The following is a 57,671-nucleotide window of genomic DNA, read 5'->3' as shown; positions in this document are numbered from 1 at the left end:
AAATAGGAAGAGATTTTGATTTTTAACTTTAAATTTTGATATGGTTGTTGTATTTGTCCTAAAGTTGTTCTATATTTGTTGTCACGAATCTAATAACATGTCTTTTTAAGGCATTATAAACTTGACAATATTTTTTCTAACTTAAAAACTCATTAATAATTATGGTGAACAGATTTATTCTGAACGAAGTTTCTTATTTTGGTCCTGGTGCGCGCAAGGAGATTCCTGGTGTTGTAGCTCGTTTGGGTTATAAAAAGGCCTTGGTAGTTACCGATAAGGGACTTATGAAATTTGGTGTAGCAAAGATGGTTCTTGACGTCCTCGATGATGCTAAGATACCTTATGAAATATATGATGAAGTAAAGCCTAATCCAACAGTTACCAATGTCAAAAATGGTGTTGAGGCTTTAAAGAATGCACAGGCTGATTTTATTGTAGCTATTGGTGGTGGTTCTTCTATGGATACAGCCAAGGGTATTGGTATCGTATGCACAAACCCAGAGTTTTCTGATATTGTATCTCTCGAAGGTGTAGCAGATACTAAGAAGAAGAGTGTGCCTATCATCGCACTTCCTACAACAGCGGGAACTGCTGCAGAGACCACAATAAACTATGTTATCATCGATGAAGAGAAGCAGAAGAAGATGGTCTGTGTAGACCCTAATGATATTCCAGCAGTTGCTATTGTCGATGCGGAGTTGATGTACTCTTTACCTGCCAGTCTTACTGCAGCTACTGGTATGGATGCTATGACACATGCTATCGAAGGTCTTATTACTAAGGCCGCTTGGGAAATGAGTGATATGTTTGAGCTTAAGGCTATTAATATGATTCATCGTTATCTGCCTGTAGCTGTTGAAGATCCAAAGAATGCCGAAGCACGTGATGGTATGGCCGTTGCTCAGTATATAGCAGGTATGGCTTTCTCTAATGTCGGTTTGGGTGTAGATCATGGTATGGCTCATCCTATGAGTGCTTTGCATGATGTACCTCATGGAGTAGCATGTGCTATTTTGTTACCTACAGTTATGCGTTTCAATGCTCCAGCAGCACTCGACAAGTATGTTGATATCGCTAAAGCGCTTGATGTATACAAAGAAGGCATGACTAAAGAGGAAGCAGCAGAAGCAGCTTGCAATGAAATTCGCGATATGAGTATTCGCGTCGGTATTCCTCAGCATCTGTCTGAGTTGGGTATTACTGAAAATGATATTGATGCATTAGCAGATCAGGCTATTGCAGATGTCTGCACACCAGGTAATCCACGTGAAGTAACTCGTGATGATATTGTTGCTCTCTATCATAAGATTTTGTAATATAGATAGTATATATAATTTAAGGAAAAATGAAAGGGAACTGCTCGTGAGAGTTGTTCCCTTTTTCAATCATTTACCTAAGAATTTCGTATTGAGATATTTGTTAAAGCTTTCTCTATATAAGTCGCCTATAGGAATGTAAAGATCTTCTCCCATGATAACGCGGCTCTTATTTACTTCTTGTATTTTTTTGAGATTGATGATATATGAGCGATGTATGCGCATAAAGAATTTTGGCAGATGCTCTTCCAGGCGCTTCATGCTTAACAGTACGATAATAGGTTTAGATTGTGAGTCGAGATGTATTTTCAGATATTCGCTCATGCCTTCAATATATCGGATATTATCTATCTCGATACGAATAACTTTATGTTCGGTTTTTAGGAAGAGTGCATTGTCATCGTCTGTCTGTGATACTTCACTTTCCTCCTGGGTCAATGTTTCTGCTTGATGTTCCAAATCGTATTGCTTTTTAATCTTATTGGCAGCCCGTTTAAGGTCGTCCAGTCCGAACGGTTTAAGCAGATAGTCAGTTGCGTTTACTTTATAGCTTTCTATAGCATATTCGCTATAAGCAGTAGTGAAAACAATGATAGGAGGAGCTGATAGGCTCTTGACAAAATCCATACCGTTAAGATCGGGCATGTTGATATCGCAGAATATAGCATCAACGTTTTCTTCGTCGATAATTACTTTAGCCTCATGGGCACTTTGGCATTCTCCGATTAATTCAAAGAATGGAATTTTTTGGATATATGTAGCCAGTTGCTTCAGTGCCAGAGGCTCGTCATCTATTGCTAAAACCTTAATCATATTGCTTAAGAATTAGATAATTACTTGTTAAACTTTATCCTTAATGAAAGGATCTTTACTTAGCGGAATCTCCAAATATACTTCGTAAGATTCTTCCTTATCATGAATCGTCATGATATAGTCTTGTCCATATATTAAGTCAAGTCGCTTTCTTACATTTACCAGTCCTACGCCACCATGCTCTTCTGTGCTCTCTTTATGCTTGCTGTTTTTGCAGTTAAAGATAAATCGGTCAGTATTGGTGTATAATTGTACATCGATAAACGAATCCTTTTGATAACTTACTCCATGCTTAAAAGCATTCTCTACAAATGTTATCAGCATTAATGGAGGAACACCATAATCAGGTATGTTCTTCTCAATATTCAGCGTTATTTTCACTTTGTTTGTATAGCGTAGTTTCATGAGCGTAATATAGTTCTCAAGAAACTGTATTTCCCGTTGCAGCGGAATGATAGGTTTATTTCCTTCATAAAGGATATAACGCATCATCTTAGAGAGTTCCACAATGGTAGTCTTGGCCTCTTCTGGGTCTATATCAACCAGTGCATGAATATTATTGAGAGTATTCATGAAGAAGTGGGGATTAATTTGATATTTCAGATATTCCAACTGTTGCTGCAGATTCTGCTTTTCGAGCAATTGAAGTTCTGCTTCATCCTTGTTTGATTTAAAGAACAACATTACACCTAAATTCATGCCCAAAAGCAGAAATAGAATGAGGACCGCGAAGAAATCATGCTGGGCAAGAAAAAAAGGCGGGTTTATCTTTCGTCTTGGTCTATGAAAGTCTTTTCTGTCATGCTTTCTATGATTTTCATCTCTTGGTTCGAAATCCTTATCATGGTCTAGAAAACCATCTCTTCCAAATTTTTCAAAACGTCTTTCATCTTCTAGTAACCTATCAGGAATCTCTTTACCTTCTCTTTTTATGTATTGTATCATTTCTTTATGTTCTCTGAGATGGTGGCGAGCAAAGTTATCCATACCAGGCTTAGCTATATATTGGAAAGCTAAAAATGCTCCAATAAGGCAGAATGTGGAACAAAGATAAATCCAGATTTTATGTTTATATACCAGTAAAGGGGCGAGAATGAAATTATGTATCAAGAAAGCAACCAAATATACCGTATATATTTTCCATACTCCTAAAATATCATCCCAGTCAAAGCTGATATAAGGATTATTTTGTGTCCTGCTATACATATTAAGAATAGGGGCACTGTAAAGTATAAGCCACAATACCAAGTATATGATATGTTCCTTACCATTAAAATTTTTGATGCGTATAATTTTATTCATAGGCTTTCGATTAAAGTTATAACGTATTTTTTTTCAAATAATTGTGGAGGAGGATGGCTATTATTTCCATCCTCCTAATACTTTTACCATCCTCCAAAACGTCCGCTCATACCCCCTCCTATGCTGGAGCTACTAGTGTAAGAGGCAGTTAATGTAGATATCAGACTAGTGCCATTGTAGAGTGAGTAGCTGCTGCCTGAGGTCATGCCTGGAGCAGATAACATAAATGTAGCTGATGAATAATCGCGAGCCATTTCAAAATTCAACAGAGTAGAGTCTCCACTTTTCAGACTAACGGAGCTTCCACTACTGATTTTTCCACTATAGGTAACGATAGGTTGACTATTGCTTGTGCTACTTGGTGAGTTGATGGTACCTCCAATGCCAACAACGATGCCACCTGTAATATAGAGAACTTTATTTGATTCTGAATTCACGTCAATTCCTGTTTCTGGGCTGGAGGTACCATAGGCTATTGTCGTACCACCACTGATATACATATTACCATTACTATCCAGGCCATCATTGTTCAGTCCAAAAGAGAAGATCTCTCCGCCACTGATATACATATCGCTCGAAGAGTTGATACCGTCATCGTAAGCGTAAACCTTTGTTGTGCCACCAGAAATATAGAGTTTACTCTTTGTTTCGATACCTTCAGAGCCACTTCCACCATTGGCGCGTACATATACAGTTCCTCCGCTGATGGTTAGGTTGCCATCAGCCTTGATACCTTTAGCCTTACTGTCGTCACTACCATATTTATAAGTACTGCCAGTAGTTATCACTTTGATAGTACCTCCGCTCACATTCACTTCCTGATCTGCACTGAGTCCTTTGCCACCAGAGCCAGTACTCTTCAAATTCAGTTCACCGCCGGTCATAGTAAAGAGAGAGTCTGACTTCAAAGCGGCACATCCACTTACTTCGTTGTCTTCGTATGCTCCAGTACCAGTAGTAATGGCCGTGGTACGTCCACCTTCAATTAGTGTGTAGCCATCTGATGATAGTGCTTTACTGGCAGCAGCACTTGTTTCTACATTAATGACACCACCTTTTATTATCAAGCCATCATTACCCTTGATACCGTTTCCGGCAGTTGACTTAACATAGATATTCGTGTTTGGACGGAAGAATACATAATCGTCAGAAACAATACCTGCTTTACTATTGGCATACACAGATATAGTACCAGAACCACTAAAAAGTAATTCTCCTTCACTGAAAATAGTAGCTTTCTGGTCTTCTGTACTGCTCGTATAGCTAGTACCATCAGTAAAAGTATTGGTTGTTCCATCTTTAGCAACGATATAGCATCGTTTGCCCACTTGGATATTCAGAGCGGGTCCATCGTTGTTGGTAATGTTGACACCATCAAGCTCAAGTTCAAATTTCTTGTTATCATCGCCCGATGCCATTTTGAACGAACCATCAGTAGTTGTTCCGCTTAATACGTATTTTATATTTTTGGCAGTAGATGTTACAGTTACATCAGCGCCATTGATAGCCACACTGACTCCATCAACGCTCCCCGAACAGCTAGCAGAAGTTCCATTGTAGGTAATCGTGATTGTATTGGTAGGAGTATAGTTTTCTACATAATCTTCATAATAAGTATCAGATTCAGATGCAGGAATGTTTTCCTCTTCTTCCAAAGCAGTCTTGTTGATCTCTATGGTATAGGTAGAGAGATCATCCATACCGGTTAGTGAAGTTCCTGCAGAGCTGGAACTTCCATTACTAGTGCTTCCCGTAGAGTTTGATGAAGAATAATCGCTATAATTCCAATCCAAACCTGACGTACATGAACAAAGTGTGATGAATCCAATAAGAATAGATGCCTTGTAGTGTCTCTTTTTCATAAGCGTTATATCTTTTTAAATAATTCTTTCGGCAAAAGTAGTCTTTAATATAGTAGGAGACAAATTCATTCAGTTAACCGGCATTTTTCTTCAGTAAACTTTTTATCTTTGCATTTAAAATAAAGAGTTTATGAATATACAACAAGCTTGCAAAGAACAGGCGCCTGAGATAGCGTCGCTTATCATGGAGGCCATGAATTATGAGTGCTGTCAGAATTTTGCAGGTCCCCACCATTCTTTACGTGATTTTTATCTATGTATGGTAAATCTAGTAGGTAGAGAAGACAGTCAGTATAGTTATCTGAATACAGAAGTTGCTACTGATGATAATGGTATGGTTGTCGGTATCTGTGTTACGTATGATGGAGGAGACTTATACAGTCTTCGACAAGCATTTATTGATGAGGCAAAGTTGCGCTTTGGTATGGATTATTCCGATATGGATCCTGAAACTCAAAGTGGCGAACTCTATGTTGATAGTTTGTGTGTTCATGCAGAATATCGAGGGCAGGGTATAGCAACAGCATTATTACGTTCTGCTATTCATAAGGCTGCTGAATACCATATTCAAGCTGTTGGTCTTCTTGTTGATCAAGGAAATCCTAAAGCTGAACAATTATATAAAAAGGTGGGATTTCGATATGTTAATGATACCGAGTGGGGTGGGCACCCCATGAAGCATTTAGTGTATACGTTATAAAATTACAGCCATAAAGTGACGAAGCAGAACGATATAATTCGTTCTGCTTCGTCACTTTATGGCTGAATAATAGTAGCTTATTTCTTTTTCTTTTTGACATCTTTTACCATTTCCAGTCTTTCCAGATAAATAGGACGCCATTTATCTATCATATCTTGAAGGGCCTTGGAACGTATGCTGAGGCTAGTATATTCCTCTGTATCTGTCTGATGATCCTTCTTAAGTTCAAGAAGTCGAGAGATCATAAATTTCTGCTGATTTTGAGCAGCTTCCAGCTGTTCTCCTAGTTTTTGGAGTTGTTCCATGAACTCGATAACTTTCTCTGTATAGTCTTTTTCCATATATTCTTTTTGATAAGATTTTGCAAAGATAAGAAAAAAAATGGCAAAATAGTTGGTTATTTATTTTTTTATTATTATCTTTGCACTCGCAAAAGCGCTTGTGGCGGAATTGGTAGACGCGCTAGACTTAGGATCTAGTGGTTAGTGCCGTGTAGGTTCGAGTCCTATCAGGCGCACATTGTAGAATCGACAACTATCTCAAGTTTAGATGGTTGTCGATTTTTTGTTTAGAATATGAAAATACAAAGTGAGATTTTATGGAATCAGAGCGCATGAAGCGTGAAGATGATAATTCTTTTTTCCTTTTTAAAAATACGAACATTTTTTCTTTGTATTTATCGTATTTGCAATAGATTTATTTTATTATCAATTTTTTAGAGCATTGGTCTATTTCGCAAAGTATTAGCTATTCTGTTTAATTATCAATAGCTATGCTTTTGTTAAGAGCAAAACTAAATATCAACAATTTAAAACGATAATATAGTCTCTAAAGTGAATTTTCTTAGCTTAATGCCAAATAGGCAAGCTAAAAGTAAAAGTAGAGCCGTGCCCTTCTACACTCGTTACGCTGATAGTGCCACCGTGTTGATTAATGTATCTCTTTGCCGTATAAAGCCCTATTCCGATACCACCAACGATTTCCTTATCGTGACTTTCTGCTTGATAATACGGAGTAAATAGGTGGGGTATAGCTTCTTCCTTAATACCATATCCGGTATCTTGTACAGAAGTAATTAGTTGATCCACCTCTCGATGTACACTAACCGTTATTGTACCTTTAGGAGTATACTTGATAGCATTGCTTAACAAATTGTCCATTACAGATGTGATAGCACTACGATTCAGGTTTACATTTGGTAAATTATCTTCATATTTCGAAATAATGCGTAATTCAGGGTTGTTATTTTTCAGTCGATATTTGTTGGTAATAATCTCGGTAATGGCAATAAGACTTTGTGGACTCATATTCATGGGTTCATCGCTACGCATATATTGTCGTATCTGTTTAATGAGATTCATTAAACGCTCCACGTTATCAGAAATCATCTTGAGTTGCTTTTGTTCCTTTACAGACATATTCCTTGCAGATTTAAGTTCTTCCAGAGGCGCATTGATTAGTGTTAATGGAGTATAGAGTTCATGTGTAATGCCTGTAAAGAATCTCACACGATCTTTGTTGGTGTTGATTTCTGCCAATTGAGCGATTTTATTCTTGTTATATTTATTATATTCCCTGACTGCATATGCCAAGAGCCCGAAGGCTAAGAGCATATATATTGTTTTTGACCACCAACTCCAATACCAGTGGGCTTTCATGTGTACATTTACAGATGTTACTACGGCCATGTCCCATGACTGACTCTTGGCCTTGGCTCTTACCTTGATAACATAGTCGCCTGGGGGTAAGTTCTCTATTGTAATATCCGCATGTCCAGGTGTATCTTCCCATTTGTTGGTCATACCTTCTATATAATATTGGTATACCACATTGTTAATTTGCGCGATATTTTCGAGTATGAATCGTACGGTAATCGTATTATGGCCAGCATCGATAGTATATTTACCGTTTTCGTCAGACACAAATTCATCAATGGACATGATATGTAGAGGAGAAAGTTTTTGTGGGGTAAGGGCTTCGCTGGCATTAAAATATACAGCGCCTTTTGATGATCCGAAGTAAACCAAACCATTGGCTGTAGCTTCAGCTACACCCGTGTGGAAAACCCCAAAAGAAGAACCATTACGGTAGTCGTACTCTTCTAATTTTCCCCCATATCGATTCATGAAGAGGATAGAGCTTGGTGTCGTAAGCCAAATGTGCCCCGTCTTGTCCATGGTCACAGATTTATAATTGAGTTCTCTTTCTTTATCTTCTGAAATATAGTGCTTCATCTTCTTCAAATTGCGTATGTTATCGAAGCAGAAGAGGCCGTTTGAGGTTGCTATCCACAGGTATCCATCTCGGTCATAGTAGAACTGGTTGACATCACTGGCCAAACCTGTAGCCAAGTCTTTCTTGAATATGAGTTTGTGCTGTTTGTCGAATACAAGCAGTCCATATCCCCATGTTCCTACCCATAGCTTATCATCTTTGTCTATGAAGACTGTTTTCATGGCTATAGGTGGACAATGTTTATAGATAAAATTGAGATTTTTACTTTTGTTATCTTTCACGTAATAAAGTCCTGTTGAGGTAGAAACATACATACCTCCGTATTTATCAGGTTGAAAGTCGCGTATCTGCCCTTGTTCTAATCCCTCTGGCTGTGATAACCATGTTTTATTGTTGGTATTATATCTTAATACACCATTCTGAAGAGTACCTAGCCACATGATTCCATCTTTACTGCGTTTTATGGCAATAATACGTTCTTGTGGCGATTTTACATGTGGTAATATGCTGATGGTTTCTACTAGATGGTTATCTTGGTCGATTCGGCCGAATAAATCTTGCATACCTGCCCAGACATCATATTTACCAGCCCACAGGCTGTAGACTCCAGCTAGATTTATGTTGGCGAATGGTTGTAGTAAATGGAATGGTGTACTGTTGTACATGATAATATCGATACCATATTCACGTCCTGCCATCCAGAGGTTTCCGTATTTATCTTGTAATGCCAATTTCGGTATAGGAAGTTGGCCACCAAACAGGCTGCTCATCTTATAAAAATACAGGTCATCTTTTGTTGGAATACTATTCCTCTTGAGGTCTACATAGCTAAGTCCATCATTTGTACAAGCTACAAGAGATTTGTCGGTAGTTTCTGATATATAGCGTATGTAGTTATCTTCTGAATTTTGATGATTTGCATTAACCGTATACGTTTTGGCATCGCCGGTTTTTAAATTGAGCAGAGTTAGTCCTTTAGAAGTAACCAACCAACATCGACCTTTGTGATCGAAGAATATTTGAGAAATACTGATATTGTCCAGATAATGTCTTTCCTTTTTAGTCCTAGGATTGTAGACATTAAGTCCTGTTTGGTGATGACCGATGTAGATACATCCGCGAGAATCTACGTTTATACATGAAACTAGATTAATCGGGTGCTGGGGCTTGTTTTTGTTAAGAATACCAAATTTTTTTGTGGAATAGTCGAACCAACTGATCAGACCGTTTTTGCTTAAGATCCATGTTTTGCCATTTCTGTCGCATTTTACATCCATAATATGCTTATCTGGCAAACCGTCCTTTTCTGTATATGATTCGAAATCTCTTGTCTTAAAATTGTAATATGTTAAACCATTGGCTTGTGTACCCATCATCATGAGATTATACTTTTTGTTATAGCATAATTTCATAATCTGATTGTTGGCGATATTACTATTTTGTTTTCTATAATTTATGATGTGTTCACCTGCAATACGGTTTACGCCCGTATAGGTGGCAACCCATGCAAGGCCTTCTCCATCGAATGCAATATCCATAACGATATCGCTTGTCAATCCATTCTCTGAACCTATATGGAAATTAAATTTTTCGGTGTCATCATCTGCGAAAATGGTAAGTGAGGATAATAAAACGAAAAGTGTAGTTATTATTCTATTCATTGTGTTGTATAAAATTCAAAGTTAACTTAGCAAAGATATATTTTTTTTATTGAACTTGAGAGGCAGTCTTTTCTTTTTTATTCTTACGATGTTATTTTGACGGATAATCGTCTTATATATGACAGAAATTTGTTTTTGTTGTTAGGAATATAGCTGTCGTAAGTATGTTGTCAGATGTATAAAGGACAAATTGAGAATATGAGAATAAATGTAACAATCGTGTGTAGCATTAAGAATAAAACGCTTTTGAGAGGTATGTGTTCATTAGTCGGCCCATGTTTTAATTTTTTTACTCTGATGACGGAAAAATATTCTCTTGTGACAATTTTCTGAGCCTATTTTTATATATTTGTGCCTAAAAGAACGAATTTTATGAATATTATAGTTAGTGAAGAAATCAAATCGGTATGTCCGAACTTTGTGGGAGCGTGTGTAGAAGCTCAAGTAGTGAATAGTCCGTTTTGTCAAGATTTGTGGAGTGATATTCGTCAGCAGGCTAATATTTTTAAGGCATCTCTAACTACGGAGAGTCTTAAAGAAATTCCAAGCATTGCAGCTACACGAAAGGTATACAAAGCTTGTGGTAAAGATCCCTCGCGTTATCGTCCGGCAGCAGAAGCGCTTGTCCGAAGAATGATTCAAGGAAAAGACTTATATCAGATCGATACTTTGGTAGATATGTTAAATCTGGCAAGTATTGTTTTTGGTAATAGTATAGGTGGTTTTGATGCTGATTATTTTGTGGGCGATACACTTACGCTTGGTATAGGCAGGGCTGGTGAACCTTATGAAGGTATCGGACGAGGTATGATTAATATCGAGGGTTTGCCAGTGTATCGTGATGCTGAGGGAGGCGTAGGTACGCCAACTTCTGATCATGAGCGTACACGTATCAGACTTTCTACCACACATCTTGTCGTTCTAGTCAATGGCTATGATGGGGATACGGAGCATGTACGACAGAATGCTGAGTATATTCTTCAACTCATCAATATGTATGCGTATGGTAAGGGAGGAAAATATTTTCTTTATAAATAATGTAGATACTTTAAAGAATAAATCCTCACGAATCAGGAAGATTGTGAGGATTTGTTCTTTAAAGTATCTACGATTTTATTGTTCGTCATCTTCAGGGAAAAGACTAAGCTGACCGGTTATCTCGTCTATTACCTGTTGCTGGCTTTTTCCTGCATCCGGATCAAGGTTTTCCACTACCTCTTCTTTCTCGTTATCAGTGTCTTCTTCTGTTTCTGGTTCCGGGAATCGGGTAGGCTCCAATTCTTCAATCTTGTCGATTTTATAAATAGAGATACGTTTACCTTTAGCTTTGAAGCTCTTTTGGCCTATATACTGCTCTGCGTCTATTATCTCAGCAGGACGAATAGCATCTACACCACCATAGGTAATCTGGATTCTCGGAAATGCAACATCAGTAAGAAGGACAAGTTTACTATTGATGTTATCACCCATCAAGTTTTGATGTTTTTTGCTGGCATCCATGGTGAATCGTTTCACATAAGGATAGCCCTCATTGTCGGCATCATAAAGAACTGCTGTCCATATCTTGTGTTCATCCCATTTCTCGAGTTTCAAGATATTATCCTCGTAATGGTTATTGACATCAAAGTTGGTAACGTAGAATTCACCATTATCAAGAACTACTAAGATTTGGTCCTTATCATTAAACTCACCCAGGAATCGTCCATGCTCATCATAGTTAAGGCGTTTCACGTCTGGGTCGAACCAAACTTTTCGTCCTCCTAATGTGCTGTGTCCGTGACTCTTTAGGCCTATACGATGAATAGAGCCCTTAGTAAGAAGGTTACCTTTGGCAGCACGTCCCTTGATAATTATCTCTGCAAAATCTTTTTCGATAAAGATATTTTGTTTTTTCTTCTTAGGATCCGGGTCGAGGGTAATCTTAATCACTTCAGCTTCACCATTAGGATTAGCAGTAAAGTAATTTACTCTACTGCCAGGTTTTCCTTGAGTTATATCATATAATTTGTCGCGGGTCATGCTAGTTACATTGAAGCGTTTGATATAGTACCAACCTAACTTGCCATCGCGATATACACAGTTGTAAATGGTGCGCTTGTCGTTCTTCTTGAATACCTGCACATGCAGAATGTTCTTGCCTACAAATATTTTGTCGGCTACTTTAATCACTTTAAATTTACCGTCCTTGTAGAAAATAATGATATCATCAAGATCAGAACAGTTACAAACGAATTCGTCTTTCTTGAGTCCTGTACCGACAAATCCCTCTTGGCGATTGATATACAACTTTTGGTTAGCCTCTACCACTTTGGTAACCTCGATATTCTCGAAGTTTCGTATTTCGGTAAGACGTTCGTGGCCCTCTCCATATTTGTTTCTGAGATATTCAAACCAGTTGATAGTAACCCCAACCATATTGGCGAGGTCTTTCTCTATTTCAGCGATTTCGGCCTTAATCTTAGCAATCAGCTCGTCTGCTTTATCCTTATTATATTTTAGGATACGTTGCATCTTAATTTCGAGGAGACGTACGATATCCTCACGAGTAACCTCGCGGATGAAAGAAGGTTTGAAAGGCTCCAATTTGCTATCGATGAAAGCAACAACTTCGTCTTGATTTTTTGCCTGCTCAAATTTACGCTCTTTGTAAATACGTTCCTCGATGAAAATACGTTCTAGGCTATTGAAGAACAACTGTTCTTCGAGTTCATGCTTACGGATAAGTAATTCCTGACGCAGAAGTCCCATTGTGCGGTCGGCAGAATGGCGAAGAACATCGCTTACAGTCAAAAAGCAAGGTTTCTGGTCTTCGATGACACAACAGTTAGGAGAAATATTAATTTCGCAGTCTGTAAATGCATAGAGAGCATCCATGGTCTTGTCAGAAGAAACTCCAGGAGCAAGATGAATCAGAATTTCTGCTTGTGCAGAGGTATTGTCCTCAATTTTGCGCGCTTTGATTTTTCCCTTTTCTACAGCCTTGGTAATCGATTCGATCAATGTCGATGTGTTCTTACTGAATGGTATTTCGCGAATAGCAAGTGTTTTATTGTCCACTTTCTCAATCTTGGCACGTACCTTAAGTACGCCACCACGCTGTCCGTCATTATATTTGCTGACATCAATAGAACCACCAGTAGGGAAATCAGGGTAGAGATGGAAGTCTTCACCTTTGAGATAAGCGATAGCTGCATTACAGATTTCTATGAAATTGTGAGGTAGAACCTTGGAAGATAGACCTACAGCAATACCCTCTGCACCTTGAGCTAAGAGCAATGGGAATTTTACAGGGAGCGTGATAGGCTCCTTGTTACGTCCATCGTATGAGAATTGCCATTCGGTAGTTTTCGGATTAAAAACGGTTTCAAGTGCAAATTTAGACAGTCTGGCTTCGATATATCGTGGAGCGGCAGCACGGTCGCCCGTTAAGATGTTACCCCAGTTACCTTGAGTATCAATCAATAGATTTTTTTGTCCTAACTGTACGAGTGCATCGCCAATACTAGCATCACCATGAGGGTGAAACTGCATGGTATGTCCGACAACATTAGCTACTTTGTTATAGCGTCCGTCGTCCATACGTTTCATAGAGTGTAATATTCGTCGTTGTACTGGCTTGAGACCATCTTCAATATGGGGAACGGCACGTTCCAAAATAACATACGAAGCATAGTCGAGGAACCAGTTCTTGTACATACCTGACAAGTGGTGTACAGCGGATGCGTCAAAACGATCAGCTGGTTTATAATCAGAATGGCTGTCTTCTGACCATGTTTCATCCTGATCGCCTTCTTCTATGACATCGTCGTCTTTTACCTCGTCGTCGTTGTTTATAATGTTATCGTCGTCCATAGGATTTTTAATTACGTAATTTTCATGCAAAGATAAAAAAAAAAAACGAAATGTGCAAAAAACGGTTTGTTCTGATTCTTATGGTTTTACTAGATATTCGTTAATGTTAGCTAAAGAACGTGTTTCTTGCCGTTTTTATAAAAAAAGTTGTATCTTTGCAGCTAAATTTAGAAAAAATAGGAAACAATCAAAATTTAAGATAAAAATGGCAGAAGATGTTTTCAAGAAGATTGTAAGTCATTGTAAGGAATATGGCTTTGTCTTTCCAAGTTCAGAAATTTATGATGGCCTTGCAGCCGTTTATGATTACGGTCAGAATGGTGTAGAGCTCAAAAATAATATTAAACAGTACTGGTGGCAGAGTATGGTGTTGCTCCACGAGAATATCGTTGGTCTTGACGCTAGTATCTTTATGCACCCTACAACATGGAAGGCATCTGGTCATGTTGATGCATTTAACGATCCTTTGATTGATAACCGTGATTCAAAAAAACGTTATCGTGCAGATAATCTGATAGAGGACCAGATTGGCAAGTATGAAGAGAAAATTGCTAAAGAGGTAGCTAAGGCTGCTAAGCGTTTCGGCGATAAGTTTGATGAGGCTCAGTTCCGTGCTACTAATCCTCGTGTACTTGAGAATCAAAAGAAGCGTGACGAGTTGCATGCTCGTTATACTGAGGCTATGCAAGGACCAGATCTCGCTGCTTTAAAGCAGATTATCCTCGACGAGGGTATTGTTGATCCAATTTCTGGTACCAAGAACTGGACCGATGTCCGTCAGTTCAATTTGATGTTCTCTACAGAGATGGGTTCTTTAAGCGATGCAACAAACAAGATTTACTTGCGTCCTGAAACTGCACAGGGTATCTTTGTTAACTACCTGAACGTACAGAAAACAGGTCGTATGAAGTTGCCATTTGGTATCTGTCAGATAGGTAAAGCTTTCCGTAATGAGATTGTTGCTCGTCAATTTGTATTCCGTATGCGTGAATTCGAGCAGATGGAAATGCAGTTCTTCTGTCAGCCAGGAACTGAGATGAAATGGTTTGAATACTGGAAGAAGGCTCGTTTGGCATGGCATAAGGCTCTAGGTATGGGTGATGAGAATTATCGTTATCACGATCATGAAAAATTGGCCCACTACGCGAATGCTGCTACCGATATCGAATTCCACTTGCCATTCGGTTTCAAGGAGGTTGAGGGTATTCACTCTCGTACAGACTTCGATTTGAGTCAGCATGAGAAATTCTCAGGTCGTGGTATCAAGTACTTTGATCCTGAACGTAACGAAAGCTATGTACCTTATGATGTAGAAACATCTATTGGTGTAGACCGTATGTTCTTGAGCGTAATGTGTCATTCATATACAGAAGAAACTCTTGAAAATGGTGAGACTCGTGTTGTTTTGAAGTTGCCTGAGGCATTAGCACCAGTGAAGTGTGCTGTCTTCCCATTGGATAAGAAAGATGGTCTGCCAGAGTTGGCTCATGAAATCGTAGACAATTTGAAGTTCCACTTTAATACACATTATGGTGATCCTAAAGATTCTATCGGTAAGCGTTACCGTCGTCAGGATGCAGTTGGTACACCATTCTGTGTAACTGTAGACCACGAAACTCCAAAGGATCATAAGGTTACATTGCGTTTCCGTGATACTATGGAGCAGGAGCGTGTAGATATTGACCAGCTTCGTTCTATCATAGAGGATCGCGTAAGCATCACCTCTTTACTTAAGAAGGTTGCCAATGAAATTAAGAACTATTAAATTATTCGTCATGCTGATGGTGTCGGTACTTGTACTGGCATCATGTAGCGAGGCTGATGGTACTGTAGAGGAGTTCCAGAACTGGAAGGCCACTAACGATAGCTATTTTGCTAGCAAATATGCTGCAGTAAAAGATAGCATCGATAAAGGTGATACAAGTTGGAAGATTATCCATACATATGCATTTGCTGAATCTGTGCGAAATGATGTAACGGATAATATTCTTGTTAAGGTGCTTCAAGAAGGTACAGGTAGTGGATGTCCTATGTCTACAGATTCTGTATTGGTAGACTATAGAGGTTATCTGTTGAAATCAACCAGTTATACTTCACCATACGATGCTGAGTTAGGTTACATTTTTGATCAGAGTTGGTCTGGTGCTTATGATAAAAGTACTATGCGACCTTCTGCTTTTACGGTCAATGGTGTTATAGAAGGCTTTTCTACAGCTTTGCAATATATGCATATCGGTGATCGATGGAAAGTATATATACCTTACAATTTAGGCTACGGTAGTACTGCAACAGACGAAATTCCAGCTTATTCGGTTTTGGTATTTGATATTACCTTGGATGGCTATTCTCGTCCAGGTACAGCTCTTCCTGTAGTTTATGCCAAGCAAAACCGATTGCTAAACGAATGATTTTTGGAATAAACTATTGTTACTGAGGGGATTCTCTATAAGGGGAATCCTCTTTTATTTTATGATTTCTGTAAAATGGGTACATAAAACCTCAATTGATATTTTGTTATCCTGCATATTTGCTGTAACTTTGCAGCACTTTTTAGGGTATGAGCAAAATCAGTAATACAGAGCACTTAATGGCAGCTATCCGTAATGGTCTGCCTATGACGAATGGTGAGAAACTTAATTTGATAGTAGGATTAAGTATCCCTTCTATGTTGGCACAGGTAACTACGGTTATGATGTTTTTTATCGACGCTTCAATGGTAGGTCATTTGGGTGCCGAAGCTTCAGCTAGTATCGGTTTGATAGAATCTACAACTTGGCTGATGGGAGGTATTTTAGGAGCGGTTTCATCTGGATTTTCTGTGCAGGTGGCCCATTTTATTGGAGCCAATGACTTTGTTCGTGCTCGTCAAGTATTTCGTCATGCTCTGATTTGTGGCTTGTCTTTTAGTCTACTCATGAGTTTGGTGGGTATAGCCGTTCACAATCCTCTTCCGTATTGGCTAGGAGGTGGTGCAGACATAGCTACATTATCATCGAGTTATTTTTTGATTTATGCGTTTACACTTCCTTTTGTACTCTTGTTTCATTTAGCCAGTGCAATATTGAAAGCTTCGGGCAACATGAAAACACCAAGTTTTCTGAGTGGCCTGATGTGTGTTTTTGATGTTTGCTTTAATTACCTCTTTATTTACATGCTCAATATGGGCGTTATAGGGGCTGCATTAGGTACGATGTCGGCATATATCGTTACATCGCTTCCTATGTTATACATGTCAGCATGGAAAAATAAGATGTTAGCCTTGCATCAAGATCATGAACCTTTCCGATGGATAAATAGTTATTTGCAGATAGCTGCCAAGATTAGTGTACCAATGGCAGCCCAGAATATACTGATGAGTGGTGCTCAGATTGTAAGTACACTCATTGTAGCTCCTTTGGGTAATGTTGCTATAGCTGCCAATTCTTTTGCTATTACGGCAGAAAGTCTTTGTTATATGCCGGGGTATGGTATCGGTGAAGCAGCCTCTACATTGGTTGGGCAGACACGCGGTGCTAATAGAATGGATTTGTGCAAGAATTTTGCCCATATGACCGTAGGTTTGGGTATGATAGTAATGGCTTTTATGGGAGTTGTGATGTATATCTTTGCGCCCGAAATGATGGCACTCCTTACGCCAGTTGAGCAGATTCAAAATTTGGGCGTTTCTGTTTTACGAATAGAGGCTTTTGCTGAACCATTCTTTGCTGCTAGCATAGTGGTATATAGTATTAGTGTAGGAGCAGGAGATGCTATCAAGCCTGCTTTGATTAATCTTTGCAGTATGTGGATGGTAAGACTTACGTTGGCCTATACCCTTGCACAGAGCATGGGGTTAAAGGGGGTATGGATTGCTATGGCAATAGAATTAACTTGCCGCGGATTGGCCTTTTTAGCATTGCTTTATCGGGGAAGTTGGCTCAAAAGTTTTAAAGTACCTGCCACTGCTTAAACAGGCTTGTTACTATATTGTTGAGGGCACGATATGTTTTCATTACTGATATGAATGCATGTCGTGCCCTCATTATTTTTAGGTGAATCGTATTCGTTTTCATAAGCTGTTATGGTAGATGATAGTGTACTACTGTAATAGTACAAAACAGTTAATTTATAGTTAATTTTATTTAGGTTTGTGCCATGAAAGGTTTTTAAATGTTAAAATATAACGAAAAATTATTGTTTTTTGCTCTAAACTATTGCAGCTTATTGAAATCTATTCTATATTTGCAGTGTTCTACAATGGTAGTACACTACTACTGGAGAGCAAAAGAGTTAGTAATCAATAATAAAAATTTAATTCAAACTAATAACACCCCTGACTCATAAAACGGTCAGCCACTTAAAAATCAAAAGTTATGGAAGCAATTATTACAGCAGCAACAGTAGCAACAATGTTTTTCAATTTGGTAAACAGTTCAGAGCCTAATGGCTTTTGTTATAATGTAGCAATGGATCAAGACCATGTTACCATGGTAAATGTTTTTGATGTATCAGAAAATATCCTTGAGCATAAGTTGCAGTATGAATATGCTTATGATGATCAAGATAGATTAGTTAAAAAGACAGCTAAGATTTACAAGGCAGGTAAGTGGGAAACTTCTTATGTACTTGATTTTAGCTACGATATAGCAGGTTACAGTGTAACTCGTCGCCGTTGGGATGCTAAGCACAATAGTTTGGCGCAGGCTGATGAATTAATGACCTACGAAACACTTGCTAACGGTATGATGGCAGTGGATACCTATAAATGGGACGAAAAAAATAATGATTTTGCGAGAGTAGATGGTTTCCTCATGATGAATCCAGGTAGCGATGTACTCTATGCTTTGTTAAAATAGACATGATAATAAAATAAAAATATGATTTTCAACAATGGCAAACCTATATATGTTCAGATGGCAGAAAGGCTTTGTGATGAGATAGTATCGGGAATCTATGGACCTAATTCGCGTATTCCCAGTGTAAGGGAATACGCTGTGACATTAGAGGTGAATACCAATACGGCGGTCAAAGCATACGATTTGCTGGCACGAGAAAATATTATATATAACAAGCGTGGACTCGGCTATTTTGTTAGTGAGCAAGCCAAGGAAGCTATTATTACCGCTCGTAAAAAGAATTTCCTTGAAGGAACACTGCCTGAACTTTTTAGACAGATGAAACTTCTGAACATCGATATTCGAGATATCGAAGATGAGTGGATCAAAAGAAAAAATGATTTCTAAAAAAAATAATTCGGAATAAAACTATGATTGAAGTTAAAAATATCAATTTCACTTACCCAGGATCTCGTCATCAGGTATATGGTAATTTAAGTGTAAATTTTGACGAAAATAAGATTTATGGCCTTCTAGGTAAGAATGGTATGGGAAAAAGTACTTTGCTTTACTTGATAGCCGGTTTGCTTCGTCCGAAGTCTGGAGAAGTGCTTGTTGATGGAATTAAATCATCAGATCGCAATCCCGTTACTCTTCAGGACATATTTATTGTACCAGAAGAATATGATATGCCTAAAATCAGTTTGAAGCAGTTTATCAAGATGAATGAAGCTTTCTATCCTAACTTTAGTCGGGAGCTCTTGAAGAAATGTCTCATTGATTTTGAGTTGCCTGAAGAGCCTAATTTGAAAGAACTATCTATGGGTCAGAAGAAAAAAGTATATATGAGTTTTGCCCTTGCGGCAGGAACACGTTATTTGCTTATGGATGAGCCTACCAACGGGTTGGATATACCATCAAAGAGTCTTTTCCGCAAAGTAGTTGCCCAAAATATGACGGAAGACAGCACTCTTATTATCTCAACTCATCAGGTACATGATATTGAGAGTTTGCTTGATCATATTGTTATACTTGATAATTCCCAGATTCTGGTAGACTCATCCGTAGCAGATATAACAGACAAGTACTGTTTTCGTTATCGCAACCCACAGGATATGGAGGGAGTGCTCTATGCCGAACCTTCGTTACAAGGCAATGCTGCTATTACTTTGCGAGAAGCTGATGAAGATGAAACTACGATTAATCTGGAACTCTTCTTCAATGCGGCAACGAAAGGTATGTTGAAATAGTCAATAAAAAAGAAGACCATGCAATCATTTAATTTCAAACCTTTGGTTTGTCCTATCGTATTTTCACCCGTTTGCAAATTGTCAACAATCGCTGGGTGAACTGGTAATAACTAAAATGTTTAATTTACGCTATACTTATTATGAAAACATTTGATTTCAATCGATTTGTTAAACTCCTGAAATGGACGTTCTATTATAATTTACCCGTTTTGACTAAGATAGCTTCTTTCTTTTTTGTTATCTTTCTTGTAGACTTCTTTTTAGAAGTTATACCTTTTCTACCATTTCAATCTGATAGTCTTCAAAACGAGTTGAGCAATAAAGCAGATTTTGTAATCGGTTGCTTTTTTACTTTTATGATATTTATGCAATCATCAATTTTGAATAATGTGCGCAACAAGCAGCAGACTATTGATTTTTTGACCTTGCCAGCTAGTAATTTCGAGAAGTTTATCTCTCGAATTATGTTTGTGACGCTCTATTATGCGGGAGCTTTTGTCGTAGGTCTAATTGCGGCTGACGTGTTACAATGGCTCTTTTCACTTCTGTTTTTCCCATTCGATCAAACAGGTTTTGTGATAACACATATACAGTTCTTTTCGAATCTTACGATAGGAAATAGTTTTATTGAGAGTACAGATCTGTTATCATGGTTATTAGGCTTCATGTTGTTCTTGGGCGTCATTTATATTCATTCCGTCTATATCCTTGGTGGAACCTTCTTTCGCAAGCAGGCTTGGGTGTTGACCTCCATTACCATGTTTTTCCTCACAATCTTTATAGCTAGTGTTTTGGATAAATCTGATTTCAATATAAATTTGGCAGATATGAGTTCGTCAGGTTTAGAGATAATCGTTTCTATTTTTGATGTTATTATTGTAGGGTTGATAGCCTTTAATTATTGGTTAGCCTATCGCTTTTTTACCCATATACAGGTCATCAATAATAAATGGTTTAATTTAGTGTGGTAATTTATTTTTTACATATTTGTTAAATTTTGACAAGATATCACTTTTTGGATTATAAAAAGTGATATCTTTGTATATTATTCTATATCAATTAATATAATTCGATGAAATTAAGAAGTTTTTTTGTAGTTGTAGCTTTATTATCTTCCACAACTATTGTTAAGGCTCAGCAACTTTCAACAATTCCTGCAGACAAAGATGTACGAGTTGGTAAGTTGAGTAATGGACTAACTTATTATATTCGTCATAATGAGTATCCTAAAAACGTAGCTAACTTTTATATCGCTCAGCGAGTAGGATCTATTCAAGAAAATGATGATCAGCGAGGTTTGGCTCATTTCTTGGAGCACATGGCCTTCAATGGTAGTAAGCATTTTCCAGGGAATGGTATTATCGACTTTACCCGTAGTTTAGGAGTCGAATTTGGTAGTAATCTGAATGCTTATACCTCTATTGATCAAACCGTATACCGTATTTGCGATGTTCCAACCAATCGTCAGTCAGCTCTCGATTCATGTCTTTTGGTTTTGAGAGATTGGAGTGGTAACCTTACACTGGATGCCAAGGAAATAGATAAGGAGCGTGGTGTGGTTCATCAGGAATGGCAGATGGGTGCCAGTGCAGGACAGCGATTTTATGAGAATTATCTTCCTCAGTTATATCCAGGCAGTAAGTATGGCAATCGTCTGCCAATTGGCTTGATGAGTATTGTCGATAACTTTAAGCCAAAGGTACTCCGTCAGTATTATAGAAAGTGGTATCGTCCAGATAACCAAGCTATTATAGTTGTCGGTAATATTGATGTTGATCATGTTGAGGCCGAAATCAAGGCTCTTTGGGCCGATGCTAAAGTTCCTGCTCATGCAGCACAGGTAGTAGACGAGCAGGTACCTGATAACAACAAGCCGATTTATGTTACCTTTAAGGATAAAGAGCAGGCTTATACCGTTATTCAGATGATGCATAAGCATGACGTTTATCCTGATTCACTGAAGAGCAATATGATGTATATGATAAATGGTTATATCAAATCGATTATGACCAATATGCTTAATGCTCGTTATCAGGAAATGGCTCAAGACTCTTTATGTCCATTCGTAGGAGCATCAGTATCTGATGGTAATTATATCATTAGCAAGACCAAGGATGCTTTTTCTGGTGGTGTTGTTCCTAAAGATGGCCAGGTTAAAGAAGCGATAAAGGCTCTTGTCCGTGAGATGGAGCGTGCCCGTCAGTTTGGTTTCACAGAGACAGAGTTGGCCCGTGTTAAGAGCAGCATTATCAGTGCAGCAGAGAGTATGTATGCTAATCGTGAGATGACTCCAAATACTACTTTTTATAATCAATATGTAAGTAACTATCTGGAGAATGAGCCAATGCCTTCTATTGAAGACCAGTATCGACTCACCAGTAGCATTATTCCACAGCTTACTGTAGAGATGATTAATGATATGGCGAAACAGCTTATCGTAGATACAGATACTAATCTTGTCGTTATAGCACAGGAGCAGGAAAAGGAAGGCAAAACAGATTATATTACTGTAGATCTGCTGAAGAATGCCATCAAGGAGGCTCGTTCAGAGAAGCTTACTGCATGGGTAGACCATGTAAAGCAAGAACCATTGATTGCAGAACTTCCAGCCAAAGGTGAAATAGTAAAGGAGACAGAAAACAAGAAATTAGGCTTTAAGAAGTGGATTCTCTCTAATGGTGTAACGGTTATCCTGAAGAAGACCGATTTCCAAAATGAACAGGTTAAAATGAATGCTATTGCCAAGGGCGGTACCAATCGCTACGGTGAGAAAGATTTCATAAATAATCGTCTTTTTAATCAGGTTATCGGCTATTCTGGTATCGGTAACTTTACCAGCACAGAGTTGAGCAAAGTACTCGCTGGTAAGCGTGCCAATGCAGACCTTGGTATGTCGCTCTATAATACTACAGTTTCGGGTAGCTCTACGCCTAAAGATATGGAAACCATGATGCAGATGGCTTACCTTTATTTTACTAAGATTAAGAAAGACGAAAAGTCATTCAAGATGATGATGAATGCTGTGGAAATGGAGTTGAAGAATAAGAATCTGAAGCCAGAAGAAGTGTATGACGATTCTGTTTCTGTAACTCGTTTTGTTCACAACCCTCGATTTGCTCCATTGGAGTTGAAGGATTTGGCAAAGGTTGATTACGACCGTATCCTTGAAATGGCTAAAGAGGTAACAGCAGATGCTAGTAAGTTTACGTTCTACTTTACCGGTAATTTTGATGAAGAAAAGCTTCGTGAGTATGTGAAACAGTATGTAGCATCTCTGCCAGCAAATAAGAATGCTAAAGCTAGTTCTGATACAGACCCACGTACTCTTGCTGTAGGTATGGTAAAGAATCATTTTGAGCGTAAGATGGATACTCCTAAAGCACAGTTGACAGCTTTTTGGACTTCAAAGCCGTTGGCATATACTCTTGAGAATGATATTCTTGTCGATGCGCTTGGTAAAGTGCTTGATATGGCATTGCTTCGTACTATCCGTGAGGAGAGTAGTGCGGCATACTCTGTTGGTGCTCAGGGATTTGTTGATAGTGATATCAATAACAAAGCTACTTATACACTCTATGCTGGATGTCCGATGGATCCTGCTAAGGCCCAGTTGGCTTACGATTTAATGATGAAGGGCGTGAACGAAGCAACAGTAAAGATAGATGCTGCAGATGTTCAGAAGGCTAAAGAGTTTATGCTTAAGCAGTTTGATGAGAATGCACGTAACAATAATTATTGGTCAGATGTACTTTACAACTACAATCGTTGGGGAGTAGACAGCTATACCAATTATAAGGATATTGTGAAGTCACTTACCCCAGAGAAACTGTCAGCATTCCTTAAGAATGTTATTCTTTCATCTGGTAACAAGATAGAAGTGATGATGACTCCAGCTCAATAAGCAAATATTATTACTGAACTGAAGTTCATTTTTCACAAACAACATAAGCCCTCAGGCAGCCTGTGTATGCAGGTTCCTGAGGGCTTTCTTTATGTTTTTTCATATAGGTTAACTGATTTTCAAAAAAAATGAGTACATTTGCATCCGCAATAGGTTCATCCGCCATTGATTAAAAAGGGAATCAGGTGAAACTCCTGAACAGTCCCGCTGCTGTAAGCGGTTGTTGTCTAAAATGCATCATGCCACTGAACTTTGTTTGGGAAGGCGCATTTTGGAAAGCCGTAAAGTCAGAAGACCTGCCATTGCGTAAATATTATTTTCAGTTCTCGAGGAAGAATGAGAAAACAAATAGGTATTATCATAGGGGTGTTGGCTTTTGCCCAAACGACCCTGGCACAGAAAGACTCTATATTATTGGATAATGTAGAGGTAGTAGCTTCTATGCTTCATCGTAACATATCTTCAGCTACTAATATCCAGACTATTCAGAAAGCTGATCTTATCGATTTAGGTATCGATAATGTGGCTGATGCCGTTAAGCGATTTGCTGGTGTCAGTGTACGCGATTATGGTGGTATTGGTGGTATGAAGACAGTTTCTATTCATAATTTAGGCACCCATCATGTTGCCATAAGTTATGACGGCGTAACCTTGAGTAATACACAGGCTGGGCAAATTGATATCGGTCGGTATGATACAGATAATCTATCGAGTATTTCCCTGTCGCTAGGTGATGAAGATCAACTTATGTTGGCAGCTCGCCAATATGTATCAGCGGGAGTCTTAGCCCTAAAATCAGAACGTCCACTTTTTGAAGCTAATCGTACTAATCATCTCAAAGTTAATCTTACGGCAGGATCATTTGGATATTTATCGCCATCCTTCCGATATAGTCATCGGATAGGAGAGCGTACCAGTGTATCTTTTCAGGGAAAGATGATGCGTGCCGATGGACAGTATCCGTATACCTTAACTAATGGCAGACTGAAGACGCGCGAGCATCGCTATAATAGTGATATTCAGAGTTGGCAGGGAGAAGTAAATCTGTATCATACTTTTGCCAATGCCAACGAACTTGATGTAAAAGCATATTGGTATTATTCGCAAAGAGGATTACCAGGAGCTGTTATTCTGTATGCCAATCCTTCAGAAGAACGAATGTGGGATGAAGATTTCTTCGTACAGTCTGTTTATCGTGCGCATCTTCATCAACGATTACAGTTGGAAGCTCGGTTGAAATACACCCATTCCTGGAATAAATATCGTGATGTAGGGTCTGAATACCCTTCAGGAGAACAGGTTGATATAGACCGACAGGATGAATATTATGGTTCGGCCACCTTAGGCTGGAATATTGCCAAAGGGCTGGATATGAGCATAGCCGAAGATCTCAGCTATAATAAGTTGAAGAACAATGTGTATGTCAATACAAATTATGATGTACCTCTTCCAACCCGCCTTACTTCGATTTCGGCTTTAGCCATGAAGTGGCGTATTAATCGTCTTAAAATAAATGGCAGTTTGGGGTATACTTATGCTCACGAAATGGTGGAAGCAGGCAATAAACCGGCAGACAAAACACGTTTCACGCCAAGTATCGCTCTGAATTATCGTTTGTTAGCTCATATACCGCTATTTTTCAGAGCCATGTGGAAGAATACGTTCCGTGTGCCGACCTTCAACGATCTTTATTATCGAAGGCTGGGTAATGTAAACCTACGTCCGGAGATAGCTCATCAGTACAGTACCGGATTAACCTGGGAAACCCATTATCGGGCGTTGCGCTATTTATCGTTTACTGTAGATGGATATTATCATGATGTACGCGATAAGATTGTAGCTTTCCCAAGTACCTATGTATGGCGAATGGCCAATTATGGGAAGGTAGATATCTGGGGAGTTGATATGACGATGGGAGCACAGGTGGATATAGCCAGCCGATGGAATGCGAAGTTCTCAGCAGCAGCCACTTGGCAGCAGGCTTTGGATAAGACGAATGCCACCTCTCAGACTTATAATAGTATGTTGCCTTATACCCCTAAGTGGAGTGGTAATGGTTCCATAGTACTCTCTACGCCATGGCTCAATATCGGCTATAGTGTTATTATGCAAGGCAGTCGCTATTCTTCCGCCCAAAATAAGTTAGAGTATCGTTTGAATGCTTTTTGGGAGCATAGCCTTACACTCAATCGTGAGTTTCAACTGAAGTCTTTCCGACTGAATCTTCAGGCCAAGGTAACCAATCTTACCGACCAGCAGTATGAAATTATACAGTATTATCCGATGCCTGGAAGACAGTTTACTTTTTCAGGAACATTCTATTTTTAAAAATTAATATTAACAATGAAAATGAAGAAAATCTATGCAGCTCTTTTCTTGATGCCTGCAGTTTTAGGCCTTGTATCTTGTAGTGATGATGAGTGGAATTCCTTAGGAGAAGGTAAAGTAGAACTGACTACAAGTCATCGTGCATTCATCCTCAATGAAGGTTCAATGAACCAAAACAATTCTAGTATCACTTATTTTGACTGGTCTGCAACTGGTGATTCTGCCGCAGTAGACTTGTATGCTACTCAGAATGGTCAGAAGTTGGGTGATACTGGTAATGATATAGAGGTAGTCGACAACAATCGAGTTGTAGTAGCTATTAATGTGAGCAACTATGTCGCTTTGCTCGATGGTTATGGTATAGAGAAGTCTCGTATCAGCTTTGAAAAGTATAAGAATTTGGGTCAAGTACGTAATGTTGCTGTAGAAGGCGATACCGTATATGCCGTTTCTTATGGTGGTTATATCAGCCGAATTAGTATGAAGGGTAACAAACTGGAGTATGTCGATTCTTTGAAGGTTGGCGACCGTCCTGAAGATGTTGTTAAGAATAATGGCAAACTCTATGTAACCCTACAAGGAGCAGATTATAAAGATAATCGTGTAGCTATAGTTAGTAACTTCAAGACCATCAACTATGCTGAGGTGATGCAAGATCCTGCTCGTTTGTATGCTGATGGTGACAAGATTTATGTTACAGGTTTTGGAGCTTATTATGATAACCCATGGGGTGTACTTGATACCAAGACTAATACATACACACAGATTGGTAATGCTTCGTCTATTACTTTGGGCAATGGTGTAATTTATGCTGCTAATAGTGCAACAGATTGGAAAACGTATGCTGTCTCAACCACACTCTTCACCTATACTATAGCAGACGGCAAGGAAAATACTTCTTATTTCCAAAATGTACCAGCAGCCATCAACTCAAATACCGTATATAGTGTAAGCTATAACAAGTATAATCAGCATGTATACTTCATCACATCAGACTACGTGAATGATGGAATCGTTTACGAATTTGATGAGAAAGGTGCATTTGTTCGTCAGTTCTCTGCCGGTGGTGTCAATTCACATGGCATCTGTTTCTTGAATTAATCTATTCTGTCGAAAGAATTTATTCAATATATTGTCATTTGACAAACTAACAAGTTAACATTTTAACAAGATATTCCTCGATGAAACAGATTTGGAATATACTATTGTTAGCTGTCGTATTGCTTTGTTCTTGTGGTGGTAAGAATACTGCTCCCCAGGAACAGGGCGATACGATTTCGCTTCAATATGCCCGTCATCTTACACTTGTTAAGTATGACGGATATACATTAGCTAATTTAACTGATCCATGGCGTCAAGGCAAGTTGCTTCATCAGTATGCGTTGGTGCCCCAAGGCAAAAAGGGAGATGCACTGGTATCCACTCTAGAAGCTAAGAAATATACAGTAGTGCGAACACCGGTAAAACGAAGCATTGTCTTTACGACCACCCATTGTTCGCTTCTTACCGATCTTGGCGCTCAGCAGGCTATTACGGGGGTGTGTGATTTGAAATACATCAATATACCTTGGATACAAAAAGCAGTAAAAGCAAGAAGGTTGGCAGATTGTGGTGATGGAATGAACGCTGATGTTGAGAAGATTATCGATGCCAAGCCACAAGTCTTACTCTTATCGCCTTTCGAAAATAGTGGTGGATATGGCAAGTTAGAGGAAATTCATATCCCCCTTATAGAGTGTGCTGAATATATGGAAACCTCGTCATTGGGTAGAGCCGAATGGATGAAATTTTATGGTTTACTTTATGGTAAGGAGAAAGAAGCAAATGCTTTATTTACAGCTATAGTACATGAATATCAACGGCTAAAGGCCTTGGCTATGTCTACCAAAAAACGTCCGGTAGTTATTACAGAGCGCAAGACAGGATCTGTATGGTATGTACCAGGTGGTGGTAGTACTACAGCAGCTACTATTAAGGATGCCGGTGGACAGTATGCCTTTGCCGACAATAAAAGTCAAGGATCATTGAGTTTGTCATTTGAGAAAGTACTTGATAAGGCTGGTCAGGCTGATATCTGGTTTTTCAAGTATAATGACCATCCAGCCAATATGCAGGAGCTATTGGCAGAATACCATGGCTATAGTCAGTTGAAAGCTTTTCAGAACAGACAAGTTTTTGGTGCCAATTGTACGGTAGTACCATTTTTTGAGGAATCAGGTTTTCATCCAGAGTATGTATTACGTGATATGATTATTATTCTCCATCCGGAATTAAAAATTGGTACTTTGAAATACTATCATCGTCTGAAATAAGTTATTTACATATATGAGCAGACGAAATATCATCGCATTAAGTTTATTAGTAGCAGGCATTATAGTTCTGTTTTGGGTCAATTTGTTGGTGGGCAGTGTAGATATCCCTGTTCGCGATATGTTCGCCATTCTTACAGGCAATGGTGGAGTGAAAGATTCATGGCGTTTCATCGTCATGGAGTCCCGTTTGCCCCAAGCGATGACAGCTCTTCTTAGTGGAGCAGCATTGGCCGTTAGCGGTTTGCTGCTTCAGACAGCTTTTCACAATCCTCTAGCAGGTCCTGATGTCTTTGGCATTAACAGTGGAGCCGGTTTGGGTGTAGCTTTGGTGATGCTTGCTTTTGGTGGAAGCATTGCAGTAGCAACCGTTTCTATTTCAGGTTTTATGGCTGTTATACTGGCAGCCTTAGCCGGTGCGATGGTAGTTACAGCTATCATCTTTGTTTGTTCTTCTATCGTCAAAGATCATGTACTGCTTCTCATCATCGGTATTATGATAGGCTATCTGGCCAGTTCAGTTGTCTCCCTTCTTAATTTTTTTGCTACAGAAGAAGGAGTTAAATCGTATATGGTATGGGGTATGGGTAATTTTGGAGGTGTATCTATGTCTCAGATGCCATACTTTGCCCTGACGGTTATATTAGGTTTAGCTTTGAGTATTGTGCTTGTAAAGCCCCTTAATATTCTTTTGTTAGGTGAGAACTACGCACGTAACCTAGGCATCAACATCCGTTTTGTTCGTAATCTACTCCTACTTGATACAGGTTTACTTACAGCTGTAGTAACCGCTTTTTGTGGACCAATCGCCTTTATTGGTCTGGCTGTTCCTAATATAGCCCGAATGCTTTTGGTAACCGACAATCATCGTATACTCATTCCTGGGACCATGCTGGCAGGATCAGCCATCGCTTTGCTCTGCAATGCCCTCTGCTGTCTTCCTGGTGAAATGAGTATTATTCCGCTTAATGCCGTTACTCCAATCATGGGTGCCCCTGTTATCGTGTATGTCATTTTTAAGGCTAGACGATAATTTTTACTTGTCTTTTATTTTTGTGTTAAGAAAATGCAGTATATTTGTACAGTAATATGTATTCGGAGTAGCGAATAATAAGATATTAATAACTGCGACAAATGGGAGTATTGCATAATTTTCTCAAGCATATTTTTCTTACTCCACCACGTAGCAAGAATGTAGCTTTGGTTCTTGGTGGAGGAGGAGCACGAGGTTTCGCTCATATCGGTGCTATAGAGGCCCTTTTAGAGCGAGGATATACGATACATGCCGTATCGGGAACATCTATGGGTGCGCTAGTAGGAGGTTTTTTCGCGGCTGGTAAACTGCAAGAACTTAAATCTATCATTTTGGATATGAGCAAGACTGAAATGATGTCACTCATGGACGTATCGTTGGGACTTGACCATGTCTTTTCAGGTGAAAAACTGATGAATCTCTTTGATGAAATAATAGGCGTAGCGCGCATTGAATATCTTCCCATCAAGTTTTGTTGTTCGGCATCCGATCTGGTAACAGGAAAAGAATATGTATTTCGTGAAGGTATGCTTAAGACAGCTATCCGAGCCAGCATCTCTATCCCCTGCATTTTCAAGCCTGTTACTTTAGGCGACAAGATACTAGTAGATGGTAGTGTGCATAATACCCTGCCTCTTAATCGGGTGGAGCGAACTAAAGATGATATTCTAGTGGCTGTTAATGTGTCAGCCTCTGAAGAAGAACCATTTTCGCTTTATGCGCATAAAGATCCGAAATCGCAAGGAGATATTAAGAAGATTGTGAAACGTATCTTTCCATTTCTTAAGATTAACTATTCTGACAATACATTTAATATAGCTTGGAGAGTCTCTCGCATGTCAATAGCTAATAATACTCAGATGGCTATGCAACTTACACCTCCTGATATTTGCGTAGAGATGGCGATGGATAAATATAGCATGTTTGATTACGATAAAACTCATCAGATTATAGAGTATGGTTATCGGGAAATGAACCGTATGCTTAATCAGTATGAAATGCATATATAAAAGAATATAAGACTATGGAAATTGGACAGAAATTACCTGAATTCCTGGGAATAGATCAGGATGGAAAAGAGTGGAAAACCAGTGATTTGGCTGGAAAGAAAATCGTACTTTACTTCTATCCCAAAGACTCAACCCCGGGATGTACCAATGAGGCTTGTAACTTACGTGATAACTATGAGCGATTTCTAGCTTTAGGTTATGTCGTACTTGGTGTAAGCATTCAAGATGCTAAGTCGCATAAGAAATTTATTGAAAAATATAACCTGCCATTCCCATTGCTTTGCGATACCGAAAAGAAATTGGTAGAAGAGATGGGGGTATGGGGCGAAAAGAAAATGGCTGGTCGTACTTATATGGGAACCTTCCGTACCACTTTTATTGCTGATGAAGAAGGTACTATCATTCAGATATTCGGCCCTAAGCAGATTAAGGTAAAGGAGCATGCTGAGCAAATCTTGAAGTAAACAGAAAATCTTCCTGTGAGGTGTTTTCTGTCATTTTACCCCATGAGTTTCTCAATCTGCTTCTCGCTAGCATCGGGTAACAACTGATGTAGATGCTCCTTGATTCGTTCATACGATTCTTCTGGCGAACAGTCGCATTCACAGGCACTTTTGCCAAAGAGATCTTCGGGTGTATTGAGTAATGCCCATCCCCATCCATATTCGCGATTGTGTTTGTCAAGAGGATATACAAAGTCTTCGGTAACAATATAAGTAGCCATCTGCAAACGGGTAATGTAACTGTCAAATCGAGATCGCATCTTTGGCCCAGTAAACCCACAAGCAGCACGTAATTCTCGAGTTATCATACTACCCGAATTCTTGAGTACATCAAGTATAGCGCTTTCTATGGACTCGTAATCAGGCCTAGGGTTCTTACTTCTTCGATAATTACAGAAATCTGGCCACCATTCACGGCTGATAAAACCAGCTTTCTTATTGAAGAATTTACCATATACGCATGGGCTATCTGTAACAATCTGTCCTTTCCACTTCCACAGCGGCCAATCCCATCCACCTTCAGGAAAGGTGATGTATCGACAGTCTTCGTCAACGATGTCTTCGGCAGAAAAACCATCGATACCGCTATCGAGCAATGGCAGAAATCCGATTTGCTGTATCAGTTCCATCATCTGTGGAGCGTTATGTATTTTAGGAAAATTCATATCTTATTCCTTTCTTATCTTAGTGTAAAGTTACTTTTTCATCCATTTTTGACGTTCCGATTCATCCATTTTCTCGATAGCATAGCGAAGAGTCGTGCGAGGCATGGTGTGGGCATGCAATTCTAGAAAAGAACGAAGCAAGTCTATGCTTACGCGCTTGCCCATTTCACGAAGCATCCAGCCTACTGCCTTGTGCATCAAATCGTGTGGATGATGCAGGTGTATTTCGGCATAGCGTAGACACCATGAAGGATCGCCCTTAGCGCTTGTCTTCCAACTACAGACGATACTCATGCGCTGGCGCCAAAGATTATCGCTATATGCTAGATGGTCTACGATGGCTTGTTTGCCGGCTAAGGTTGTAAGTTTGTCAGAAGAACAGGATTTGCCATCAATCTCTTCTTGTGTAAGATGGGTCGGCAGTAACAGCCAGGAACCCAGTATTTTTGGTGCAGATAGGTCTACCAAATCCCAGTTGTTAGCTTGATGGGCATACTGTAGATATGTCTTTACGATGGCATCACGCTTAGCCATGGCTACTTCATCATTGACAAGTCGTTTGGTAGAGAGCCGTTCAAATTGAGCTACCATGATGAGTAGTCCACAAAGCCGTACTTCGTGCCAAGGTGAAAGTAACAGTTTGTGGATTTCCTGAAGCTGAAAATCAGGATCAGCTTGTTTTACTATAGCGCGTGTCTGTGGTACTTTCAGCCCTAGAAATCGGTCACCTTCACCATATTCTCCCGGACCGGTTTTGAAGAAACGCATGAGCAGTTCTCGCTGACTGTCATTCTGCTGAAGCGTTAAGACATGTATAATTTCCTTGGCTGTATGCATCGTTTTTGTAACTTAATTTTAAATTGCGAAGTTTCTCGTATTGCTTAATCACTGAAATTTTGATCGAGAATAATATGGAAATGATAGTCTCGATAGTCGTTCTGAAGTGAGGCTATAAACTGATCACGAAGCGCCTCGGCATCTTTAACCTTGTATTCGGGCATTATATCGAAGGTAATAGTCTTGGTATCAAAGTCGACGAAGAAACCATGAGCAGAGTAGATACCATCAGTATTAAATGCACGTTTCATAATATCGTTCTGCATGCGGGCAACTTTAGTTTCTCCAGTGTTTACTGCATAGATACCCACGGTAGCGATGATGCCAAACTTCTCGTGTAAGCGTTCTGCGATGCTTCGTTCTAAAAAGTGAATTTCAGAAGCTGTAGTCGTATCGAGTACATTTACGTGGAGCGATCCGATGGTAGTATCGGGCCCATAAGTGTGTAGTATTAAGTCAAACACCCCATGTACACCTTTGAAAGTCATGACTTCGTCTTTTATCTCTTGGATATATTCGTTAGAGATACGACTACCGAGGAGCTCGTTGATAGGTGATTTGAGCATATCTATGCCACTCTTGATAATAATGATAGAGATAAGTGTGCCTAAGTAACCATCGATAGAAACATTCCAGAGCAACATAATAATAGCAGAAATAAGAGTAGAGAGTGTGATAATGGCATCGAATAGGGCATCGCTTCCACTTGCAATAAGAGAATCACTCTTTAGCATCTTGCCTTTACTCTTAACATATCGGCCTAATATAAGTTTCACCACAATAGATACGATAATGATAATGAGCGTAAAATTGGTATAGTTGGGTTCTGTGGGATGAAAAATCTTTTTAGTTGACTCTACGAGTGAACTGAAACCGGCAACAAGCACAATTATCGAAATGATGATAGCAGAAAAATATTCCACTCGACCATGTCCGAAGGGGTGCATACGATCAGCTGGGCGCTCCGAAAGTTTTGTGCCGATAATTGTGATAGCAGAAGAGAGGGCATCGCTAAAATTGTTGACAGCATCCATGATGATGGCAATGGAGCTGGCAAAGATACCAACTACAGCCTTAAAGGCTGCAAGAAATATATTGGCAATAATGCCAACAATACTGGTGCGAATAATTTCCTGGTTTCTATCCATGATTTGAATATATTTTTATCGTATATGGTTTGTTTTATCTGCAAAGATAAGTAAAATTAAGTATCTGTAGTTGAAAAGCTGTGTTTTATAATTCTTCATGCGATATTTATAGCTATAATTACACAAGTGCATGATTTAACTTATCGTTGACGATGTATTGTTAATAAATCTTTCGAATTTCTATCATCGCTTACGATATTAGTTAATGAATTATAAAAGGTAAGGTTATTCTTATCGTTAATACAGCCAGCAAGTGTGGATTCACACCACAGTTTGAGGGATTGGAAGCTCTTAACCAAAAATATAAGGATAGAGGTTTGGTGATTATCGGTTTTCCATGCAATCAGTTTGGTCATCAGGATCCAGGAAGTGATGCCGAAATCAGTGGCTTTTGCAAGTTGAATTATGGAGTGTCTTTCCAGATGATGAAGAAAGTGGATGTAAATGGCGAAAATGCCCATCCTATTTTCAAGTATTTGAAAAAGCAAGCAGGTGGATTTATAACAAGTGCAATCAAATGGAACTTTACCAAATTCTTGATATCGCGTGATGGTAAGAAAATAGAGCGTTATTCACCTATTACCAAGCCGGAAAAATTAGAAAAGGATATCGAGGCATTGTTATAACTATTTACTATATTATTATATAAAGTGATGGGGGAGCAGTCATTTAGGCTGTTCCCCCTTTTTAATTTTTAACGTATCCTCTTTTTGTTCCTATTATCAGACCGTGTAATAGGATAGATTAATAATTATCTGCAGAAATTTCAAAATAGCTTTTAGGATGGTTACATGTAGGACAAACTTCTGGAGCCTTTTTCCCAATAACGATATGTCCACAGTTGCGACATTTCCAGATACGGTCATCATCACGTGAGAAGACGATTCCCTCTTCGATATTCTGGAGTAGTTTTTTGTAGCGTTCCTCGTGATGCTTCTCAATGGCAGCAACTAAACGGAATTTGGAAGCAATTTCAGTGAAACCTTCCTCTTCAGCTTCTTTTGCCATGCGATCATACATATCAGTCCACTCATAGTTTTCCCCTTCAGCAGCAGCTTTCAGGTTACTCATAGTGTCTCGAATAGCACCACCCTCTAGATATTTAAACCACAACTTAGCATGTTCTTTTTCATTCGTAGCGGTTTCTTCGAAAATGGCAGCAATCTGCTCATAGCCATCTTTCTTAGCCTTGCTGGCAAAGTAAGTGTACTTGTTTCGTGCTTGGCTCTCTCCTGCAAAAGCTTCTAGCAGGTTTTTTTCTGTTTTTGTACCTTTTAGTTCTTTCATCTTGTTTCTAAATTAATGTGTTGTGATATAAAATGGATTAATTAGCAGGTTCCCAGCGATTTTACCTGCATTCAGAGGAGTTCCTGCTTTTTTCATAGTTTCTAAAACGATGTCTTTTGAAGCCATAGATAATTATTTTTATGTGTTGGACTTAATTATTATACTTTCTGGTAGAAGATATACCTCTTATGAAGAGATAGAGTATATTTCAGTTTTGTATATTGCAAATATAAGATTAATTGTTATTTTTTGCAAGAAAAAAAGAAGAATTTGTACCTATGTGTATGGTTTTTGTGCATTTAATTAGAATTTTATTGACAAGAACCCTCTTGAGTTTTGCGTATTTGAAATAGTCAGAATAGAAGGCCTCAAATACACGAATTATGAAGCGTTTTTGTATCTGTCTGAATACCAGCGTGTTACGATTTTCTCGCTTCGTTGGTTTAATAAATGGGCGCCAAAACCCCAGTTCCTAGGGGGCAAAAGCTAAGACTTTATCCGCTAAACTCTATGACCTTATCGCATCAACCCTAAGGTTTCGACCCTTAGGACCTGGGGTTTTGGCGGGAGAGAAAATCGAGGGGAAGAAAAAAGACCAAACAGGCAGATCAAAAGTTGAATATTTTGAGCTAGATGACGATTTCAGATGGTACTGTTTTTTTGATATATTATTTGACATTATAATGCATGCATGATAGCCATGATTTTTGTTATTTACTTATCAGACTTATTTCACTTCCTCGAAAACGACTTTAACTGACTATCAATGCGTTAGTACCGGATGTTGCACACATGTCGCAAAAACGGAAATAACCATTGATAATCAACATGTTACAAAATCACTGCAAAGTGACATATTTCTCCCAAAACAACCAAAATAAAACACAGAAAAAATCACAAACTTGCTACATTTTTTTTGATTTTGGCTGGGCATGAAATTCAGAAATGGCAAAAAATCGTCGTTACTAAAATCTGCCAATATTGGCAACTTTTAGTCGTGAGGCCTTATAGCTCTACATTAAATTTCTGCCAATGGTGGTACTTTTTGTGGTCAAGCACACAAAAAATGGTATCTACAAAGAAAAAAAGTGAAGAAAATGCTATTAAAATGGGAAATATTACAGAAAATGTAGATATTTATTCTTTGTTTTAGCAAAAAATGATTAATTTTGTATGCGTATTATTATAATATGGTGTTAACTCATCCAGAAGTAACGAACTGATTAAAGAATAGGTTTTATGTCGTACTCCAAAATTAAAGAAATCTCAACTTGTCTTTGGGACAAGTATAATGTTCGCTTCGAAGCCAACGAGGATGTGAACATCATCGTTGGTATCAACGGTAGTGGCAAAACTACGTTGCTCAACGAGATTTATAAGTTAGCTCTTGAGAAGCTCGATGATAAAAAACAAATTGTGTTTGTACCTTCCATTGACAATATTACCATGCGTGACAAACGCAAGGGGGTGAATGCATTGACCCAAGATCTTGAATTCTATATGTTCGACATGAAAACGGGACCATCAATGATGTACCATCGTATGGCCATGATTGATGCTTCCGCAAAAAAACAGGCTAAGATGAAAGCACGTATTGATGGATTCATTTCAACCGTAAACGGCTTGTTCAAAGATACGGGTAAGCACATCGAAATTGAAGGAAACAAATTCAATATTCTCTCTAGAGAACAGATTATACCGATTGACGCTCTGTCTTCTGGAGAAAAGCAGATCCTTTTGATTTTGCTTCGTGTATTCCTTATGGATGGCAAAGAAGCATACGTATTACTTGATGAACCAGAGAACTCACTTGACATCAGTTGGCAATATGAGTTAATCAATACTCTTGTGAAACTCAACCCTAATGCGCAATACTTTATCACCACTCATTCTCCAAGTATTTTTGGCGACGGATGGGGCGATAAGATTATTTACATGGAGGACATTACTACTCCAATTAAGTAATGTGATATGAACAGAATTGAAGAACAAGCACGTTACTTTCGTAATATTCCTTTGCGCGACAGAAGCATCAAGGCGGTTGTACATTTGGAGGATGCTGAGGATAAACTTTTCTGGAACAACCAACTCCAACAGGCCTTCTCAGGAAAGTACCTCTTTATTCCATACTCGAAGAATGAGAAAGGTAATGACGTACATGGTTGTGAACAATGTCTTCGCTACAAAGCATATCTTACAAAGACTTTCTTCATTTGTATAGATAGTGATTTGCGGCAACTGAAAGGCGAAGTTGAATTAACAGCAGACAACTACATTGCCCAAACGTATGCCTATTCCTGGGAGAATCATTTCTGCGAGGCAGAGCATCTTCAAAGTAGATTTGCAGAATTAGTGCCTAAGGCCGGATTTGACTTCAATGTTTTTTTGCAAGAGCTCTCCAAAGTAGTATATAAGCCGCTCCTTTATCTTGTGCATTACAGCCAAAGTTCCGAGTTAAATCAACAATGGAACATTACCAAATTCAATGCGTGTCTGCCACTGCAACCCAAGCGAGAAGAAGTCGCAGATAATGGTAGTGCTTATATAGAGAATGTGAAACGGCTCTTTGAAGATGCTCTTCGTAATCTTCAGCAGCCAGAAAACATGATAAACGAGCATCTTGACGAGGCTAATGCTTATCTCCACATACAAGGACATCAACTTTACAAACTCGTACTCCACATTGGTACCATGCTCTGCAATGGAACTGGAGTGGCATTCAAGACAGATGTTCTCGACAAGTCCATCCATACAGACGGATATTTGGAGATAGACAATGTGCAATCAGATCTCAAAATAATAACTTCAACAGAATAAAAATGGAAAATCGGATAAAAGTAGTACTCGTAGATAAGAAGAGAACCAACAAGTGGTTATCCGAGCAGTTGGGCTGTGCGCCTACTACTGTGAGTAAATGGTGTACCAATGCTTGCCAGCCACCTATGGAGACATTCGTCAAAATCGCAGAACTCCTCGAAGTCGATATAAACGAACTGTTGAGAATAGAGAAGGGTTAAATGATAACAAAAGACGAAATACAAGAACTGCTGCATAGCACGGAAACCTATCGTGTGGAGCGAACCACGTCAACTGATAAACGAAGCAAGAGCAGAGGACAAGTTCGCTTGGACTATGCCTTGCAAGGAGGAAAAAGGCGAGAGCCAACAGGTGACATGGATAAGTTTCAGGAGGCTATTTGTGCCTTTGCGAATGACAACGGCGGTAATGTTGGCGGTAATATTGGCGGTGATATCGTAGAAAATGTCGTGGGAAAAGATCTTAATGACGTAGAAAAGCCTTCTGATGTCGTAGAAAACATTTTTGCAAGCATATCTAAGAATTCAACCATATCCACAAAAAAACTGGCTGCGATGTATTCTCTTTCTGAAAGACAAGTACAGCGTATCATGACCAAATTGAAAGAACAAGGTGTTATCCGTCGTATTGGCCCAGACAAAGGTGGGCACTGGGAAATAATAGCACCATAGATTTTAAGGGTAAGATGACAGTAAGAAGTAAACAAGAAATAAAAAAACAAAACATAACTCTGATGGATTACGACAATGGATTCATATTGCAGAAGACGGTGGACTGGTCGTTGCTGAATGACCATTCCAGTTTCGGTGTGCTCGCTGTTTTACCCCACCACATCGACTACTTCACCCGTTCGCAGAACAACGACTCCACGAACATCATTATCATCAGTCACAATTACCATCGCATTATCCACGAGAATAATCCTATGTTCAATCGCAAAAAGTTCCAGTTCGAGTTCCCAAATGGTGAGGTATTGCGGCTGAAGCTGTATGAACATTTGAAAGTTTGATACTTTATGGAGATACTATCACATTTCAGAACCATAGAAGAGCTTACTAAAACACTCTCGCGAGAACAAGGATTATTGAGCGAGATGTTTGAGAAGCGGAAACTGATGAAGTTTCCGCAAGGACTGGCTTTGGAATTGGTGGGTGGTAATGAAGCCCGACTGAGAAAACTGCTGGATTATGGTGTACTAGTGGAAACGGGTAATACAGTAGAGATTGAGAGTGACTATCTCAATTTCTTTGAAGAAGTATTGAACGTGAACGAGGAAATTAGTGTTCTGAGCGTACAGGAATGTATCAACACTCTAAAAGAATACATTGGCTATTTCTTACAAGAAACGAATACCAACCGTAAGGCAGGATATCAGGATAGTGTACGGCAACTACTGAAGAAAACGGGATTCAGGACTCTGAAGAATGTGGTGGACCTGAAACGCAATATGGATAATGCGTATAAGCAAGAGCCTAACTATATTATCAAGAAAAAGAAACTTCAGAACCTTGATGAGAAAAGTCACAGTATCCGTTCGATGATACGTGAATGTGAGAAACTGATGGACAATGAGCACGCCTTCTTCCTGATGGCCAATGATCCACACATGGCAAAGACGTGCAGCGACGTGAAACACGACTTTGTGGAGGCGTACCATGCGTTGATGGAAATAGACAGGCAGATTATTGTTTATATCAACCAGATAGAACAGCAGAACCAACTCTATAAGAAGATACGTAAGCTGAAATATCTGCAAGACCAGTTGCTTATCAAGACAGATACTAATCTGGTGCAGGTGCTGGATGAAAGTAATCCGCTATGGATGGAATCCCGCCAATACAGCAAAATAAGGCTCTCTTTGGAAATGCTTAGAGAGAATGACCAGATAGTAAGCATTCTGAGACGGATAGCCGAGCGCAATGGTCTGCGGAAAACAGCCAGGACAGAGGCGGAACCGCTGACAGACGAGGACTTGCAAGACCATGTGCAGCGGTTAAAAGGTGTCGATCCTGCTGAGGTATGGAATGCCTTTTCTGCTTCGAGCTACAACCTGTTTGATTTCATCCTGAGATATGATTATAAGACCAAGCGTGATATAGAAGATCACGCAGCTCTCTTTTGCCAACTGGTCATTTTGCATCCTGAAGAATGCCGAATGACAGGGAAATACGCCACCTATCAAGACATTGAATATCCTATCATCTATGCGAAATAATACTCAACGAATATACGAGCGACTGAGCCGCGGAGAATTTCTTTCGGTGGACAGTACTGAAGCCTCTATCCGTCATCTGTACGAGGATATTGAGGAGAACTTCGACGATTATGCAGACTTCTTCAAAGAGATTGGTTTGCAATTGGAGAGTGGCAACGGCTACTTTTACTTCTCACGTATTGGTGAGGGTAAACAATCCATAGAACAAAAGTTAGAGAGTTTTTCGAAATGGCTTGACTATCTGGACTTCCTGAAGACCTATAACCAGTCGTTTACGGCGGGCTATCAGTTCCGAAAGAGCAATCTGATAGAGCAGATCAGCCTGGACATTGAACTGAAGGAGAAAGCAGGTCATCTCTATAAGAAATATGGCGTAGGCTCCTATTTAGAGATAGTGAACAAACTGTTGCAGGAAATGCAGAGTATGGGCTTTGCCGAGTGTGTCAGTGAGCAGGACGAAACCTATAAGATTACATCTGCATTTCACTATGCTGAAGAACTGGTTAACATGATTCAAATAGCCAACGAAGATGAAATACCTGAATAAGATCATATTTATCAATAGCGCCAATATACCCTACGCTGAAATTTCTGTAGATGGCAACGTACATTTCACGGGAACCCAAGGTGTGGGCAAGAGTACTGTGCTAAGGGCATTACTTTTCTTTTATAATGCTGATAAGCATCGCCTTGGCATACAGCAAGCTCAAAAGTCGTTTGACGAGTTCTATTTCCGCCAGTCAAACTCTTATATCCTTTACGAGGTAATGCGCGACAATGGGGCATACACTATTTTGGTGAGCCGTTATCAGGGACGTGCCTCATGGCGATTCATAGATGCTCCTTATCAGCGTGATTGGCTCGTAGATGAAGACAAACAAGTGTTGAGCGATTGGGTTAAAATACGCGAGCGAATCGACAAAAACGTGTCTGTATCTGCAAGAATAGATTCTGGCGTGATGTTTAAAGATATCATCTTTGGCAATACTCACGACCACAAATACACTCGCTATGCCTTGGTGCAGAGTGCCCATTATCAGAATATTCCACGAAGCATTCAGAACGTATTTCTGAACACCAAACTGGATGCCGACTTCGTGAAGAACACCATCATACAATCTATGGCAGATGAGGATCTTCCCATCGACCTGCAGACTTATAGAAGACTGGTGACTGACTTTGAACGCGAGTATGACGAAATAGACTGCTGGTTCAGGCAGACTCGTGACGGTAACTACCCTGTGCGCCAACAGGCAGTGAAGATTGCTGAACAGGGGAGAAGAATCGTGGCTCTCGACCAGCAATTATTAGATGTATGGCGGATGTTGAATCACGCTGTGGCTGAAAGCGAAGAGAAGATACCACTCTTGGAATCTGAGGCTACTGAACTAAAAACAGACATCGATAAAGAGCGCACCCGTGAAAAAGAACTTACAGCAGAATATGAAAAGGAAAAAGATGCGCTGAACCAAGAATTGGGAGGCAAAAAGAGTAAACTGAAAGAGATCGTTCAGGCAAGAAAAGAATTTGAAGCACTGGGTATCGAAGAGAAACTTGCATTGGCCGCTCGTGAAGAAAGCATCAAACAAGAGACTGCTGATAAGCAAATGTTATTGGATGACCTATTGAAAACCCATGCGTCTATAGAGGAAAAATACAATATCGCCAGAGGGAAGCTGGAGAATGCCCGTCAGTCATTTGAAAATGCTCAAAAAGAAGCCTATTATCAGAAGCAAGAGTCATTGCAAAAGGAACGAAAGCTGCTAGAGGATGAACGAACGAAAAACAGAAACTCACTAATGGATGCCTTCAACAATTGGCGGCATGAATCGGATGGGCGACTGGAGTTGTTACAGAAAGAACAAAACAGGGCTGACAATGCCGTAAAAGATTTGCGCTTGTGGCATCCCAAGGCTGATGAAGTGACTCAGATAAAGGAACAGCTTCAGAAATTGGAGGTAACAGAAAAGGAGAACGCTGCACGACAAACAGCCGTAAAGAGTCAGATTGCTCAGATTACCACTGAGTATGAGATGAAAGAAGCAGAACTGAAACAGGTCTCTCAGCGCGAGCAAGAACGTTTAGAAACTAACCGATCACAGTATAGAGAGCAAATCACCAAGATTGAAGAATTGCTTTCAAATCTTGATGGTTCGTTGTATCAATGGTTAACAGAAAATGCTGAAGGTTGGGAAGAGACCATCGGAAAAGTGGTTGATGAAGAAAGAATCCTATATGCCGGAGGACTTGAACCCCAATTGGTAAAAGCAGCATCTGATGGCTTATTTGGTGTCAAGCTGAACTTAGACAACATTGATGCCGTACATCGTACCCCCGATGATTATCGTACAGAGAAGAAACATTTGGAAGAGCAACTGCAACAGACAAACCGAGAACTGACACATCTGCCTGTCACACTTCAAGAGGACATTTCGAAACTTGGAAAGAAATATGCTGTTCAGCTCAATCCGCTCCGTCAGCAAGCAACATTGTTGAAAGTGGAAGCAGAACAGATTCCCGTGAAGCGTCAGGATCTGCAAAATCAGCAACACAAGTTGGAGATGGAAGAGCAAGATCTGATTGCACAGGAAAAGGAAATGCGTGAACGGGCTTTCAATGAGGCTCTGCTTAAAGTACAGGCAGAAAAAGAAGTTCGCGAGGCGAAAGAGGCTAAGAATAAAAAGGAACTCAAAGACCTTGATACAGCCTTCAACAAAACCTCAAAAGCCCTTGACGAAGGATTGCATGCATTCAAGGTGTTGCAGGACAAAGAAGCGACCACTAGAAATCAAGAGTTCGATGCTCAAATGTCTCAACTTGACGAACAGCAGAAAGCAGAACTGGCAGGAAAGGGCGTGGATGTGACGCTGCTGGATCAATACCGTAAGGCTTTAGACGCTCTCAAGGAATTGTCGAAACAGATAGAAGCAGAACGTCCAACGGTCATCAGATATCGTGATGCAGAGCAAAATCTGTTTGCGAAAGAACCTGTAATCAAGAAGAGTATCAAGGACATTGAGCAACAGCTTGCAATGATGCGTCAACGCTATGAAGACAAGCGTACCCGTATCGAGAAGAAACGGCAGGAGTTGGAAGAACGTCAGAAGTCGATTCTGAAGGACTTGACGCACAGACGTGAGGGACTGAACCAATACCATCAAATGGTGGAGAACGAGCATCTTGTGCCAGACACATTCCTCTCAGATGACAAACTGATAGTGGGCCATCAGGACTGTCAACAACTCATCAGCCAATTGAGAGGAATAGTCAATCAGAAGCGGGAAACGATAGAAAAACTGAAGGATACTGTTATCAACTTCAATCGCAACTTCAAGCCTCAGAATGCGTTCCATTTCAATACGATGCCTGTAACAGATAATGATTATTTGCAGATTGCTGTTGATTTGCAAGACTTTATGGACAACAACAAAATTGAAGAGTTCCGTCGTCGCACCAGTGAGCATTATAAAGATATTCTGGGACGTATCTCTACAGAAATTGGTGCGCTAATGAAGCGTAGGTCAGATGTGGACAGCGTGATACTCGATATCAATAGGGATTTTGTAGAGAAGAACTTTGCTGGTGTCATTAAAAGTATCGAACTCAGAGCCAATGAGTCATCCGACAGACTCACGCAGTTACTCATGTCCATTCATGACTATACAGTGGAGAATGCGTTGTCGATTGGTGAACTCAACCTTTTCTCAAGCGACAATCGTGACGAGGTTAACCGCAAGGTTGTAGATTACCTGAAGAGTCTCTCCCATCAGTTGCAGGATGAACAAAGTCGCCCAACGGTATCACTTGGCGATGCATTCCGTCTGCAGTTCAGAGTAAAAGAAAACGATAATGATACGAACTGGGTAGAACGTATCAATAATGTGGGGTCTGATGGAACTGATATTTTGGTTAAGGCAATGGTGAATATCATGCTTATCAACGTGTTCAAAAAGAAAGCAGAAAGGAAGAATGGCAATTTCATCGTACATTGTATGATGGATGAGATTGGGCGACTTCATCCCAATAACATCAAAGGCATTCTGCAGTTTGCCAATTCGCGTAACATCTATCTCATCAACAGTTCGCCAACGTCATATAACCCATACGATTACAAATACACCTATCTACTCAGTAAGCATGGTGTAAAGACAAGAGTGGACAAATTGTTGAAACGAACAAAATAGGACTGAATTATGGCAATAAGCGCATCCATACAAGCATTGATTTCTGGTAAGCAGGTGGCTGGTTCAAAGCTAAGCAGCAAACTGCTTAATGAACTGATGGCAGAAGGGCTGTTGTCAGTCGTGACTCATGGTTCGAGAAAATCATATCGCGCTCGTGACGTTGAGGCCTTGAAAAGATATCTCATAGACAAGGATGAAAGCTATCGAATGCTTGAAGTCAGCAGTTTCGTTTCTCGTGCTTCTTTGGCGGCAGAAACAGGAAACTCTAAGTTAATGACAGTTCGCTCTTGCCCTGGCTTCCCTGTTAATAGCTACGAGCCCATCTCATGTTCACTTTGCGACAAAGATTTTGTTGTCAATCCACATGAAGGCAGCTTTGTGTTCATCGACAACTGGCAGCAATTTTCTATTCCTCAAGACATAGTCGTTGTGGGTATTGAGAACATGGAGAACTTCCGTAGGATTCGTCAGCAAAAGAAATTGTTTGAATCTGTGCTGGGTAATATGCCGCTGCTGTTTGTCTCTCGCTATCCACAATCGACAGACCTGCGTAATTGGCTTATGGGTATTCCAAATAGGTACGTACACTTCGGTGATTTCGATTTAGCAGGAATTCACATCTTCCTGACAGAATTCCAAAAATACCTTGGTGATCGTGCATCATTCTTAATCCCTTCTGATATTGAACAACGATTGACTCAAGGTTCTGCAACTAGGTATAATATTCAATACAACAAATTTCATACACTTCGGTGTACTGATACAAAATTGCAGTCGTTGATTGGGTTGATCATGAATTATCATAAATGTTATGACCAGGAAGGGTACATTATAAAATAAAAACAATAGTTACGCCTATGAAGATTGGAATTTATGAGCAGATAATCAACCAGTTGTTCGAAGAGAAAATCTCTTCGATTGACCAGAACCGGTTTTACATCGGGGAGCGGGTCATTAAGAAGGATGAGGTGGCAAAGTTGCTGTCGATGTATTTGACGAGCATCTTTGAACAGGTGCTGTCTGATATGGTTGATATAAATGATGAGACTGATGAAGAAGACGAACAAAAAGATTCATCTGTCAAAAGGGGGCTGGAGTTAGCCAATTCCATCATTCGTAAACTGGTAAATGAGTTCCATTTGGATTCTGGCAACTTGGTTTCTGCTCAGGCCAAGATTTTGACAGCAGTAATTGATAAGACTCAATCGGATTATCCAGATTTGGCAAAACGTCTGGAGGAGATGATGCCAATGAAGGGTCTCATAAACGGGGCTCTGTTTACAGGCAAGGGGATGAAGATGTATACGGAGTTACAGAAAGAAATAGCTTCAGCTGATGAAATCCGTTTGATGGTGTCGTTTATCAAGAAACGTGGGCTTGCTCTTATTTTGCCACGGTTGAGAGAGTTTACCAACAGAGGAGGGCAACTGAAGGTAATCACAACAACCTATATGCAGGCTACGGATTATGATGCCATTATCCAGCTGTCATCGTTGAATAATACAGAAATAAAAATTACATACGATGTCTCCTCAGAGCGCCTTCATGCAAAAGCTTATGTTTTCCTTCGTGATACAGGCTTTAATACAGCATATATAGGTTCTTCAAATATCTCCGAACAAGCACTTGATACAGGTGCAGAATGGAATGTGAAGGTAACGCAAATGGAGCAGCCACGAATGATGAAGACCATTCTTGGTGCATTTGATGCTTCATGGTGGGCAGATGGTTACGAGACTTTTGTGAATGGCGAAGATAACGAGAGGCTGAAAGCAGCCTTAAACAAAGAAGTGGATAATGAAATAGATTTCTCGACACTTAAGGGCTTAATTCGTCCTTTCGATTATCAGCAAGAGATTCTAGAACGACTTCAGGTTGAACGCGAGGTGCGGAATCATTGGAAGAATTTGGTGGTCGCTGCAACTGGAACAGGCAAGACCGTAATGGCTGCCAGCGATTACAAGGCATTTGCAGAAAAACACGAACGTGCCCGTCTGTTGTTCGTGGCTCACAGGGAAGAAATCCTCCGACAGAGTCTCCAGACTTTCCGGCAAGTACTTTCTGACTATAACTTTGGCGAGAAATGGTATGGAGGCGAAGAACCTGCAAATTATGAATATGTGTTCGCCTCAAAGGACACATTGAACAACCGTTTGGATAGTTTGTCATTACCTGAAGACTATTATGATTATATTGTCGTTGATGAGGTTCATCATGTGGCAGCATCTTCTTATCGTAAGATAATTAACCACTTTAGACCTAAAGTGCTTTTAGGATTGACGGCTACTCCTGAGCGAATGGATGGAGAAGACATTACACAAGACTTTGATGGTACCATTTCTGCTGAGATACGTCTTGATGATGCACTGAACAAAGGCTTGCTGGCTCCGTTCTATTACTATGGTATAACAGATTCCGTTGATTATTCAGAGGTTGCCTGGGATAAAGGTCATTATGTGGCATCTGAACTTTCTCGTATTTATAGTTACAATGATGCACGTACTGCTGTGATTTTGCAGTCTTTGCAGAAGTATCTGACCAATATTCGTGATGTCAGGGCTTTGTGTTTCTGTGTTGACCAGCAACATGCCAAATATATGGCTTCCAAATTTACGCTATGTGGATTGAAAGCCGATGTGCTGACCAGTGAAAACGCACAGATGCGAGCACCGCTTTACAGACGATTGAAGAATAAGGAAATCAACTATCTATTTGTAGTGGATATGTTCAACGAGGGTGTAGATATACCCGAGGTTGATACAATTCTTTTCCTTCGTCCCACGGAGAGTCTCACTGTGTTTATCCAGCAGTTTGGACGAGGTCTCCGCAAAGCAGAGGGAAAGACACATGTTAATATACTTGATTTTGTAGGTAACAGTCGAGCTGAATTCAATTATATCGACCGTATGCGTGTGATGCTCGGTAGAACGTCAATGAGTGTCGTAGAGGAAATGGAACGCGATTGCCCTCACTTGCCTTTAGGTTGCCGAATTATACTGGAGCCTAAGGCAAAGGAGCATATCCTGAACAATATCAAGGGGGCTATTAAGCGTTTTACGGCACGAAAGGTCATCGCATTGGTACAGAACTTCGAGAGACATCACTCAGTTCCGCTTACGCTCTCCAATTTCGTAAGAATCTATCAGATGCCCGTAGATAAGCTCTACAAAGGGAGAACGTGGAATCAGATATTGTTTGAGGCTGGGGTGGGCGAAGAGCAATCTCGTTTTAATGAGGAGCTAAGTCGTGCCGTATTCCGTAAGTGGTCTGCAACGGACTCGTATTCCTATTTGAGCTTTATCGAACAACTTGCAAAACGAGCGTTCAGAGTGAGAGTAAACAGAATGAATGCTGTTGATCAAAAGCGATTGCTGATGCTCTACTACGACCTTTTTGAGACGGCTGGAAGATTTGTAAGCCTCCAAGATATGGTTGATGCCCTTGCTGCTGACAAACTATTCTTTGAAGAGCTTGCTGAGGTGATAGGAGTGATGCTTCAAGAGAACAAAGCCTACGAGAAGCCGGATAACTCCCTGTTGCCAAATTTCCCATTGAAGCTCCATGGCGTATATACAAAGGCACAGATTCAGGTTGCTATCGGAACATCGACGTTGGCACGAAAATCGTCAGCTCGCGAGGGTGTGGAACGCAACAAACTGCTGAATGTGGAGGCTATGTTTGTCGATATCATCAAGAATCGTGAAGAGGGCTCTACGACTGATTACGACGACAAGGCGTTGTCACCCTATCTATTCCAATGGGATACTCAGAACCGAGTAAAGCCTGAATCAAATGAAGGTCAGGCTTATATCCATCAGACACAGACCATGTTGCTCTTTGTCCGTGAGCAAAAGAACTTTGTTGAGGACAAGACTCGCACAATGGGATATGTTTATTTGGGTCGTGTTACCCTGAGCGACTGGGAGTACAAGAATTTAGGAAATAGGATGCAAATGCAGATACGTTGGAATATGGTGGAACCGATTCCCGGCAGCGTGATGCACTTCGCACGAATGAAAGAAATTGCATAATTATGAAACAGATAGAAGTCGTAGCAGCGATTATTCGCAAAGGAGATAAGATATTCGCTACTCAGCGAGGATATGGCGAATGGAAAGACTGGTGGGAGTTCCCTGGCGGGAAGATGGAGGCTAGAGAGACACCAGAAGAGGCACTTGTCAGGGAGATTCGTGAGGAACTGTCTGCAGAAATCAGAGTGGATGAGTTTCTTTGTACGGTGGAATATGACTACCCAAAGTTTCATCTGACCATGCATTGTTATATCTGTTCGCTGTTGACAGAAGCGATGCACCTGAATGAACACGAAGCTGCTCGTTGGCTGAAAAATGATGAACTGGACAACGTGAAGTGGTTGCCTGCAGATGCGGAGTTGATATCACATTTAAGATGTCTGAAGGAAGAGAGAAGATACGGAACTGAGCAATAGAGCAGAAATCGGAAACGTTATAAGAATAAAGTAAGACGAGATATGAGCGAAAAGCAGAAATACATTGACTTTGAGGCTTACGAACGTGTGGCAGGGCCACATAAACGTGAGCGGGTTTCGGCTTGGCGTACTGCTATAGGTCTTCAAGACGTAGATGGGCTTCGTGTGTCTGACTATTTGAAGGAAATAGCTGTAAAGCACATTGAGGGTGACATCACCATCGATGAGGTGAGAGAACAGCTACAGTCTTATTATGTGAATAAGACAACGCATGATGCTGACGATGCTGAAAAGGAAGAGGCTGACCGCGTAGCGGCAAACATTACGAAGTTGCTGAATGAAAAGTCTTTTTCATTGACTCCTTTAGAGTTTTTGAACATCCATCGTCATCTATTTGAGGGCGTCTTTAAGCATGCAGGTGAGATTCGTCCCTATGACATCAGCAAAAAAGAATGGGTATTGCAAGGCGATACAGTTGTATATGGTCGTGCAGCAGACATTCATGAAGCATTAAAATATGACATACAGACTGAACGAGATTTCAGTTATAAAGGCTTGACTACAGATGAGATTATCTCGCATGTTGTGGACTTTGTGACTTTATTATGGCAGAACCATCCGTTCCGTGAAGGAAACACGCGAACAACGGCTGTTTTCGTTATCAAATATCTCCGTTCTTGTGGTTTCAATGTAAATAACGAATTGTTCGCTGATAATTCCTGGTACTTCCGTAATGCCCTTGTACGGGCCAATTATAGAAATCCTCAGAAGGGCATACAACCAGACAAGTCTTTCCTCGTAAAGTTTTTCCGTAATTTGCTGCTCGGTGAAAACAATGAACTGAAGAATCGATATATGCTGATTGGGTATAAGGATGACGAGAACGACACCCATACAAGTACCCGTACAAGTACCCATACAAGTTCAAGCGACATACAACCTTCTTCTGAGAATGTAACGCGTTTGGTATTGGCAATCGGTAAAGAAGAAATGAGTGTGAAGAGCATGATGGAGGCTGTAGGTTTGAAGAACCGTCCAAACTTTATGGATTATTCTCTCACACCAGCAATAAGAGAAGGATTTGTGTGTATGAAGTATCCTGCCAATCCCCATCATCCCCGTCAACGTTATTTGCTGACGGTAAAAGGATTGATGTTGTTGGACGGAAATAATGGTTAAGTACTCAATAAGTCAAAAGCATTTGTCCGAGACTATCCAAAAAATTTGGTAAGACTCGGACAAATGCTCATAATATCAGTATTCATCAACTTGACACCAATACTGGGGCTAAACTTGTTCGGAAATTCCGAACATCTTAATCTGATGAGAATGACATGAAGTATAGCTTTTGTCCGACGCTATTAGAATAATTTGAATACCTTCGGACAAATGGTCAATCAAAAGCAGGTGTTTCCATTTTGGAAACACCTGCTCTTTATTATAATACGTATGCGCGCGAGGACTATTTGCTCAGCGACCGTTTGAACCTATTACCAGGATAATGTTTGGTATGGGCATATCGCATAGCACGGCGGGCCCAATCGAGAAAATCTTCATCCTTATCTCGCCACGGCATATCGTTTGATGTGCCGCCACCGCCTGACACCTGAGCTACACCAGTCGCGCCATCTATTCCGGCAATGAATACTCTCAGACCTGTGCTTAGCACATCCTTCCAACGGAAATTGTTACGGTCTTCAATGAATGTGTCCTCTGCTATCGCATCTGCTTCGGGGATTTCTCGGCATATTTTGACTGCTTCATATAGCACTTGATCAAAAATGGAAGCTTTGAGAATAATCTCGGCATCTGAGTTGATATAGTTTATCATGACATTGTCCTTCTTCATGATAGTGTCCAACCCTTTTGTGGAGTGGTATACTTTTATGTTATTATTTACACCAAAGTGTCGCGTTAACGATTTGGTGCAAATTAACGGTGAAAATTCGAAAAACGGCAGAAAGTTACAAAGTTTAACTAAAAGTAAAATCCCGCATAACTGCTTGAGTTATACGGGATTTTTATAATTGCTTGTTATTTGCTTATCAAACTTACTTCACCTCTTCGAAGTCTGCATCCTGAATATCATCAGCCTTAGGACCCTGCTGAGCATTCTGACCAGCATCAGCACCTGGCTGAGGACCAGCCTGACCACCTTGATACATCTGCTGGCTTGCACCCTGCATAACAGTGTTCAAGTTGTTGATAGCTGTATCGATAGCGTTTACATCACCACTCTTATGAGCTTCCTTCAATTTAGCGAGTGCATCCTCGATACCTGGTTTCTTATCAGCAGGAATCTTGTCACCATTATCTTTAAGGAAGTTCTCTGTAGTGAAGATCATAGAGTCAGCCTGATTCATCTTGTCAATCTTCTCACGCTCTTTCTTATCGTTCTCTGCATTCTGCTCTGCTTCTGCCTTCATACGCTTGATTTCCTCTTCGCTCAAGCCAGATGAAGCTTCGATACGGATGCTCTGCTCCTTACCTGTAGCTTTATCTTTAGCACTTACATTGAGGATACCGTTAGCATCGATATCGAATGTAACCTCAATCTGAGGAACACCACGACGAGCTGGAGCAATACCTGTAAGGTTGAACTGACCGATACTCTTGTTCTGAGAAGCCATAGGACGTTCACCCTGAAGTACGTGGATAGTTACCTCTGTCTGGTTGTCAGCTGCTGTAGAGAATACTTCACTCTTCTTGCAAGGAATGGTTGTGTTAGACTCAATAAGCTTTGTCATTACACCACCCATAGTTTCAATACCAAGAGTCAATGGAGTAACATCGAGCAATACGATATCGCCTACGCCACCTTCTTTGTTCAAGATAGCACCCTGAATAGAAGCACCTACTGCTACAACCTCATCTGGGTTAACACCCTTAGAAGGCTCTTTACCGAAGTAATTCTTAACCAATGTCTGTACAGCTGGAATACGAGAGCTACCACCTACGAGGATAACTTCATCGATATCTGATGTCTGCAATTTAGCATCGCGCATAGCGTTCTGGCAAGGTACCAAACAAGCCTGGATAAGTTCGTGTGCCAACTGTTCGAACTGTGAACGAGTCAAAGTCTTAACCAAGTGCTTAGGTACACCACCTGCAGCTGTGATATATGGCAAGTTAATCTCTGTAGAAGTAGAAGAACTCAACTCAATCTTTGCTTTCTCAGCTGCTTCCTTCAAACGCTGCATAGCCATTGGGTCAAGACGAAGGTCTATGCCCTCATCTGCCTTGAAGCCATCTGCCAACCAGTCGATGATAACACGGTCGAAGTCATCACCACCAAGATGAGTATCACCGTTTGTAGAAAGTACTTCGAATACACCACCACCGAATTCGAGGATAGAAATATCGAATGTACCACCACCAAGGTCGAATACTGCGATCTTCATATCTTTGTTAGCCTTGTCTACACCATAAGCAAGAGCTGCTGCTGTTGGCTCGTTAACGATACGACGAACGTTAAGACCTGCAATCTGACCTGCTTCTTTGGTAGCCTGACGCTGAGAATCTGAGAAGTAAGCTGGTACTGTGATAACGGCATCAGTAACTTCTTGACCAAGATAGTCTTCTGCAGTCTTCTTCATTTTCTGAAGAATCATAGCTGAGATTTCCTGTGGAGTATATTTGCGGTCATCGATCTGTACGCGTGGGTAGCCACCCTCATTGATAACAGGATAAGGCATAGAAGCAGCCTCTTTCTCAACCAAATTGAAAGGTTCACCCATGAAACGCTTAATAGAGTAAACAGTCTTTGTTGGGTTTGTAATAGCCTGACGCTTTGCAGGATCACCCACCTTACGCTCACCGCCTTCTACGAAGCCGATAACTGAAGGTGTAGTACGCTTACCCTCACTGTTTGCAATTACTACTGGTTCGTTTCCTTCAAATACAGAAACACAACTGTTAGTAGTTCCTAAGTCGATTCCAATAATCTTTCCCATAATTGTATATTTTTATTTTTTTTGTTATTTCATTTAATGTTTGTGCTTCAATAGCACACCCTTTATCTAACAAAGGCCGTGCCAAACTAATAGATATCTAAAAAAAAGGGGGGAAATATAAAAAAAGGATGTGACAACATGTCACATCCTCGTCTATTCTTAATTGTCAGTTATGCCAATTTTGTATTATTCTGGCTTGTTTGCCATATTTTGCTTGATAAGTGTCTCAAGTTCTTCGCACAATTCAGGGTTATCTTTAAGCAATTTTTTGGTTGCATCACGGCCCTGTGCAAGTTTTGAACCATTGTAGCTGAACCAGCTACCACTTTTTTGGATAACGCCATACTCAACACCCATGTCTACGATTTCGCCAATCTTGCTAATACCTTCACCGAAGGTGATTTCAAACTCGGCTTTGCGGAATGGTGGTGCTACCTTATTCTTGATAACTTTAACGCGTACCTGATTACCGATAACTTGATCGCCATCCTTAATAGAGGAAACACGACGAATATCCAAACGTACAGATGCGTAGAACTTCAAGGCATTACCACCTGTGGTAGTTTCAGGATTGCCAAACATAATACCAATCTTTTCACGTAATTGGTTGATGAAGATACAAGTGGTGTTGGTTTTGCTGATTGTAGAAGTGAGTTTACGGAGAGCCTGACTCATGAGACGAGCTTGAAGACCAACTCTGTTGTCACCCATATCGCCTTCAATTTCTGCCTTAGGAGTAAGTGCTGCAACAGAGTCTACTACCAAAATATCAATAGCAGAAGAGCTAATCAACTGATCAGCAATCTGAAGTGCTTGCTCACCATTATCTGGCTGTGAAATTAACAGATTATCAACGTCTACACCAAGTTTAGCGGCATAGAAGCGGTCGAAAGCATGCTCTGCATCGATAAAAGCGGCAATACCTCCATTTTTTTGAGCTTCTGCAATGGCATGAATAGCCAATGTTGTCTTACCTGATGATTCAGGACCATAAATCTCGATGATGCGGCCTTTAGGATAGCCACCTACTCCAAGGGCTGCATCTAGGGCGATACTTCCTGATGAAATCACTTCGATGTCCTCAATCTTTTCATCGCCCATTTTCATGATAGATCCCTTACCGAAATCTTTTTCTATTTTTGCCATGGCAGCTTGGAGGGCTTTTAATTTGCCCTCTTTAGCTGATGTTTCTTCTTCTTTTGCCATTTTTTTTGTAGTGCTAAATAATTTTTGCTGTGTTCTTTCCTTTGAGTATAGTACTGCTGGAGGTTAGAGTTCCAAGTCACCATCGAAAACCTCATGCCAAGGTAGCCCTTGCTCGTTGAGTACTTGCAAGAATGGATCTGGATCGAAGTCTTCAACATTCCATACGCCTGGTTTCTTCCAAATGCCTTTCAAGAACATCATTGCTCCTGCCATAGCTGGAACACCAGTGGTATAGCTTACACCCTGCATGCCTGTTTCTGCAAATGCATCTTGATGCTTGCAGTTATTATATATATAATAGGTGTGCTCTTTTCCGTCTTTGATACCACGGATACGGCAGCCGATGCTGGTTTCGCCATCGTAGTTTTCGCCAAGATCCTGTGGATTAGGTAATACGGCTTTAAGAAATTGTAGAGGAACGATGTTTACTTTTACAGTTTTGGTTGGGTCGTCTGCTAGTGGAGCTTCGTATGTTACCTCATCGATACGGCTCATACCCAAATTCTGGATACAATCAAGATAAGTAAGATACTGTTTGCCGAATGTCATCCAGAAACGTGCCTGCTTAATGGTAGGATAGTTCTTAACTAGACTCTCCAGTTCTTCATGATGCATTAAGTAACTGTCGCGTGCACCAATATTAGGGTAGGTGAGGTCTTTGTGAATCTCCAGTGGTTCTGTTTCTATCCATTTGCCATCCTTATAGTAAAGTCCCTTTTGGGTAATCTCACGGATATTAATTTCTGGGTTGAAGTTTGTAGCGAATGCCTTATGATGGTTACCAGCATTACAATCTACGATATCGAGATACTGAATTTCATCGAAGTGATGCTTTGCAGCATAAGCAGTATATGCTTGAGAAACACCTGGGTCAAAGCCACAACCCAAAATTGCGGTAAGACCAGCTTTTTCAAATTTATCCTTGTATGCCCATTGCCAGCTGTATTCGAAATGGGCTTCGTCTTTAGGCTCATAGTTTGCAGTATCAAGATAATTGCAACCGCATGCTAGACAAGCATCCATGATGGTAAGGTCCTGATAAGGCAATGCCAAGTTAATTACTAAGTCTGGCTGGTAGCTGCTGAAGAGTGCTTTCAACTGTTCTACGTCGTCAGCATCGACCTCTGCAGTCTTGATATCCACGTTGTAACCTTTATCATGAATAGACTTTACCAAACGATCACATTTTTCTACATGATGGCTGGCAATCATAAACTCGGTAAAGACGTCAGTGTTCTGAACAATCTTGAATGCTGCAACGGTAGCAACGCCACCTGCTCCAATCATTAAAACTCTTCCCATTTTTATATGTTTATTTTTATTGTTTGCTAATATTTTAAATTGTTTATTCTCTTTTAGTAATTATTGCCTGGAATTTCGTCGGCTTTGATGCCTAAGGCATTTAATAGACTGTAACCAAGTATCTCTTGACGAAAATTTCCTCCAGCCATGGGCTGCATAGCAAATACAGTTATTCGCTGATTATTGTCCACAGGACGTAGCACTTGTCGTATGATATCATAAGTGTCACCCTGTTCGCCGTTAGGGATAATCATGATTCGTTTAACTTCTTCGTGTTCTACTATCGTCTTGATAAGATCGCAGATATATTCATCTTTGCTTACGATATTTTCCACGCTAAAAGCATTGATGAGAAATTCGCCAAATTGAGGATCTTCAAAAGCTTGACCATTGAGTTCTTTTTCATAGTCAGATGGCACATAATTATCCAACTTGTTTTTGTCTTTTTCGTGAATAAGTATAACTTGGGTTTCGTGCTTGGTGCCATCTTGGCGTAAGCCTCCGTCTAAAGCAATATTTACAATCCATTGACTTAAATCAGCAGGAGGTATTCTTCTGCCAATCATACGCTCAAACTGTACGGATAACTGAAAAGCGACATAGTCGATATAGTCAGCATCGGCTATGATAATATTCTCGCTAAGTTTAATGTTGTTTGTCTGCTCTGCGTTCATAGTGCAAAGATAATAGTTTTTTTGCAAGAATGGTTACAAAAAAAAGTGATTTTTTGGGATTTGTATTTGTTGACTTAGGATAATCTGACTCTTTGTCAAAATAAATCACTTGAAAAAATGAAGGATGAGCAGAGCATGGAAGTGATATCGAAATGATGTTATATGTACAGGAATGTATATATATAGTGGTATACAAAAAACGGATGCAAGGCTGAACCTGCATCCGTTTTTGAGTATATCAAGTATCTTTGATTATCGTGTGATGATATCAACTGGTACGTTGAAAATTTTGGCAACTTTCAGAATAGTATCGATATGACGACCTACAGCTGCTGCCATGTGATGAGTAGGGCCTGCCTCGCTCCAACGGTTCACAAATTCACGTGCACCACAAGTGAATCGGGTACGCATGTTTGTATCGCCGAATGTAAAGATAGGACCATCCTCGTTTACACCTTCTGCTACAACAAACTTAAAGTGTCCATCCTTATCCTGAGTGATACCAAGATAAGTAACATCTCCTACAGGTGGATAGAACTGTGTAAGATAGCCACCTCCTGTCTTGCCATGGAATACAGGAACAATCTTCATAGTAGGTTTCTTAGCCTGAGAAATGTCAGCATCGCCAGAACCTGAATGACCGATGATACAGATGTCCTTATCGAAGTCGATAGAGTACATTTCAGAGAGCTGACCTGTACCTGAAATGGTTTTCAAAATACTCATAGCCATAGCTACTTTGATATCACCTTCTACGGCACAAGCTGTACCCTGCTTTATAAGCATAGAGAATGCTGGAATCAGCATTGAGTCGAGCTTACCAGCTATACCCTGAGAGAAGCCATCATAGTGAGATGCTACGAGACCTAAGTGCTCATCTTTAACCCACTGTTCGAATGCTACTACATATTTTGCCATATCCCATACCTTCTCAATGGTACCACCACCTTCAATATCGAAGGTATCTAAGATATCCTGGGCCTTGGTACGGATAGCTTCTTCGTCGGTAATATTGTCTGCAATAGCCCACATCTTTTCCCAGTCGAACTGCTTCGTGTAGAGCCACATGCGATGGTAAAGATTAGTCTCATCGATATAAAGATCCATCATGCCTGGGTATGGACGGCCGATCTGAGCGATATTGGTATCACGAAAACGACGACGAACTTGAGCCGCTTTACACCAATCTTCAATTTCTGCCTGAACGATAGGATCTCCACCTTCTACAACGCCTGTGATTACAGCATGACGTTTACCAGCACGCTCTAAATCGGCAACCATTTCACCGACAGCACCACAAGCATATAGCTCACCCAGCCAAGTTGGAGTATCTGTATTTGCATAATCTGGTGCCTTCTTCTTCTGTACGTTAACGAGTACTACAGGTACATCAAGATCGCGAATAGCTGGCAACATATTATATGATGTAGCATAGGTAAGCAACTGAAGTATTACCAAGTCAACATCTGCAGCACGGAATTTATCACCTGCAGCCATAGACTGTTCCTTGGTTGTAACCATACCACCATCGATAATATCTACAGTATCAGGCAGAGTCTTTTTGAAAGCTTCATACTGAGCTTCAAACTCTGGTACAAGCTGTGGAAACTGTGGGAGGTAAGCACCTAAAGCAATAGAGAATACACCTACACGTGCTTTGGTTTCTACTAATGGTTTATTCATACTTTTCAAAATTAAGATGATTTACGAATTCTAAATTAGCAAGGACGCTTCTTTGGCAAGTTGAAGACATCTTGTACCTCCTTCATAGCTTCTGGGGTCATACCATCAGGCTCAGAACCCATGTTGCGAGCGCACATATAGATGTTTGCAGATTTGCAGAGTACGTCGGTCTGGTCGAATGCATCCATGATGTCCTGACCAACTGCTACAGTACCATGTTTTTCCCAAAGTACTACATCGTGCTCTTTAATCTTTTCGAGGGTAGCATTAGCCAATTCAACACTTGAAGGCAGACCGTAAGGTACGATACCAATGCCTAAAGGAGCAAATGCCAATGTCTCTGGAATCATAGACCAAAGTACAC

Annotated in this window: 47 protein-coding genes, 1 tRNA gene and 1 riboswitch (1 of these 49 running past the window's edge); of the genes, 31 read left to right on the top strand and 17 right to left on the bottom strand. The window is 40.1% G+C overall.

Annotated features, from left to right (window positions below; translation table 11 throughout):
* Positions 1–161: 161 nt before the first annotated feature.
* On the top strand, positions 162–1,316 hold the full coding sequence (gene fucO / locus L6471_RS11965; RefSeq protein WP_006283415.1) for a lactaldehyde reductase: 1,155 nt from the start codon (positions 162–164) through the stop codon (positions 1,314–1,316).
* A gap of 69 nt (positions 1,317–1,385) precedes the next feature.
* On the opposite strand, the gene L6471_RS11960 is transcribed toward fucO, so the two are convergent.
* The 3 genes from L6471_RS11960 to L6471_RS11950 form a co-directional block, all read right to left on the bottom strand.
* On the bottom strand, positions 1,386–2,129 hold the full coding sequence (locus L6471_RS11960; RefSeq protein ID WP_237797406.1) for a LytR/AlgR family response regulator transcription factor: 744 nt from the start codon (positions 2,127–2,129) through the stop codon (positions 1,386–1,388).
* Positions 2,130–2,156: 27 nt separating this feature from the next.
* The gene (locus L6471_RS11955) at positions 2,157–3,431 is read right to left on the bottom strand and encodes a sensor histidine kinase (RefSeq protein WP_036858143.1); all 1,275 of its coding nucleotides are present in this window, start codon (positions 3,429–3,431) and stop codon (positions 2,157–2,159) included.
* Positions 3,432–3,514: 83 nt separating this feature from the next.
* A complete protein-coding gene (locus tag L6471_RS11950; RefSeq protein ID WP_027453603.1) occupies positions 3,515–5,293 on the bottom strand; it encodes a carbohydrate-binding domain-containing protein in 1,779 nt (592 codons plus the stop codon).
* A 130-nt stretch (positions 5,294–5,423) separates the two neighbouring features.
* Between L6471_RS11950 and L6471_RS11945 the strand changes: the two genes are divergently transcribed.
* Positions 5,424–5,993, top strand: coding sequence for a GNAT family N-acetyltransferase (locus tag L6471_RS11945; RefSeq protein WP_006283411.1), 570 nt, complete (start codon positions 5,424–5,426; stop codon positions 5,991–5,993).
* A gap of 77 nt (positions 5,994–6,070) precedes the next feature.
* On the opposite strand, the gene L6471_RS11940 is transcribed toward L6471_RS11945, so the two are convergent.
* Entirely contained in the window at positions 6,071–6,334 is a 264-nt protein-coding gene (locus tag L6471_RS11940; protein ID WP_027453601.1) for a hypothetical protein, read from the bottom strand.
* Between the two features lie 94 nt (positions 6,335–6,428).
* On the opposite strand from L6471_RS11940, the gene L6471_RS11935 reads away from it, so the two are divergent.
* A tRNA-Leu gene (locus tag L6471_RS11935) sits at positions 6,429–6,510 on the top strand.
* A gap of 331 nt (positions 6,511–6,841) precedes the next feature.
* On the opposite strand, the gene L6471_RS11930 is transcribed toward L6471_RS11935, so the two are convergent.
* On the bottom strand, positions 6,842–9,889 hold the full coding sequence (locus tag L6471_RS11930; RefSeq protein WP_237797405.1) for a sensor histidine kinase: 3,048 nt from the start codon (positions 9,887–9,889) through the stop codon (positions 6,842–6,844).
* A 372-nt stretch (positions 9,890–10,261) separates the two neighbouring features.
* Here L6471_RS11930 and L6471_RS11925 point away from each other — a divergent pair, with 372 nt between their 5' ends.
* The gene (locus L6471_RS11925; protein ID WP_006281931.1) at positions 10,262–10,927 is read left to right on the top strand and encodes a B3/B4 domain-containing protein; all 666 of its coding nucleotides are present in this window, start codon (positions 10,262–10,264) and stop codon (positions 10,925–10,927) included.
* Between the two features lie 75 nt (positions 10,928–11,002).
* On the opposite strand, the gene L6471_RS11920 is transcribed toward L6471_RS11925, so the two are convergent.
* On the bottom strand, positions 11,003–13,741 hold the full coding sequence (locus L6471_RS11920) for a DNA gyrase/topoisomerase IV subunit A (protein WP_237797404.1): 2,739 nt from the start codon (positions 13,739–13,741) through the stop codon (positions 11,003–11,005).
* 205 nt (positions 13,742–13,946) lie between these two features.
* On the opposite strand from L6471_RS11920, the gene L6471_RS11915 reads away from it, so the two are divergent.
* From L6471_RS11915 to bcp, 14 genes are all read left to right on the top strand, one after another.
* Positions 13,947–15,506, top strand: coding sequence for a glycine--tRNA ligase (locus L6471_RS11915; RefSeq protein ID WP_006283348.1), 1,560 nt, complete (start codon positions 13,947–13,949; stop codon positions 15,504–15,506).
* Entirely contained in the window at positions 15,487–16,149 is a 663-nt protein-coding gene (locus L6471_RS11910) for an FKBP-type peptidyl-prolyl cis-trans isomerase (RefSeq protein ID WP_237797403.1), read from the top strand. The genes L6471_RS11915 and L6471_RS11910 overlap by 20 nt, the downstream gene beginning before the upstream one ends.
* A 149-nt stretch (positions 16,150–16,298) precedes the next feature.
* Positions 16,299–17,690 (top strand): MATE family efflux transporter, encoded by a 1,392-nt coding sequence (locus tag L6471_RS11905; RefSeq protein WP_237797402.1) that lies wholly within the window; start codon positions 16,299–16,301, stop codon positions 17,688–17,690.
* Between the two features lie 403 nt (positions 17,691–18,093).
* Positions 18,094–18,576: a DUF3836 domain-containing protein gene (locus L6471_RS11900; RefSeq protein ID WP_006283345.1), complete on the top strand. Its 483-nt coding sequence runs from the start codon at positions 18,094–18,096 to the stop codon at positions 18,574–18,576.
* 21 nt (positions 18,577–18,597) lie between these two features.
* The gene (locus L6471_RS11895; RefSeq protein WP_006283344.1) at positions 18,598–18,963 is read left to right on the top strand and encodes a GntR family transcriptional regulator; all 366 of its coding nucleotides are present in this window, start codon (positions 18,598–18,600) and stop codon (positions 18,961–18,963) included.
* Between the two features lie 23 nt (positions 18,964–18,986).
* The gene (locus tag L6471_RS11890) at positions 18,987–19,805 is read left to right on the top strand and encodes an ABC transporter ATP-binding protein (protein ID WP_006283343.1); all 819 of its coding nucleotides are present in this window, start codon (positions 18,987–18,989) and stop codon (positions 19,803–19,805) included.
* A gap of 140 nt (positions 19,806–19,945) precedes the next feature.
* Complete coding sequence (locus tag L6471_RS11885) at positions 19,946–20,776, top strand: hypothetical protein (protein ID WP_237797401.1); 831 nt, start codon at positions 19,946–19,948, stop codon at positions 20,774–20,776.
* A 101-nt stretch (positions 20,777–20,877) separates the two neighbouring features.
* Positions 20,878–23,706: a M16 family metallopeptidase gene (locus tag L6471_RS11880; RefSeq protein WP_237797400.1), complete on the top strand. Its 2,829-nt coding sequence runs from the start codon at positions 20,878–20,880 to the stop codon at positions 23,704–23,706.
* 133 nt (positions 23,707–23,839) lie between these two features.
* A riboswitch (cobalamin riboswitch) is annotated at positions 23,840–24,024 on the top strand.
* 18 nt (positions 24,025–24,042) lie between these two features.
* Complete coding sequence (locus tag L6471_RS11875) at positions 24,043–26,034, top strand: TonB-dependent receptor (RefSeq protein WP_237797399.1); 1,992 nt, start codon at positions 24,043–24,045, stop codon at positions 26,032–26,034.
* A gap of 21 nt (positions 26,035–26,055) precedes the next feature.
* Positions 26,056–27,135, top strand: coding sequence for an NHL repeat-containing protein (locus tag L6471_RS11870; protein ID WP_006283339.1), 1,080 nt, complete (start codon positions 26,056–26,058; stop codon positions 27,133–27,135).
* An 80-nt stretch (positions 27,136–27,215) separates the two neighbouring features.
* The gene (locus L6471_RS11865) at positions 27,216–28,346 is read left to right on the top strand and encodes an ABC transporter substrate-binding protein (protein WP_006283338.1); all 1,131 of its coding nucleotides are present in this window, start codon (positions 27,216–27,218) and stop codon (positions 28,344–28,346) included.
* A gap of 13 nt (positions 28,347–28,359) precedes the next feature.
* A complete protein-coding gene (locus L6471_RS11860) occupies positions 28,360–29,376 on the top strand; it encodes an iron ABC transporter permease (protein WP_237797398.1) in 1,017 nt (338 codons plus the stop codon).
* Between the two features lie 101 nt (positions 29,377–29,477).
* Positions 29,478–30,386 carry a patatin-like phospholipase family protein gene (locus L6471_RS11855; RefSeq protein ID WP_237797397.1) on the top strand — a complete coding sequence of 303 codons (909 nt, stop codon included), beginning with the start codon at positions 29,478–29,480 and terminating at the stop codon, positions 30,384–30,386.
* Positions 30,387–30,400: 14 nt separating this feature from the next.
* Positions 30,401–30,850: a thioredoxin-dependent thiol peroxidase gene (gene bcp / locus L6471_RS11850; RefSeq protein ID WP_027453591.1), complete on the top strand. Its 450-nt coding sequence runs from the start codon at positions 30,401–30,403 to the stop codon at positions 30,848–30,850.
* 35 nt (positions 30,851–30,885) lie between these two features.
* Here bcp and L6471_RS11845 read toward each other — a convergent pair whose 3' ends face one another.
* Genes L6471_RS11845 through L6471_RS11835 form a run of 3 tightly spaced genes read right to left on the bottom strand, consistent with a single transcriptional unit; the run spans position 30,886 to position 33,539 of the window.
* Complete coding sequence (locus tag L6471_RS11845; protein ID WP_237797396.1) at positions 30,886–31,554, bottom strand: AlkZ-related protein; 669 nt, start codon at positions 31,552–31,554, stop codon at positions 30,886–30,888.
* A gap of 30 nt (positions 31,555–31,584) precedes the next feature.
* On the bottom strand, positions 31,585–32,391 hold the full coding sequence (locus tag L6471_RS11840; protein ID WP_036858142.1) for a DNA alkylation repair protein: 807 nt from the start codon (positions 32,389–32,391) through the stop codon (positions 31,585–31,587).
* A 44-nt stretch (positions 32,392–32,435) separates the two neighbouring features.
* A complete protein-coding gene (locus tag L6471_RS11835; RefSeq protein WP_237797395.1) occupies positions 32,436–33,539 on the bottom strand; it encodes a cation diffusion facilitator family transporter in 1,104 nt (367 codons plus the stop codon).
* 209 nt (positions 33,540–33,748) lie between these two features.
* Between L6471_RS11835 and L6471_RS11830 the strand changes: the two genes are divergently transcribed.
* The gene (locus L6471_RS11830) at positions 33,749–34,165 is read left to right on the top strand and encodes a glutathione peroxidase (protein ID WP_278989719.1); all 417 of its coding nucleotides are present in this window, start codon (positions 33,749–33,751) and stop codon (positions 34,163–34,165) included.
* A 118-nt stretch (positions 34,166–34,283) separates the two neighbouring features.
* Here the strand turns inward: L6471_RS11830 and rbr are convergent, their stop codons facing one another.
* Positions 34,284–34,826, bottom strand: coding sequence for a rubrerythrin (rbr, locus tag L6471_RS11825; protein WP_237797394.1), 543 nt, complete (start codon positions 34,824–34,826; stop codon positions 34,284–34,286).
* Between the two features lie 1,239 nt (positions 34,827–36,065).
* Here rbr and L6471_RS11820 point away from each other — a divergent pair.
* From L6471_RS11820 to L6471_RS11765, 12 genes are all read left to right on the top strand, one after another.
* Complete coding sequence (locus L6471_RS11820) at positions 36,066–36,791, top strand: AAA family ATPase (protein WP_237797393.1); 726 nt, start codon at positions 36,066–36,068, stop codon at positions 36,789–36,791.
* 6 nt (positions 36,792–36,797) lie between these two features.
* Complete coding sequence (locus L6471_RS11815; protein ID WP_237797392.1) at positions 36,798–37,643, top strand: DUF4435 domain-containing protein; 846 nt, start codon at positions 36,798–36,800, stop codon at positions 37,641–37,643.
* Positions 37,644–37,645: 2 nt separating this feature from the next.
* The gene (locus tag L6471_RS11810; protein ID WP_094449095.1) at positions 37,646–37,843 is read left to right on the top strand and encodes a helix-turn-helix transcriptional regulator; all 198 of its coding nucleotides are present in this window, start codon (positions 37,646–37,648) and stop codon (positions 37,841–37,843) included.
* The gene (locus tag L6471_RS11805) at positions 37,844–38,314 is read left to right on the top strand and encodes a winged helix-turn-helix transcriptional regulator (protein ID WP_237797391.1); all 471 of its coding nucleotides are present in this window, start codon (positions 37,844–37,846) and stop codon (positions 38,312–38,314) included.
* Between the two features lie 62 nt (positions 38,315–38,376).
* Positions 38,377–38,652: a hypothetical protein gene (locus tag L6471_RS11800; protein ID WP_237797390.1), complete on the top strand. Its 276-nt coding sequence runs from the start codon at positions 38,377–38,379 to the stop codon at positions 38,650–38,652.
* 6 nt (positions 38,653–38,658) lie between these two features.
* Entirely contained in the window at positions 38,659–39,858 is a 1,200-nt protein-coding gene (locus tag L6471_RS11795; RefSeq protein ID WP_237797389.1) for a hypothetical protein, read from the top strand.
* Entirely contained in the window at positions 39,848–40,405 is a 558-nt protein-coding gene (locus L6471_RS11790) for a condensin complex protein MksE (protein ID WP_094434149.1), read from the top strand. Before L6471_RS11795 ends, L6471_RS11790 begins: the two co-directional genes overlap by 11 nt.
* Entirely contained in the window at positions 40,389–44,042 is a 3,654-nt protein-coding gene (locus L6471_RS11785; RefSeq protein WP_237797388.1) for an ATP-binding protein, read from the top strand. The genes L6471_RS11790 and L6471_RS11785 overlap by 17 nt, the downstream gene beginning before the upstream one ends.
* Before the next feature lie 9 nt (positions 44,043–44,051).
* Positions 44,052–44,882, top strand: coding sequence for a DUF7281 domain-containing protein (locus tag L6471_RS11780; protein ID WP_237797387.1), 831 nt, complete (start codon positions 44,052–44,054; stop codon positions 44,880–44,882).
* 17 nt (positions 44,883–44,899) lie between these two features.
* Positions 44,900–48,073 carry a DUF3427 domain-containing protein gene (locus L6471_RS11775; RefSeq protein WP_237797386.1) on the top strand — a complete coding sequence of 1,058 codons (3,174 nt, stop codon included), beginning with the start codon at positions 44,900–44,902 and terminating at the stop codon, positions 48,071–48,073.
* Between the two features lie 2 nt (positions 48,074–48,075).
* Positions 48,076–48,489: a (deoxy)nucleoside triphosphate pyrophosphohydrolase gene (locus L6471_RS11770; protein ID WP_237797385.1), complete on the top strand. Its 414-nt coding sequence runs from the start codon at positions 48,076–48,078 to the stop codon at positions 48,487–48,489.
* Between the two features lie 42 nt (positions 48,490–48,531).
* A complete protein-coding gene (locus L6471_RS11765; RefSeq protein WP_237797384.1) occupies positions 48,532–49,668 on the top strand; it encodes a Fic family protein in 1,137 nt (378 codons plus the stop codon).
* Between the two features lie 283 nt (positions 49,669–49,951).
* Here the strand turns inward: L6471_RS11765 and L6471_RS11760 are convergent, their stop codons facing one another.
* From L6471_RS11760 to rhaD, 7 genes are all read right to left on the bottom strand, one after another.
* A complete protein-coding gene (locus tag L6471_RS11760) occupies positions 49,952–50,338 on the bottom strand; it encodes a hypothetical protein (protein WP_237797383.1) in 387 nt (128 codons plus the stop codon).
* 202 nt (positions 50,339–50,540) lie between these two features.
* Positions 50,541–52,442, bottom strand: a complete 1,902-nt coding sequence (gene dnaK, locus L6471_RS11755) for a molecular chaperone DnaK (RefSeq protein WP_237797382.1) — start codon at positions 52,440–52,442, stop codon at positions 50,541–50,543.
* A 186-nt stretch (positions 52,443–52,628) separates the two neighbouring features.
* Positions 52,629–53,648, bottom strand: coding sequence for a recombinase RecA (recA, locus tag L6471_RS11750; protein WP_006283052.1), 1,020 nt, complete (start codon positions 53,646–53,648; stop codon positions 52,629–52,631).
* Positions 53,649–53,711: 63 nt separating this feature from the next.
* Positions 53,712–54,950 carry a saccharopine dehydrogenase family protein gene (locus L6471_RS11745; RefSeq protein ID WP_006283053.1) on the bottom strand — a complete coding sequence of 413 codons (1,239 nt, stop codon included), beginning with the start codon at positions 54,948–54,950 and terminating at the stop codon, positions 53,712–53,714.
* Positions 54,951–55,003: 53 nt separating this feature from the next.
* Complete coding sequence (locus tag L6471_RS11740) at positions 55,004–55,624, bottom strand: DUF6621 family protein (RefSeq protein WP_006283055.1); 621 nt, start codon at positions 55,622–55,624, stop codon at positions 55,004–55,006.
* A gap of 252 nt (positions 55,625–55,876) precedes the next feature.
* Positions 55,877–57,307, bottom strand: a complete 1,431-nt coding sequence (locus L6471_RS11735; protein WP_006283056.1) for an arabinose isomerase — start codon at positions 57,305–57,307, stop codon at positions 55,877–55,879.
* A 35-nt stretch (positions 57,308–57,342) separates the two neighbouring features.
* Positions 57,343–57,671: the 3' portion of a rhamnulose-1-phosphate aldolase gene (gene rhaD / locus L6471_RS11730; protein ID WP_237797381.1), read on the bottom strand. 493 nt of this gene lie beyond the right edge of the window; only the last 329 of its 822 coding nucleotides appear in the window; its start codon lies off the right edge, out of view; it ends in the stop codon at positions 57,343–57,345.

This window comes from Segatella bryantii (assembly GCF_022024215.1).
Lineage (GTDB): Bacteria > Bacteroidota > Bacteroidia > Bacteroidales > Bacteroidaceae > Prevotella > Prevotella bryantii.
This window is presented reverse-complemented; position numbering and strand designations above follow the sequence as displayed.

What these genes read in the sequence shown, in the direction of transcription:
- L6471_RS11780 (WP_237797387.1), top strand. Translation starts at nt 44,052, where the DNA reads ATGGCAATAAGCGCATCCATACAAGCATTGATTTCTGGTAAGCAGGTG.
- L6471_RS11945 (WP_006283411.1), top strand. Translation starts at nt 5,424, where the DNA reads ATGAATATACAACAAGCTTGCAAAGAACAGGCGCCTGAGATAGCGTCG.
- L6471_RS11900 (WP_006283345.1), top strand. Translation starts at nt 18,094, where the DNA reads ATGGAAGCAATTATTACAGCAGCAACAGTAGCAACAATGTTTTTCAAT.
- rbr (WP_237797394.1), bottom strand. Translation starts at nt 34,826, where the DNA reads ATGAAAGAACTAAAAGGTACAAAAACAGAAAAAAACCTGCTAGAAGCT.
- recA (WP_006283052.1), bottom strand. Translation starts at nt 53,648, where the DNA reads ATGGCAAAAGAAGAAGAAACATCAGCTAAAGAGGGCAAATTAAAAGCC.
- L6471_RS11895 (WP_006283344.1), top strand. Translation starts at nt 18,598, where the DNA reads ATGATTTTCAACAATGGCAAACCTATATATGTTCAGATGGCAGAAAGG.
- dnaK (WP_237797382.1), bottom strand. Translation starts at nt 52,442, where the DNA reads ATGGGAAAGATTATTGGAATCGACTTAGGAACTACTAACAGTTGTGTT.
- L6471_RS11860 (WP_237797398.1), top strand. Translation starts at nt 28,360, where the DNA reads ATGAGCAGACGAAATATCATCGCATTAAGTTTATTAGTAGCAGGCATT.
- L6471_RS11775 (WP_237797386.1), top strand. Translation starts at nt 44,900, where the DNA reads ATGAAGATTGGAATTTATGAGCAGATAATCAACCAGTTGTTCGAAGAG.
- L6471_RS11840 (WP_036858142.1), bottom strand. Translation starts at nt 32,391, where the DNA reads ATGCATACAGCCAAGGAAATTATACATGTCTTAACGCTTCAGCAGAAT.
- L6471_RS11930 (WP_237797405.1), bottom strand. Translation starts at nt 9,889, where the DNA reads ATGAATAGAATAATAACTACACTTTTCGTTTTATTATCCTCACTTACC.
- L6471_RS11880 (WP_237797400.1), top strand. Translation starts at nt 20,878, where the DNA reads ATGAAATTAAGAAGTTTTTTTGTAGTTGTAGCTTTATTATCTTCCACA.
- L6471_RS11885 (WP_237797401.1), top strand. Translation starts at nt 19,946, where the DNA reads ATGAAAACATTTGATTTCAATCGATTTGTTAAACTCCTGAAATGGACG.
- L6471_RS11760 (WP_237797383.1), bottom strand. Translation starts at nt 50,338, where the DNA reads ATGAAGAAGGACAATGTCATGATAAACTATATCAACTCAGATGCCGAG.
- L6471_RS11960 (WP_237797406.1), bottom strand. Translation starts at nt 2,129, where the DNA reads ATGATTAAGGTTTTAGCAATAGATGACGAGCCTCTGGCACTGAAGCAA.
- L6471_RS11910 (WP_237797403.1), top strand. Translation starts at nt 15,487, where the DNA reads ATGAAATTAAGAACTATTAAATTATTCGTCATGCTGATGGTGTCGGTA.
- L6471_RS11955 (WP_036858143.1), bottom strand. Translation starts at nt 3,431, where the DNA reads ATGAATAAAATTATACGCATCAAAAATTTTAATGGTAAGGAACATATC.
- L6471_RS11790 (WP_094434149.1), top strand. Translation starts at nt 39,848, where the DNA reads ATGCGAAATAATACTCAACGAATATACGAGCGACTGAGCCGCGGAGAA.
- L6471_RS11915 (WP_006283348.1), top strand. Translation starts at nt 13,947, where the DNA reads ATGGCAGAAGATGTTTTCAAGAAGATTGTAAGTCATTGTAAGGAATAT.
- L6471_RS11815 (WP_237797392.1), top strand. Translation starts at nt 36,798, where the DNA reads ATGAACAGAATTGAAGAACAAGCACGTTACTTTCGTAATATTCCTTTG.
- L6471_RS11920 (WP_237797404.1), bottom strand. Translation starts at nt 13,741, where the DNA reads ATGGACGACGATAACATTATAAACAACGACGACGAGGTAAAAGACGAC.
- L6471_RS11875 (WP_237797399.1), top strand. Translation starts at nt 24,043, where the DNA reads ATGAGAAAACAAATAGGTATTATCATAGGGGTGTTGGCTTTTGCCCAA.
- L6471_RS11805 (WP_237797391.1), top strand. Translation starts at nt 37,844, where the DNA reads ATGATAACAAAAGACGAAATACAAGAACTGCTGCATAGCACGGAAACC.
- L6471_RS11770 (WP_237797385.1), top strand. Translation starts at nt 48,076, where the DNA reads ATGAAACAGATAGAAGTCGTAGCAGCGATTATTCGCAAAGGAGATAAG.
- L6471_RS11810 (WP_094449095.1), top strand. Translation starts at nt 37,646, where the DNA reads ATGGAAAATCGGATAAAAGTAGTACTCGTAGATAAGAAGAGAACCAAC.
- L6471_RS11795 (WP_237797389.1), top strand. Translation starts at nt 38,659, where the DNA reads ATGGAGATACTATCACATTTCAGAACCATAGAAGAGCTTACTAAAACA.
- L6471_RS11940 (WP_027453601.1), bottom strand. Translation starts at nt 6,334, where the DNA reads ATGGAAAAAGACTATACAGAGAAAGTTATCGAGTTCATGGAACAACTC.
- L6471_RS11740 (WP_006283055.1), bottom strand. Translation starts at nt 55,624, where the DNA reads ATGAACGCAGAGCAGACAAACAACATTAAACTTAGCGAGAATATTATC.
- L6471_RS11835 (WP_237797395.1), bottom strand. Translation starts at nt 33,539, where the DNA reads ATGGATAGAAACCAGGAAATTATTCGCACCAGTATTGTTGGCATTATT.
- L6471_RS11905 (WP_237797402.1), top strand. Translation starts at nt 16,299, where the DNA reads ATGAGCAAAATCAGTAATACAGAGCACTTAATGGCAGCTATCCGTAAT.
- L6471_RS11855 (WP_237797397.1), top strand. Translation starts at nt 29,478, where the DNA reads ATGGGAGTATTGCATAATTTTCTCAAGCATATTTTTCTTACTCCACCA.
- L6471_RS11800 (WP_237797390.1), top strand. Translation starts at nt 38,377, where the DNA reads ATGGATTACGACAATGGATTCATATTGCAGAAGACGGTGGACTGGTCG.
- L6471_RS11890 (WP_006283343.1), top strand. Translation starts at nt 18,987, where the DNA reads ATGATTGAAGTTAAAAATATCAATTTCACTTACCCAGGATCTCGTCAT.
- fucO (WP_006283415.1), top strand. Translation starts at nt 162, where the DNA reads ATGGTGAACAGATTTATTCTGAACGAAGTTTCTTATTTTGGTCCTGGT.
- L6471_RS11865 (WP_006283338.1), top strand. Translation starts at nt 27,216, where the DNA reads ATGAAACAGATTTGGAATATACTATTGTTAGCTGTCGTATTGCTTTGT.
- L6471_RS11870 (WP_006283339.1), top strand. Translation starts at nt 26,056, where the DNA reads ATGAAGAAAATCTATGCAGCTCTTTTCTTGATGCCTGCAGTTTTAGGC.
- L6471_RS11925 (WP_006281931.1), top strand. Translation starts at nt 10,262, where the DNA reads ATGAATATTATAGTTAGTGAAGAAATCAAATCGGTATGTCCGAACTTT.
- L6471_RS11765 (WP_237797384.1), top strand. Translation starts at nt 48,532, where the DNA reads ATGAGCGAAAAGCAGAAATACATTGACTTTGAGGCTTACGAACGTGTG.
- L6471_RS11820 (WP_237797393.1), top strand. Translation starts at nt 36,066, where the DNA reads ATGTCGTACTCCAAAATTAAAGAAATCTCAACTTGTCTTTGGGACAAG.
- L6471_RS11845 (WP_237797396.1), bottom strand. Translation starts at nt 31,554, where the DNA reads ATGAATTTTCCTAAAATACATAACGCTCCACAGATGATGGAACTGATA.
- L6471_RS11735 (WP_006283056.1), bottom strand. Translation starts at nt 57,307, where the DNA reads ATGAATAAACCATTAGTAGAAACCAAAGCACGTGTAGGTGTATTCTCT.
- L6471_RS11950 (WP_027453603.1), bottom strand. Translation starts at nt 5,293, where the DNA reads ATGAAAAAGAGACACTACAAGGCATCTATTCTTATTGGATTCATCACA.
- bcp (WP_027453591.1), top strand. Translation starts at nt 30,401, where the DNA reads ATGGAAATTGGACAGAAATTACCTGAATTCCTGGGAATAGATCAGGAT.
- L6471_RS11785 (WP_237797388.1), top strand. Translation starts at nt 40,389, where the DNA reads ATGAAATACCTGAATAAGATCATATTTATCAATAGCGCCAATATACCC.
- L6471_RS11745 (WP_006283053.1), bottom strand. Translation starts at nt 54,950, where the DNA reads ATGGGAAGAGTTTTAATGATTGGAGCAGGTGGCGTTGCTACCGTTGCA.